Origin of the sequence: Kocuria aegyptia (assembly GCF_039530085.1) — a bacterium.
GTDB classification, from domain to species: domain Bacteria; phylum Actinomycetota; class Actinomycetes; order Actinomycetales; family Micrococcaceae; genus Kocuria; species Kocuria aegyptia.
Map to the genome: position 1 here is coordinate 1 of NZ_BAAAOA010000008.1, position 47938 is coordinate 47938.

Genomic DNA, 47938 nt, shown 5'->3' on the forward strand with positions numbered 1-47938 from the left:
TCCCGGTGGCCCGCCAGCCCGGCAGGGCCAGCTCGGCGGCCTCCACCGCGGTGGCGACCTCCTCGGCCGAAGCCAGCAGCACCCGGCGGGCGACCTGCCCGGTCGCGGGGTTGTAGACCTCGGCGGTGCGGGCGGAGCCGCCGTGGCGGGCCCCGTCGATGAAGTGCTCGATCACCTCCCCCACCCCACCCGGGTCCTGGGTGCCGTGCTCGGCGGCCTGCTGCGCCCGGGCCTCGGCGTCCTGCTTGGTGTTCTGCATGGTTCTCTCCTCGCTGATGGTGGTCTCGGCGCCGGTCAGGCCTGGTCCGGGTCCCAGCCCGGGATCTTCCCGTCCGGCGCGGCGTACTTGGTGATGAGGGAGCAGTCCTTGTCCCCGAGGCCCTCGTCGATGAGCTGCTGCAGCTTCTCCGCCACGAGCCTGGCGGCGGGCAGCTGCACACCGGTCTGCTCGCCCGCCATGAGGGCCAGGCCGGCGTCCTTGGCGGCGAGGACGGCGCTGAAGGTGGCCTCGAAGTTCTTGTTCGCCGCGGCGGAGTCCACGATCCCGGGCACCGGGTACCAGGTCTGCAGGGCCCAGGAGTTGCCGGAGGACACCGAGGCGATGTCCCAGAACACCTGGGGGTCCAGGCCCAGGCGGTCGGCGAGCACGGAGCCCTCGGCGCAGGCCTCGAGGCAGATGAACAGCATCATGTTGTTGACGATCTTGGCGGCCTGGCCCGTGCCGGCGTGGCCCGTGGCCACGATCTTGCGGGCCATGGGCTCGATGAACGTCCGGGCCTGCTCGACGACGTCGGGCTTCCCGCCGACCATGAAGGTCAGGGTGGCCGCCGCCGCGCCGCTGATCCCGCCGGAGACCGGTGCGTCCACGAAGCGGAAGCCGGCCTCCTCGGCGGCCCGGTGGAGGTGCTCCGCGGTCTCCACGTCGATCGTGGAGCTGTCGATGAGCAGCGCGTCCTTCGGGGCGAGCGCGATGACGCCGGTGTCGCCGAGGTAGACGGCGCGGGCGTGCTCGCCCTTGGGCAGCATCGTGAAGACGACGTCGGCTCCCTGCAGCGCCTCTTCCAGCGTGTCGAAGGTCTGCACGCCCCGGTCGCGGGCGGCCGCCATGGCCTCGGCGCTGACGTCGTGGCCGCGGACGTCGTAGCCCGCTTTCGCGAGGTTGGCGGACATCGGGTTGCCCATGTGGCCGAGGCCGATCCAGGTGATGGTGGTCATCGGGGAGTCCCTTCTGCAAGGTGTCGAACGGCGGGGTGTCGGGGGTGTCGAGAGGCGGGGACGGTGCGGGTCGTGCACAGCGCGCCCAGCGGCGGACCGGGGAACCGGTCCGCCGCTGGGCGCGGGCGGGTGCTGAGCTCGGGAATCAGGACGTCCGGTCCCGGGCGGCCTTCTCCTCGGAGAGCCGGCGCCGGTCCTCGGCGTCGATGTCGTGGAGGGAGATGCCCTTGGTCTCGCGCAGCGTCGCCACCGCGATCAGGGTGATGAAGCAGGCGATGGCGATGTAGATGGCGATCGGCACCCAGGAGTTGAACTCGCGCAGCAGGGCGGTCGCGATGATCGGCGCCAGCGAGCCGGCCACGATGGAGGTCACCTGGTAGCCCAGGGAGACGCCCGAGTAGCGCATCCGGGTGGGGAACATCTCGGCCATGATGGCCGGCTGTCCGGCGTACATGAGGGCGTGGATCATCAGGCCGATGGTGATGGCCGCCAGGATGATGAAGCTGTTGTCCGTGTTGAACATCGGGAACGCGATGAACGCCCAGAAGGCACCCAGGACGGCGCCCGCCGCGTACATCGGGCGGCGGCCCACCCGGTCGGTGAAGCGGCCGACGATCGGCACGCAGATCGCGTGGATGACGTGGGCGATCAGCAGCAGGAGCAGGATCCGGCTGGTGTCCACGTCCCGCTGGGTGGACAGGTAGGTGATCGAGAAGGTGACCACCACGTAGTAGAGGATGTTCTCCGCGAAGCGCAGGCCCATGGCGCCGAAGACGCCGCGGGGGTAGCGGCGGAAGACCTCGCCCACGCCGTAGGCGGCGGACTTCTTCTCGACGACCTCCTGCTGGGCCTCCTTGAAGATCGCAGCGTCCGTCACGTGGGTGCGGATGTAGTAGCCGATGGCCACGATGACCACCGAGAGCCAGAAGCCCACGCGCCAGCCCCAGGCGAGGAACGCCTCCTCGGAGAGGGTGAAGGACAGGGAGAGCAGCACCACGGTGGCCAGCAGGTTGCCCAGCGGCACGGCGGCCTGCGGCCAGCTGGACCAGAAGCCGCGCTCCTTGTTGGGGGAGTGCTCGGCCACGAGCAGGACGGCCCCGCCCCACTCGCCGCCCACCGCGAAGCCCTGCACGAAGCGCAGGACCACCAGCATCGCCGCGGCCCAGTAGCCGATCTGGTCGTAGCCGGGCAGGCAGCCCATCAGAAACGTGGCGGCCCCGACCATGACGATCGAGATCTGCAGCAGGTGCTTGCGCCCGTACTTGTCGCCGAAGTGGCCGAAGACGATGCCACCCAGCGGGCGGGCGATGAAGCCGACCGCGTAGATCAGGAACGCCTTGAGGATGCCGTCCAGCGGGTTGCCGGTGTCCACGAAGAACAGCTGGCCGAAGACCAGGGTGGACGCGGTGGCGAAGAGGAAGAACTCGTACCACTCCACGACCGTGCCGGCCATCGAGGCCGCCACGACCTTCTTCAGCCCGCCCCGGTTCTCGGGGGAGTCGTTCGGGTCCGCCGAGGCGGCGACCCTGTCCTCAGTGCTCATGGAATTCTCCTCTTGCTGGGGAAACCGTGACGGTGGTCACACTGTTTGCCTACAGTGTGCGGATCTGTGGTGGGGTTCACAATGACCATGCGCTCGCGGCACCTGTGCAAAAATGCACATGCCATGCGGTCGTGGGCGTTCCCCGGGGCCGGTCCAGCCCCCCGGGAGGAGTCGCCCCTTGTCGCACGGTGCCGACGACCTCCTGCTCCTGCTCGCGGTGGTCCGCCACGGCTCCTACGCCGGTGCCGCCGCGGATCTGGGGCTCAGTCACACGACCGTGTCGCGGCGGATGGCGTCCCTCGAGAAGACCGTGGGCGCGCGGCTGCTCGTGCGCTCGGGGGACATGTGGGAGCCCAGCGAGCTGGGCCGGAAGTTCGTGGCCGCCGGCGAGGAGATCGAGGCCGCGCTGGGTTCCCTCCCGCTCGGCGCGGGCGGGCGCGGCAGCACCATCAACGGCGTGGTGCGGGCGCTGGCCCCGGACGGCTTCGGCGGTGTGGTGATGGGCGCGGCCATGCGGCGGCTGATCGAGGAGCACCCCGGGGTGCGGCTGGAGATGATCAACGCGGCCCGGCGGGCGCAGACGAATCCGGTGGGCATCGACCTGGAGGTGGTCGTCGGGCGCCCGGAGGTCTCCCGCAAGGAGGCCTTCCACCTGGCCGACTACTCCCTGGGGGTCTACGCCTCGCGGGACTACCTCGCCGCCCACGCGCCCATCAGGAACCCCGACCAGGTGCAGGAGCACCCGCTCATCTACTTCGTGGAGTCCATGCAGGACGTCGCGGAGCTGGACATCCCGCGCCGGCGGTTCCCGCGGATGCGCCAGGGCGTGGGGGCGACGTCCTCGGTGGTGCACGTGGAGCTCACCCGCGCGGGCGCCGGGGTCGGGCTGCTGCCCTGCTATCTCGCCGAGCGGGCCGGGGACCTGGTGCGGCTCTTCCCCGACGAGCTGTGGTTCCCCGTGGACTACTGGGTGGTCTCCCGCGCCGACCTGCTGCGCCGGCCCGCCGTGCAGGCGGTCATGGGCGCGATCCGCGCGGCGGTGGCCGACATGCAGGAGGAGCTCATCGCCGCGCCGCGGTGAGCACACTGCCGACCGGCGCACCCGCTCTCACGGGCCGGTCGGGCCCTACCGGCTGCCGTGCTCGCCCCGGCGGGGTCAGCCGATGAGCATGCCCGCGATCGCGGCGCTCATGAGGTTGGCCAGCGTCCCGCCGAGCACGGCGCGCAGGCCGAGCCGGGCGATGTCCGCGCGGCGGCTCGGGGCGATGCCGCCGAGTCCGCCGAGCAGGATGGCCAGGGAGCCGAAGTTCGCGAACCCGGTCAGCGCGAAGGTCACGATGGCCTGGGTCTTGGCGGAGTAGTTCTCGATCTGCGGGGCGAAGTCGGCGAACGCGACGAACTCGTTGAGCACGAGCTTCTGCCCGAGGAAGCTGCCTGCGTCGAGCGCCTCGGCCCAGGGCACCCCGACCGCGAACATCACCGGCGCGAAGACGTACCCGAAGAGCTGCTCGAGGGTGAGCGCCTCCAGCCCGAACAGGCCGCCGACCGCGCCGAGCATGATGTTGAGGAGCGCGATGAGCGAGATGAAGGCGATGAGCATCGCCCCGACGTTGAGCGCCAGGCTCAGGCCGTCGGACGCGCCGCGGGCGGCGGCGTCGATGACGTTGGCCGGTTCTGTGTCCTCATCGGTCGCATCGCCCCTCGCGCTGCCCGCCGCGCTGTCCGCCGCGTCCGTGGCGGACACCCCCTCCGGGGCGGCGGACCGGGCGACGTCGTCGGGCCGGACGCTGGTGCTGTCGCCCGGACCGGCGCTCCGGGCGTCCTGCCGGCGGGCGAACTCGACGGCCGCGTAGGACGTCGCCCCGCGCCGGGAGCCCCGGGCGAGCCACCGGGCCGCGCCGCGACGCTCCTCCGTCACCGGCTCGTCCCGCGCCGGGTCACCGGCGCGGTGTTCTGGGTCCGCCGGACCGGCGGTGTCGTCGGAGGTCCGCGCGGACGCACCCGCCGGCGCCTCTTCCGGGACCTCCTCCAGCGCCCCGGCGGGAACGAGGAGCTTGGCCATGAGCAGGGCGGCCGGCGCCGCCATGAAGGAGGCGGCGATGAGGTACTCGAGCGGCGCACCGAGCAGGGAGTAGCCCACGAGCACCGAACCGGCCACGGTCGCCAGCCCGCCGCACATGACGGCGAAGAGCTCGGACCGCGTCATCCGGGCCACGTAGGGCCGGATGACCAGCGGCGCCTCGGTCTGCCCGACGAAGATGTTGGCGGCCGCGTTCATCGACTCCGGCGTCGTGGTGCCGAGCAGCTTCGCCAGACCGCCGCCGATGACCTTCACGACCCACTGCAGGACGCCCAGGTAGTACAGCACCGACGTCAGGGCCGCGAAGAACACGATGACCGGCAGCACCTGGAAGGCGAAGACCGAGCCCTCCTCGGGCAGGACCGGGCCGAAGAGGAAGTCGATGCCGGCCCCGGAGGAGTTGATGACGGCCTGGACCGCCAGGGTGATGGCCTCGAGCACGGCGCGACCGGCCGGGACGTAGAGCACGAGCACGCCGAAGGCCACCTGCAGGGCCAGCGCCAGGGCGACGGTCCGGAACCGGATCCTGCGGCGGTCCACCGAGAACAGGACCGCGATGGCGAGCAGCACCACCATCCCGCCGATGCCCCAGAGCACGTCGACCATGTGCGTTGTCCTTCCGTCGAGCATGCCCGGACTGCCGGCCACGACGCCGGTGCGGAGCCGGCCGCGGGATGACGGCGGCGGGATGACGGCGGCGCCGGTGTGGTACGGGGTACTTTAGCCTGAGCGTTGCGAGGTCCCTTTCGTCGACCGACCCGAAGGGTGAGAGCGATGGCCGATCCGGCTGCCCGGCCCGTCTATCTGGACTGCGACACCGGCATCGACGATGCCATCGCCCTGGCCTACCTGGTGGCCACGCCCTCGGTCGAGCTGCGAGGCATCGGCACCGTCAGCGGCAACACCGACGCCGTGACCGCTGCCCGCAACACCGTGGACCTGCTGGCCCTGCTGGGCCGGCCCGACATACCGGTCGCGGTCGGCGCCCAGCACCCCCTCGGCAGCCGGTTCGGCGGGGGCAGCCCGGAGGTGCACGGCGGCAGCGGCACCGGGGGCGTGCAGCTGCCGAGGGCGGCCGCCGAACCGGTGGCCGAACCGGCAGAGGCGATGCTGATCCGGCTGGCCCACGAACACCCGGGCGAGCTCCACGTGGTGGCCATCGGCCCGCTGACCAATCTCGCCCGGGCCCTGCGCCAGGACCCCGCCCTGCCCGAGGTGGTGGGCAGCGTCACCGTCATGGGCGGCGCCGCCCTGGTCCCCGGCAACCGGACGCCGGCTGCCGAGGCCAACATCCTGAGCGACCCCGAAGCCGCCGCGGAGGTGCTCGCCGCCCCGTGGGAGGTGACCCTGGTGCCCCTGGACGTCACCATGGCCAACCTCCTGGACGAGGGACAGCGGGAGCAGATCGCCGCCGTCGAGCACCCGGTGATGCCTGTGCTGGCTGCGATGCTCGAGCACTACACCGGCTTCTACACCGGGATCCTCGGCCGGCCGTCGTCCGCCCTGCACGATCCGCTGGCCGCTGCGGTGGCGGCCGGCACCGTCGACCTCGGCCTCGCACCGGTGGTCCGGGTGCAGGTCGACACGACCGACGGCCCCGGGCGCGGCCAGACGATCTGCGACCTGCGCGGCCGCTACGCCGGTTACCCCACCGCGACCGGAGCCCGGTGCCGCGTGGTGCTCGAGCTGGCCGAGGACTTCGCCCCGCACCTGCTGAGGACGCTGCGCCGGCTCGACCGGTCCGCGCCGGTGGAGCCCGTCCGGCCGGCGCTCACCGTCGTGGGCAGCATCAACATCGACCTCACGGCGGCGTGCGAGCGGCTGCCCGCACCCGGTGAGACCGTCGGCGGGGCGACCCTGCACCGGCAGCCGGGAGGCAAGGGCGCCAACCAGGCCGTCGCCGCCGCCCGGTTGGCCGGCCGCTCCCGGATGGTCGGCGCCGTCGGCGACGACCCGGACGGTGACGCGGTCCTCCGCAGCATGGCGGTCGCCGGAGTCGACACCACCGGCATCGGACGCGTGCCGGCCCCGACCGGCACCGCCCTCATCGCCGTGGACCGGCACGGGGAGAACCAGATCGTCGTCTGTGCCGGTGCCAACGCCGAGGTGTCCGTCGACCACGTGACCTTCGCGCCGGAGGACGTGGTGCTCTGCCAGCTGGAGATCGAGCTCGACGCCGTCCGCGAGACGGCCCGGCGGACACCGGGCTACTTCGCCCTCAACGCCGCCCCGGCCCTGCCCCTCCCGGCCGATCTGGTGGACCGGTGCGACCTGATCATCGTCAACGAGACCGAGTACGCCCGCATCCCCGAGCTGGCCGACGCCAGGCTGGTCGCGGTGACCTACGGCGCCGAGGGCTCGGCCCTCTACGAGCACGGCCGGAAGGTCGCCTCCGCCCCCGGCCACCCGGTGGACGTCGTCAGCACGGTCGGCGCCGGTGACGCGTTCTGCGCGGCGCTGGTGCTCGCCCTCACCTCCGGGCACGATCACGGGACGGCGCTCCGCGCCGCCAACGCCGTGGGCGCCCATGCCGTCGGCGACCCCTCCTCGCAGCCGGCCCTCCTGCCGCTGGCGCACTACCTGCCGGCCCCAGGGGATGCCGGCCGGACCCCGCCGACCGGAGGAGCACGGTCAGCCGGCCGGTCCTGACGGCGCACCGAGCCACCCTGCTGGGGTCGGCCCCGAGAACTACCCTGTGGACATGACCTCGCACCCTCCGCGGCGACCGGCGCCCTGGCAGTCCCCGGGCCCTGCCGCGAACCTCCCCCCGGGCGTCGGGCGCCCCGCCCCGCCCGCCGGCCGGGCGGGGGCGCCCGCCCCGTACCCGGGGCCGCCACGAGGCGGCGCCCTCCTTGCCGGTGGTCCGCCGACGACGGCGCCGCTCACCCACGCGGAGTTCTACCGCACGCCGCGCAACCGCTGGTGGAAGGGCCTCCTCAGCATCCTGGCCATCGGCGCGGCGCTCGCCGTGTTCTCGATCGCGCTGTCCCTCGGCGCCACGCTGGTCGACCTCCTGTTGGGCAACAGCACCGCCGAGGAGCTGGCCGGCGGGCGGATCGCCCTGACCCCGGCGCTGCTGCTGGCGACCAACCTGTCGCTGATCGCCGCGGCCGCCGTCGGGGCAGTGCTGCACCGGTACCTGCACCGGCAACCGATCGGCACGCTCCACTCGGTGGCCGGGCGGTTCCGGTGGAACTGGCTGGGACGGGCGTCCGTCGTCGTCGTCCCGCTGTTCGTGGCCTACGCGGCCGTCATCGCCCTCCTCGAGACGTCGGGGCCGACCGTCCTGGACGCGACCACGTGGGCCTTCCTCGCGATCGTCCTGCTGACCACGCCCCTGCAGGCGGCGTCCGAGGAGTACCTGTTCCGCGGCGTGATCCAGCGCGCGGCCGGCTCGTGGGTCTCCGGGGCCGTGCCGTCCTTCGTGCTCGGCACCCTGGTGAGCGCGGTGCTGTTCTCCCTCGCGCACTTCGCCACGGACGGGTGGCTGATCGCCTACTACCTGGTCTTCGGGATCGCGATGTCGCTGCTGACCCAGTTCACCGGCGGGCTCGAGGCGGCCTCGCTCGTGCACGCGGCGAACAACGTGCTGCTCTTCCTGGTGTCCACGTTCTCCGGGCAGATGAACGAAGCGGTGGACCGCTCCGCCGGTGCGGGCGGCCCGTTCATGCTGGGGCCGATGGTCGTCATCGCGGTGATCACGGCGGTCCTGATCGCGATCGGCCGGTGGCAGGGACTGCAGCACCGGGCCGTGCCGCCCGTGGGCGCCTGAGGCGGTTCCGCCGGCAACGGGAGGGTGCGACCGGTGGGCGATGCCCACCGGTCCTGATCCGGAGGGCTACAGCTCGCGGTCCTCCAGGACGTCGAGATCGCGGAACGTGGGCTCACCGTCCATGAGCTCGCGCAGCTTTCCGGCGTACTCCTGGGTCTGCGGGAGCTGGGAGTTCTCCATGGCGGACTCGTAGGAGTCGAAGAAGACGATCTCGCAGTAGCGGTTCGGGTCGTTGCGGTCCGTGGTCGTGAGGATGCGGCGAGCCGTGCGGTTCCCCTGGGAGACTCGCTCCCACTCCGCGTAGACCTCGGCCACCTCCTCCGGCTTCGAGGTGGTGTATTCGATCAGCTGGATGAAGGCCATCACGCACTCTCCTTGGGATGTGACCCCCTTCCCCGGGCCACCAGTTTAAGCCCGTGCCGCCGTGCCGGCGCTTCGATGACGATCATGGTCGCCCTGTCCTCCCGGCGGAGGGCTGTCAACGGATCGGCCGGGGACCGGGTGCGAGCTCTGCCCGCACCGTTGGTCCCGCGACCTGCTCGGCCGAGGAGGATGCCGGCCGATCAGCGATCACGCCGGGCGCGGCGCCTGGTCACAGCCGGCCGCTGTTGATCCGCCGGAGGCGCCGGGTCAGGAAGAAGCCGTCCAGCAGCGACCAGAGGCCCAGGCCGCCCAGGGTGAGGGTCATGGCGATGCCCTTCTTCCAGTCCCCGATGTAGTAGCGGTGCAGTCCCAGCCAGCCGAAGAACATCCAGAGCAGCCATGCATCGGTCGGGTTCCTGGAGGCGCGCTGCCTGCGGGACGTCCTGTGTCCCGCACGGGGCGCGCCGATGATGGGAGTGTCATCGATCACGTCAGGTCCTCGTTCCGGTGGTCGGCGGGCAGCTCCTGGTCGGGGCAGGCGGACAGGACCTCGTGCATGGCTGCCTTCTCCGGGGCGGTCACCTGCAGCCCGTACTTGGCCTTCACCGCGATCTGGGTGGCCACGTACTCGCAGTGGAAGGACTCCTCCGGCGGCAGCCACTCGTCGGCCGCGGAGTCGGACTTCGAGGCATTGACGGCGCCGGCCACGGCCAGCAGGTTCAGCGGGTCGTTGTAGAACTCCACCCGCTCGGTCTGCGAGAGGCTGCGCGCCCCGGAGGCCCAGGCGTTGCCGGCGGCCACCACGTGGTCGATCTGCACGTCCGAGGACGTGGTGACCCCGCGGGTGAAGGAGATCGAGGTGCCCGTGTAGGGGTCGTCCAGCATCCCAGACTCCACCCGGCATCCGTCGTCGGAGTCCACGTCGGTCAGGTCCCGGGCCAGGATCTCGTCGCGCGTGGTCACGCAGTTCCCGTCGTCGTCGATCCAGTCGCCGAACCGGGCATAGCGGTCGTAGCCGGCCGTGGAGCCACGGGCGGCCACCTCCAGGCCGTCCAGAGCGGCCAGGGCCGACGACGACGCCCACCTCTCCGTGGGCTCCGGCGAGGCGGTGACCAGCCTGTCCTCGGGCGTGGGAGACGGGAAAGGGGGCGGCGTCGTGGGGCCGACCGCGGCCGCCGGCGGCATCGGGGCCGACTCGGCGACCGGCGCGGAGGGCGCCAGCGCGAAGGCGGCGGCCAGCACACCGCCCACCATGGTCAGATGCGCGGGCACGGCCACGAGCCACCGGCCGGACCGGAAACCGGGATGGGCGGTGAAGGCCGTACGCCCGGGATCAGGGGGCGGCTGGCGGGCGTTGTGCATGGTTCTCCTGAGGAACGTCAGAGATGCGGGGGGCATGTCAGCGGGCGCTGACCCCTGGGCCTCGGCGAGGCGGCGACGGAATCCGGCCGACAGAGTCGCCGGCGGGCGTCATCGCCCGAGGTCCTCGGCCGCGGCGTCCCAGGCGGCGTGTGCGTCCCGGGTCTTGGTGGGCCGGTAGGTGTTCCGCAGCTGGTCGAAGGCGGCGTTGCGCTGCTGCGCCAGGAAGGCCGCGGAGCCTTTCGTGGCGGCGTCCTGGCGGACCCGGTCCCGGGCGGCCGTGATGGTCTCCATGATCCGCTCCGCGGCCTTGGTGCCACCCTGGAGATAGGCCTCGCGGACCTCCCGGTCCTCGTGGAAGAGGTACTGTTCGCTCGTCTGGCCCCGGGCGGCGTCGAAGGGGCTGTCGGCCAGGTCGGAGACCATGGCCGCCATCCAGTCCAGGCGGGCATCGACCTTCTGGCGCCAGGCGGGCGCGACGGCCAGTGGCCGGAGGGCCCAGACATCCGCACCGTGCTCGCGGAACCGGTCGACGCTCCAGTCGGCCGTCGGCACCACGGCGAGCGTCCTGGACAGGGTCGAGAGCTCGCTGATGGTCTTCTGGGTGTTTCCGGGCCGGAGATGCCACTGGAGCCAGGCCGTGCGCATGTCCTCCGCGCCGGCCCGCCGGGCTGCCGCAACGGCCCTGTGCTCGGACCGTGGGGTCGGAAAGGGCTCCGACCCGTGGAACATCTTCTGCGCGGAGGCGATCACCGCGCTGGCCACGACGAAGACGAGTCGCAGCACCAGCACGATGAGGCCCACTGCGGCGAAGAACAGCCCCACGGGCTGGATGAGCTGCAGGAGCTCCGGAAGCAGCTCGGGCAGGGAGACGGTGGTGGTCATGGCGGGCCCCCGACGATGTGTAATTGCTTAAGCATGCACATTACTGGCGATCTTCCTCGGAGTGAGGGCCGAGCCGGGCTCAGGAGGCCGGTGCGTCGACCGCCGGGCCGTGGCCTTTCGTCGCCGAGCGCCGGCCCCGTTCCAAAGGCCCTGGTCACCGCCATATCTTCCAGGGCCAGAGGGTGCCGTTCGGCCGAGACCTGCTCTGTCCCCTCTTCGGGGTCCGGTGCCGTGTGTGACGGAATAGGGCGCAGCGGGGGCTTCTCGGTGTGGCACGTCGAGAGGGCCGACGACAGGGGCTCGGAAGAGCAGGGAAACTCCGACGGACCTCCCGGTCGCACGTCGCCTCGATAACCGGGGGGCCGGGCGGTACGGTGAACGGCGTCACACCCCTGTCCCGATACCGGAGGTCAACCGTGAAGATTCGTGGAGCCGTGCTGGAGACCATGGAGGCCTCCGCCCCGTACGCCGAGTCCCAGCCGCTGCGCGTCGAGGATCTCGAGCTCGGCGAGCCCGGGCCCACCGAGCTGCGGGTGCGGATCACCGCCGCCGGGGTGTGCCACTCCGATCTCTCCGTGGTCAACGGCAACCGGCCGCGGCCCCTGCCGATGCTGCTGGGGCACGAGGCGGCCGGCGTCGTCGAGCACGTGGGCGCCGAGGTCACGGACCTCACGCAAGGCCAGCACGTGGTGATGGCGTTCCTGCCGCGCTGCGGCGAGTGCGCCGCCTGCCGGACCGACGGTCTGCTGCCGTGCACGGTCGGCTCGAAGGCCAACGCCTCCGGCACCCTGATCGAGGGCTCCCAGCACCTCACCTCCGAGGCCCGTGGCACCGTCTACCACCACCTGGGGGTCTCCGGGTTCGCCACCCACGCCGTGGTGGACCGCCGCTCCGTGGTGCCCGTGGGCGAGGACGTCCCGGCCGCGATCGCGGCCGTCATGGGCTGCGCGGTGCTCACCGGGGGAGGGGCCGTGATCAACGCGGCGCAGGCCACCCCCGGCGACGCCGTGGCCGTGGTCGGTCTCGGCGGCGTGGGACTCGCCGCGGTGCTGGTCGCCAAGGCCGTGGGCTGCCGCCGCGTCATCGCCGTGGACGCGCTGGCCGAGAAGCTGGAGCTGGCCAAGGAGTTCGGCGCGGACGAGGCACTTACCCCGGACGAGCTCGTGGCGCTGGAGGACAAGCCCCGCGTGGTGATCGAGGCCGCCGGGCACCCCCGGGCGTTCGAGACCGCGTTCAACGCCACCGCCGTGGGCGGGGTGACCGTCACCGTGGGCCTGCCGGCGCCCGGCGCGATGTCCCAGATCGAGCCGCTGAAGATCACCGCCGAGGCCCGCCAGATCATCGGCAGCTACCTCGGCTCCGCCGTGCCGGCGGTGGACATCCCCAAGTACGAGCAGATGTGGCGGGACGGCGTGCTCCCCCTGGAGAAGCTCATCACCTCCCACATCACGCTGGACCAGATCAACGAGGCGATGGACGAGCTGGACGCGGGGCGGGCGGTGCGGCAGGTGGTGGAGTTTTAAGTTGTAGATGTGACGGGGCCGGGCAGTGGCGTAGATGAATTAGTTCCGTTGCGAGGTGAGGCCATCGAACCTCATGCATTTACAATGAAATTCTAGAAGACTCTCTTGTGTCAGGCCGGACTGGCAAGGTGGGCTTAAGTCAACGAGGAGACGAAGTGTCCAACAGCCAGCAGAATACCGAACTGAGCGCGTCGGAAATCGGCGAGTTCATTCGGTACCGCTCCTGCGAACGCAGATTCAAGCTTTCAGTGCGCAAGCGAGCCGAGGCCAAGGCCTTGCCCTTCTATGAGCGTTTATTTAACACGCTTGACGTTGTTCTTAAGCAAACGGGCCACGATCGGGAGGATACGTGGGCGGAGGGGCTGCGAAACTCCGGCCTTGTGGACCTTCTCGACGGCCGCCCGAAGGACCGAGAGTCTAAGTATCCGGGATGGGATGAGTTCCGTGCGGAGGCCAAAAAGCTAACCCATGGACAGCAGGCATTCGCCCCCGAAGTCCGCCTTGCTGGAACGATCGGCGCCTTCAGGGTGAGTGGCCGGGCCGACTTCCTCTTGCTGCTGTGGGGAGAAGGCGGCCCACGCCTGCGGGTTGTGGAATGCAAGGCTAGTCGCCGTGACCGGACGTACCACCGCATCCAGGTCTCCATCTACAGGACCATCCTGCGCCAAGAGCTTGCAGTTGCTCCGCTCGTCGTTGACGGGCAGAGGGTGGGCCCCGATGAGGTTGACGCCGTCGTGGCCCGGATCGACGAGACTACCAACGACAATCAAGAAATCCTCAGACTAGAACCTCTGGATTTAGACATGGAGGACTCCGATGTCGCCCGTCTCCTCTCAGAGGACGGGCAGCTATCACAAATTATCGCCAAAGACATTGAACACATTGGGTTCAAGCTGGAGTCGAAATGTGACGACTGCGTCTTTAATGTCCACTGTCTCAGCGAGTCCGGAAGACAGCGACGCCTTGAATTGACTGGATGCAACGTGTCCTCCGGGATGGTTCTCAGGGCGGCGGGAGTTAAGACTCTCGACCGTCTCGCCGACTTAAGTCCCGAGTCGGAACAGGCTCGAAAAATCCGGACCGACCCAGCGTTCGCTGATGATCTCGATCAGCTAATCATTCAAGCGAAAACCCGCTTGACCACTTTGCCGAAGACGTCAGTACCGGTGCTCGATGGGAGTGACGCATTCCCGGTCACGCCCCTGCCGAGTGGTCAAGACAGCCGCCTGCCTCAACACAACTTCGACGGGGAAAGGCTAATCCGGGTATATCTAGGAATCGATTACGATTATACCGAGAACCGGGTCGGCGCGCTGACGGCTCACGTGACCGCGAGTGACGGCGAAATTCGGACCGGATTCGCGCAAGACGCCGCCACGGGCGCCTGGAACCCCGATCCTAAGCCATACGAGGAGTTGCCTGACGGATCACTACGGAACGTCGTGGGTTCCACTGTCAAAATGGTAAAGCTGTCGGAGTGGTCTGGCGACTACGCACAGGACAATGGTGCGGAGAAGGAACTTCTCCAAAACTTCCTGCGTCAGCTTCTAAACGCCATCTCTACCATCGCGAACGACGCCGACCAGGGCGGAGCCGCTGATGGCAAGGCGCGCATTCACTTCTACGTCTGGTCCCGATCCGAGATGACTCAACTCGTCGAAGCCTGCACTCGGACTTCGAGCCGGCTGCTTCGCTCTCTGCGAGAGCTCATGGGGTGTCGTGCTGGTACCGAGCAGCTGATTTATTCAGCCCTCCAGGATGAGGCCGACGCCCGGTATGCGTTTGGCTGGACGGGCCGAGGTCTCGCGGTGCTGTCCAGCTTGTCCTGGTTTGGTCAACGGTTTCACTGGACCCGGCAGGTCAACGGCAAAGTGATACGACTCGACGATGTTTTCACGCAGGACATTTTCGACTTCAAGACGAGGCTCGCCGTCGCGGCCGACGGCACGTGGGGCAAAGAAGACGATCGCACTGCAACATTGGAACGCTTCGAAATCCGCAGTCGGTTCCACGACACCCTACCTGCGCCCTATTGGCACGCCGTGTGGGGGACTCTCCCCGACCCGGACAGGGATAGCGTGCCAGCTGAGGCAAAGCAGGCTCTCCGTCGCTACCGGAAGGCCGGGGGAAGTAACTTACTGGAAGCCTATTTGGAGGCGCGCACCCAGGCGTTGCGTTGGGTGGAAGAGCGCGTCAAATTCAAGAACGACAATATCGATAAGCCTCGGCTTGACGTTGAAGAGCTTTCGGATTTTTCATTAGGGGTCGACACGATCCGTGACGCTGCAATCGACTTTCTTCAGCTTGATCACGCCGTAAAGGTTGCGGATTGGACGTCGGCCCACATGCGCCCTGTGAGGGGTCGCATTCAAACAGGAAAGACTATCCCGCTGAAAAACATGCGCCGGGCTGAAAAACAGCTCATCGCTGACATGGACCTTGACACGTATGGCCTCGATGCGGCATCGCTAGCCGCGGTTTGCGCATTTGGTGACCGTTCAATGGTGCGTGTCAGTCCCCACTCCGGGGATCCCGCGAAGGGGCAGTCATTCAAGCAGCTCGTGAATGCCGGAGTTACCTGCACCATCACTAGTCTTGACTGGGACACCGGTCGGGTCATCCTCGATCCAATGACCATGCCCAGAAAATCCTATATATTGAACTCCTTCACGGATACAGTGGTGGACTCAGGTACCGCGACCCTGGATGAGTCGGTGTCAGAGTTCCCCGCCCGACATGTCGAGAAGCGGCTGTTTACCACCAAGGGGCGGCACGTCAGCTCCTGGTTCAACCCGGAAAACCCCCAAATGCCAGCCGTCCAGCCGTTGGAGGATGAGCTTCGCGATAACCTGATAGCAGCGTGCTCGGAGCCGCTCGAGTTTGGCGCAGTCGCTGGACGAGCTCTGTTGTCCGGCGACCAGATGGAATCAATGCTCGCTGGGCTTGACGCACGTGTTCAGCTGTTACAGGGACCGCCCGGGACCGGAAAGACGCAGACGACAGCGGTCGCGGTACTGGCACATGCGGCGACTCGTTTGAGAACGGGAGATATCATCATTGTCGCGGCGCACACTCACACTGCTGTTGACACTGTGCTGCGACGCATTGACGGCCAGGTTGATTCTGTTCGTTCCCAGTTCGCAAAGCATGGAATCGACCTGCCCGGCATTGAAATCGCTAAAGTTGGCAATCCCAAGGATGTCAAGCACTCCATCGGAAACATAGCTGTCGACCTTAATGCCCAATCGTGTGTCAGTGGACTAAAACGAATGGCTAAAAATGGTGTTGTGGTTGTTGGCGGAACAACCAGTTCAATTTTAAAAATGTACGCGTCGCTGGATAAGTCGGCCACATGGTCAAAAATTGGCGGTTTTGCCACGCCGCTGTTGGTTATCGATGAGGCATCCATGATGGTCTTCCCACATTTCCTCGCACTAGCGACAGGAACCAAGCCTGACAGTCAGATCATGCTGGCAGGAGATCACCGTCAGCTCTCACCCATCGTCGCTCACGACTGGGACTCTGAGGATCGACCCCCAACTGTCAGGTATCAGCCGTTCGTCAGCGCATATGCCGCGGTGCGCGGGGTTGGCCAGGAGCTTGCCGATAACCGCAAGGTTGTTTCCACGGCCCTAGCCACGACCTTCCGCCTCCCCAACGTGCTCGTCACCCTCCTTAAGCGTTTGTACGCACAGGATCAAATTGACCTCCAAGGCTATAAGGTGGATTTGCCATTAACCGCTGTCACGGCCGCAGAGAAGTTTGGCTTGGAGTCGGTGTGGACACGTGAGTCGGGCCTGTACCTTGTGGTCCACGACGAGCGCAGGAGCCGTCAGAGCAACCAATTCGAGGCCGAACTGATCGAACGGATCGTATCCGCACAACCGAGTGCCCCGGAGTCAAGCATCGCGGTCATCACTCCTCACCGTGCGCAAAAGGCCTCCCTGACCTCCCGGCTAATCGGACAGCACCCGTCGGTCGGGATCGTGGATACCGTGGAGAGGCTGCAAGGAGGAGAGCGTCCGACGGTGATTGTATCCGGGACGGTAAGTGATCCGAGTGTGATATCCCAGACGGAGGATTTCATCCTCAACCTGAATCGTAGCAACGTGGCTTTTTCCCGATCCGAGGAACGACTCATCGTTGTCTGCTCACGTTCGCTGCTCGATCACGTGCCTGCCGATGTGGACGTGTATGCCGCCACGATGCTGTGGAAGGCTCTTCGCGCGCTATGCAGCGAGCTCGTTGGATCTACCGTTATCGATGGTCACACCGTTCGGGTCTACACGAAGGCAGAGAGTGAGTCCCACGCAAATTGACTTGTGACAGTTCTTGGTGTGAGTTCAGAGGCATGAGCGAAGGACTACGATGACCCAAATGATGGGCGGGGTGTTAAGCCTGTTCAGCGGAGCGGGCGGACTGGACGTCGGTTTGGAGGCTGCTGGCTTCAATACGCTGGCCTGCGTCGAGATGGATGAGACTGCCCGCAACACGCTTACAGTTAACCGGCCCGAATGGATGGCTGTCGAGTACACGGATGTCTTGGAGGCTGCAAAAAAGCTGCGTCCGTCCGAACTCGGTTTGAGGCGGCGTCAGCTGGAGTTGATCGCTGGCGGACCGCCTTGCCAACCGTTCAGCAAGGCTGCCCAGTGGATGTCTACGGCAAGGCGCGGCATGGAAGATGATCGAGCTATTCCATTGCACGGAATGCTGGAACTCGTGGACCGGTTCCTACCGAAAGCTATATTGATCGAGAACGTCGTCGGGTACATTCAAGGGCCTGGAAACGCGCGACCGGTGTTGGAAGCTGGCTTGGCGGCAATTAACAGAGCTAATGGTACAAAGTACCGGGTGGACGTGGCCGTGCTGAACGCCGCAGACTTCGGGGTGCCCCAGAATCGCGATCGGGCCATCATTGTGGCTAGGCGCGATGGAGTTCCGTTTGAGTTCCCCGAACCCACTCACCGGACGAACCCGATCACGGCCTGGGATGCATTGCATGACTTGTCTGATGTCGAGTGGGCACCCAAGCACGGCGCTTGGACCGAGTTGTTGTCCTGTATTCCAGAGGGAAGCAATTATCAGTACCTGACTGCACGCGGCGGTGGTCCGGAAATTTTCGGCTGGAGGACGCGGTTCTGGTCCTTCCTGCTAAAGCTGGCCCGAGACCGACCGTCGTGGACGCTGCCCGCCAGCCCGGGCCCCAACACCGGCCCGTTTCATTGGAATAATCGTCCACTTACAGTCGCTGAGCGGATGCGGCTACAGTCGTTTCCGGATGATTGGAAACTGAGAGGGACGCCCCGTGCACAGGTACGGATGTCCGGTAACGCGACGCCACCTGCCTTAGCTGAGGTAATTGGTCGCGCCTTGGTGGCGCAAATGAGGCTCGGGACTCCACTGTCAAGGAGAGCGCTGCTCGCCAGCCCGCCTAGGTTGGTGCAAAAGCGGGCGACATCTTGGGTCGCCCCAAGAGCGCCTGGGTCTCTCCCTAATCACTTTGAAAAATTAGTTGGAGAAAAGGCTGCCCACCCTGGGGCTGGACTGGGACCAATGTCACATACAGTACAACTGACCTAGTTTAATCCGAACAGCGTTCCATATCTGGCGTGCGGGGATCGGCTTTCGAGAGTTTTGTAAAGGCCCCAATTGTTTGATGCTTTGGGCTGGTCCGTTATACGCATTTGCTTGAGATGTTAGTTTTTACTATTTAGGGAAACTTGCAGCCGACGGATATTTCCCCATTGGACGTGAGGGATGGAGCCTCGCTTTGGCTCCATCCATTTTGGTGTGCACGGCCGGCACTTGTATTTTGGGTGACTTGGTTGGAAGCAGTCCTGGCGTGTCGGCGACCCTCATTGGATTTGCAGGCGCACAATTAAGCGCAGGAACAGCAATGAGGTGCAGGGAGAATGACCATGAGTTGCGCGTACGATCGATTGAGTGAGGCAATCGCCGATGAATTGTTCGGATCCGACCAGGCCGGTTCCCCGGTCTACACGCTTGCCGATACTTTGGCGCTGGGTCGCATCGCTGCAGGTGCCCAGCTCGAGGGGGATGCCCTCACGGCGATCGCCGACGTAGTGCGAGAGAAGCTCGTCCTCGACGACCTTAGAGTGGCTCCATTTAGGTGGCAGGCTGAGGCGACCCGTATGCATCGGCGTGAACCTCTTGAGACTCCGCCAGCACTACCTTTGTTGATGGTCCTCACATTGGCCGCGGAGAACATGCATGCTGATGGCAACCTCGCGGCCCACAATTACTACTCTCGACTTCACCGACTCCTGCGAGTACCGGACAATCAACAACATCGAGTTGAGGAAGACTACCGACGCCATGCCGATGAATTGTGGGGCTCTCTAAATGGCTGGCTCGAAGCCTGGGAGGGTGAGCGAGGGATCCCTACCGCCTACGCGATAGGTGGACACGCCTTCATTGGTCTTCCAATGTCGCAAGCCGTCATGCGCCAGCATGATCGCTCCGGACTCCACGCTTTTTTCGAGCTCGAGGGAATGATGCCGAGATTGCGGCTTTCGCCGAGCGATATGGGAATAGCCATGGATTCGTATGCCACTAAGACGCCGAGCCCACTTACTGCCCATTTGAGGCGACTCTGGAGGGTGCCAGCGGCGCGAGAGCGAATTGTGGTTGCTGCATGCATCGAGCTAGAGGCCTGGAACGGCTCGGGACACGTAGCTGCCGATACCGGTCGGCGAGTCCCTACCACTCGGTTGCTTGTGTTCCTGCGAACTTTTCCTCGCAGGTCAATTGAGTTCAGCCTCATGTTCTCGTACAGGTCGGTTGGACCAGACACTGCCCGATTTGACCTTGTGCAAGGCGAGTTGTCGGTGCCGACCGTATCGGGTCCCGGAGGCTCTACTCGCTTGTCTAGCGTCATGGGAGTTAACGCTTCATCGCTCGCCGGAGAAGCGTTATCTGGCGGTCTTGGGAGTGACGAGAGCAGGCCATTCGCGCGTCGCCCGAGGCGTGTGGTGCCCCTACGCTGGGACGACTTGCAGGGTGCGTATGTTGAGGTCGAACTCATCGCGTTGGGCGAGGACAATCTTATCCTGGTGAGGGCCGATGCTCGGCTGCGAGTCGAAGCGCATCTTGCGGCCCACTCACGGCCCGGATGGCGAGAACTGCCGGGTCTCAGCGGATTGCCCGAAGGGTGGCTCGTCTACGAGCATGTTCAAATTATCTCTGCCACCACCGAGCTGATTCATTTTGATCTTCTCCCACTGACTCCCCGCGCACGGACAAGCCTGTCACTCCGTGGAGGGTTCGTCTTGCCCGGTCTGCTTCGGAAATGGTCATCGCTTGAGCCCCCCGAGATTGTAGCTCTGGCTGCCGGGGCTTCATCGTTGACTGTTCGCGTTCACGAGGGTACGCGCGTAGACCCAGCAACAGTCGTTGTACAGGCCGACCAGGATGGTGAGCTTGCGGTTGTCCCTTTGGTCGAACATCGACTTGTAGATGGGGAATACGTCGTAGCAATGTTCGTAGACGGGGCGAGTCGACCTTCTTCAACCGCGGTTTTGCGTCTGCGTTCAGCGGACTCGCCGCAATTCCGCGTGGAGGAAGCGGATCTCCGATTGGTGTATTCACCCGACGCAGGACCGGCTTGGCCTCTTCGAGCGGGCGCCGTGGAGGGGCAGCGCTTCGTGAATGGCGCGCGGCCTGTTCAACTCGCTATGTGTCGTCAGCAGAAGCGTGACGTAATGCGCGAGTTCGTACCGCGAGAGCGTCCGAGAGCCGAAATAGCCCAGCGGCGTGTTCGAGTCGGCATGCCAATGACTGACGACTCGTGCCTTGTCACTGGGATGCACCGCTTCATACTGCCGCCGGTGATGCCGGGGCGCCCGCGGACTCAAACCATTGCAGGCGAGTGCACCACCTGCGGTCTCCTCCGGCGGTTCGCGGCAACTGCGTGGGCTGCTCGTCGACAAGACCAGGATCTCGCAGGAGTGAGTCGCAATGTGGCCATACCTCCGCTGCCCCAGTCGAATGAGCCGGACTTCCAGGTTGTCTTCGACGCACTGAATCATCTCGGACACGGTTCATACGCGATGTTCGAGCGGATCGCAGCCCAAATCGAAGGATCGGGGTTGTTCGCTGATTCCTTCCTCAGGCGCCAAGAGATTGTCGGGCACATTGATGTAGCTCGGGATGACTGGTTCCGAGTCGCCGAATGGGCGGTCAATTCAGCAACGCTCGTGCCAATCGGACCAGGATGTTGGGTGTTGATCGGTTCACGCTCCCGAATTCTAGTTAACCAACTGTGTGAACTCATTGGTGAGCATGGACAGGTGTCTGAATCCGTTGACGCCGAGCTGGCTCGGATTGAAATCACTGGTGTTCTGCCAGCCTCTGCGTTGCTCGCCCGTATCGGTGTGACGGTCTTAGACGAATCACCTTCTCTCACGATCGCCGCAAACCTGCCCGCGCTCAGTGAAGTCGCTTCGAAATTGAAACGACTTGCAGTGCCCGAGTACCGGACCGCGGAAGCTTGGGACACAAACTCCGCATCCTGGCACGCGACCAATTCGATTCACTTGGCCGGCGCCTATCGTCTCAAAAATTTCGACGCACTCTATGTGATTCGCTCTGCCGATGATATCGAGATGGGCACGGTCGCAATCGGCAATGCACAGCTAGTGAAGCACATCGCGAACCTCTGGGCTAATGATCCACTTGCCGGATATCACTCGCGTAGTGGATCAGTTGTGGTGCCATTGGGTGCCGATCTCCCGGGGCTCTACGGTCGCGCACTCTCTCTTTGCTCGGGCCGAGCGCCACGCGAAATCGTTGAGCACCGCATGCTGCACTACCCGTCAGTGCCGCGCGATGTTGCGAATACTGTTTTTACCCAATTGCTCCAGTGAGGTCATATGTCATTCCCAACTCCTGTCCAGGTCGCCGAGGACCTCCGTGCAGCATTTCTTCGGTACATCGATACGGCCTATGCTCTCCGTGATCCCAACTTGGCGGAAGAACGACGACGCCTCCTCCTGGAGGGGCAAGGGAATCTCTTCGCGCCGCTTATGCTTGAACCTGTACTCCCTTACGACGCCATTGCGACAGTTGAGGAATGTGCAACCGCCGTCGGCCTCGATGTGCGCGATCTGCAGGACGTCGTCCGGTCCGTGTTCGGTGTCACTGCGGACGACTTACCGTCCGTTAAGCTCCGTAAGCACCAAGCCGCGGCAGTCAGCGTTCATTTCGCACCCAGTGGTTCGCACAACCCCGTAGTGACTTCCGGGACTGGATCGGGGAAAACGGAGTCGTTCCTCATTCCGATGCTGACCCGTATCGCGATGGAGAAGCGTTCTAGCGAGGCTCTTACGCCCGTTTATGATTGGTGGGACATTAAGCGACAAAATGACAACTGGAGTCCTGCCCGAACAATTGACACGGCTCCGGCCGCCGTCCGCTCGATAATCCTTTACCCGACGAATGCTCTCGTCGAAGATCAGGTCGCGCGTCTCAGGCGGGCAGTCCGAGGACTTCGAAAACAGTCCGACCCGATCGACGTGTGGTTCGGTCGTTACACAGGCGCGACTCCCGGATCAGGCCGTATCCCGTCTGGCCGGGCGTCGGGGGGACCTGTTTCCGACGTCGCTCGGGACATGCGCGACCTAGCACGCCTCAACGTCCGCCTCGCCAAGACAGACGATGCAGAACTCATGAGCCAGTTCCAGGATCCGTTCGCAGGTGAACTCGTGACTCGTTGGGACATGATTGCGACTCCACCCGATGTGCTGGTCACCAATTATTCGATGCTAAACGTCATGCTCATGCGCGATGTCGAGGAGCCAATTTTTGAGTCGACGAAGAAGTGGCTTGAACGCTCGAAAGATCACGTTTTCACGCTCGTCGTCGACGAACTCCACCTCTATCGGGGGAGTACGGGCGCCGAAGTCGGCATGGTAGTCCGTAATTTGGCGTCCCGGCTGGGCCTGGATCCGTCCTCTGAGCAGTTTCGCATTATCGCCACCAGCGCGTCGCTCCCGAGTGATGACTCCGGCCTGGACTACCTGGAGCGCTTTTTCGGAGTCGATCGTCGCAGTTTTGTGATCGAGCCCGGTGTGCCTAGGAAGTTGGAGTCACCATCCACACCCTCGGCTGAAAATGTCCTGGCGCTCCAGCCCGAAGGTCAAGCAGCTGCTGCGGTCGATGGACGCTGGGCCGAAGTAATAGCCATGGCGTGCGCCGAGACACCTACTAGCCGCCCCAGGGCAACTCGATACGGCGAAATTGCCAGGCGCCTGTTTGGTGACTCCGCCGATAGGGACGAGGCGCTTGCGGCGATGCTTGCAGGCCTTGCCCGTCTGGAGAAACCTGCACTCCAATTCCGTGGTCACGTGATGATGCGAGGCATGCGCGGTCTTTGGGCTTGCTCAGACCCTGAGTGCAGCGGCGGAAATCCGGGTACCGGGCGTCGTATGGGCAGGATGTACGACACTCCGCGTTCCACCTGCTTCGACTGCGGCGCACGGGTCCTCGAGTTGCTCTACTGCTTCGAGTGCGGAGATGTGAGCCTTGGCGGATACATCGTCGATCGTCCAGACCGCGGCGCGGTAGTACTATCAACGACTCCTGTTTCGCCTGGTGATAACTCTGGTGACTTCGTCTACCGGAGAAGTGACGATGAGTACCGCTGGCTCTGGCTTGGTTCTCCCGTGCCAGATGCACCCGCTCGCCATCGGGTCCCTGTCGACATCGACGATAATCAGAGCACGGTGGAACTCAACTTTGGAGCCGCCGTGTGGGATCCGAAGCTCGGCGCCTTGATGCCCAGTGGAAATGGCGTCCACGCAGTTGTGCTCAGGCACAACGCCGGTGAAGACACCGAACTATCACTTCCCGCCTTACCGGAGACATGCCCGCGGTGCGGAGGAAGCCAGGACAATCGGGATGCCGCCGTGTACTTCGCTGGATCGGTCCGATCACCAATCCGAGCACACACTTCGGGTCGCTCGCAACTCAACCAAATGGCTGTTTCCCAGCTCTTCCGCAGCCTTGGGTCAGAAGCGGCAGATTCAAGGACGATCGTCTTCACGGACAGTCGTGATGACTCGGCCCGGATCGCCGCCGGAATCGCGCTCAACAACTTTAGAGACCAAGTGCGGCAGGTGGTCCGACAGTTGCTTCATGAACGCGAGAACCCCGTTCCCCTGCTCCGGGCATTTATTCGTGGTGACCTGACAGCGGAGGGGCAGGTAGCGGCTGCGGAGCTAAAAATTCGCCGACGCGATCTGTACGATAAACTGCGCCTTGAACATGTCGGGATAGCCGAGGCATCCGACTATGTCGTAATTGAAGCCGCAGAGCGAGAGGCAGATTCACTGCCGTGGGCCACGCTAATACGCGATGCAGAACACGTCCTGCTAACAGCTGGCGTGAATCCGGCCGGCCCGGGCCCATCTGTCGCCCAAAGCGTGGGGGACGCGCCTTGGTATCAGGCCTACGAGCCGCCATACGCCGGCGCCTGGATTCCGCTGGCTGCGGATGTTGCTCGTCCTGTACAGCAGGACCGGGCTCGGCTTACTGCCAAAGCCGTGTCCGAAGCAGTCTTTGACCGAGCCTCCAGAGATTTGGAGTCAACTCGCCTGGGCGTAGTAAGAGCCCGCGCCCTCGCACCAGCAGATTGGGGCGTGCCGCCCAAGGTCGCGGGCGATGTCGTCGCGAGTGTCATTCGGCTGTTGGGAATCGCCAAACGTTTTGAGGGTGGTTACGTCGCCATGTCAAATACCCCTCCAAAGGTGGTCAAGAGTTACCTGAGCCGTGTCGCCATGAAGTACGGTCTAGCCAAAGACGCGCTTGTCCCGTGCATTGGCGAGTTTCTCCGCGAGAATGGAATTGCCGACGAGTCCTGGACGCTCAAAACGCAGACCGGCCAAGACGGACTCGAACTCCGACTGCCAGGTGCGACGGTCTGGGTCTGCGAGAACTGCGGGACCTCGCATTTACACCCATCCGCCGGAGTATGCACTAATATGGATTGTCTTGCGGGCGTGCTCAGTGAGCAAGCTCGCATCGAGGATACCGATTACTACGGGTGGCTCGCAGGCCAGCCGCTGCGACGGATGCGCGTGGCGGAACTAACGGGTCAGACCAGTCTGGCAGACCAACGAACTCGGCAGCGGCTGTTCAAAGGTGCGGTACTTCCGCCGCCGCTTGAAAGCCCCCTGGCCGAACCATTTGATCTGCTTTCAGTGACGACGACGATGGAAGTCGGCGTCGACATCGGCAGCCTACGGGCAGTGGCAATGGCGAACATGCCTCCGCAACGTTTCAATTACCAGCAGCGAGTAGGCCGTGCTGGTCGCTCGGGACAGCCCTTCTCGTTCGCCTTAACGGTGTCCCGCGATCGCGCCCATGACGACTATTATTTCCAAGATCCCGAGTTGATGACTGCGGCCGACCCGCCGCCTCCTTTCATCGACCTCTCACGGCCCAGAATCGTTCGTCGAGTCATTGCGGCCGAGCTACTTCGGCAAGCATTCTTGACAGTCTCAAATGCGCCGAGACGAACAAGCGATAGCATCCACGGCACGTTCGGTCTGAGTGCCGATTGGCCGCAGCGCAGAGACGATGTCAAGGACTGGCTTTATGATTCGAGTGAGATTCCCCGGGTGTGCGATCGTTTTTCGGCGTTCACCGAGTTGGGTGTCGCGGAGCTGGTGCACTGGGCACGGAATGAACTTGTCATCGACATCGACGAGGCCGTAAGGAATCCGTATTTTAGTCATGCCGAGTTGAGTGAGTTACTCGCCAATGCCGGCGTGCTCCCCATGTTCGGCTTTCCTAGTCGCGTTCGGCCGCTCTACTCAAGGCCGCTTAGGAGGGCGTCGGATGCAAAGACATTCACTGTCGCCGACCGTGACCTAAGGATGTCCACTACCGCTTTCGCTCCCGGCGCGGTAGTGGTCAAAGACGGAGCGGAACATCTCACTGTGGGATTCGCGGCCTACAACATCGTGGGCAAGAGCGCCCGCCCTAGGGATCCGCTTGGGGCTTCGCTGCCGGTTCACCGCTGTGAAGGTTGTGGAAGTCTGGACACGCGTCCCAACGACCAAGCACTGGACTGCTCGGTCTGTGGTGAGCCGATGAGGGGATTCTCGGTCTACCAGCCTGAAGGTTACCGAACAATTTATAGCAATCCCGACTACGACGACACCCATATCACCCCGATGTACGCGGGGTACTCCGAGCTGTCCGCGAATGCCGAAATGGGCGCACGGCAGTGGTTGCATGGCACCTCCGTGCAACTCCTTGAACAGGCGGAAGTTGTCTCGGTGAACGACAACAACCGGAAACTTTTCAGGCTCAGTAAGCAATCCGATGGTTCCGTGATTGCGTTGAATCGAGATCTTTATCGTCGGCCCCTTCCAGAGTTCATGCGGACAGGCGGGGCTGATCTGGACGATGCTGCAATCGGCGAAGTACGTAGAACCGATGTGTTACTTCTGGGGCTTGACTCGCTAAACCTGCCTGACGGCTCCGTGGCGACGCGTCGACAACAGTGCCCGGCAGGACACGGGGCGCTTTTGTCATTCGCGGAGTTCTTGCGCAACGCAGCCAAGGCCTATCTCGACATCGACCAAGCCGAACTAGAAGTGGGCCTTCAGCCAACGCGAAACGGTGAGACTGTATCGGCACGAGTCTTCCTGGCAGACGCGCTCGACAACGGTGCTGGTTACGCCCTTGAACTTGGCGAGCCTGCCACACTAGAACGTCTTCTCAGGTCAATCCAGAGCGACACGGGCACGCGCCTTCGCAGCGAGCCGCATGGATCGGCATGCACGGCGTCTTGTCCTGGCTGCCTGCGGAACTACGAGAACCGATTTAATCACTGGGCACTCGATTGGCGTCTCGGGCTCGATGTGATTAATCTCGCGCTTGGACAGGATCTTGATGTTTCGCAGTGGGCGGATCGGACAGACCTTTTGACTCGAAGTTTTATCGCCGGATACGGGCCTCATCTTCAGATATCTGAAGACCTAGTCAACGGCATTCCCGTCCTTGTGGCGGGGAAGAGTCGAGTCGCGGCGGTCCTCATCGGGCACCCATTATGGCGCCACGACGAGGCAAACTGGAATCCGCAGGTGAAGCGAGCCGTGAGTGAACTCCGGGGTCGGGGACTCTACGAGGTGACGGTATCGGACACTTACGTTCTTGATCGGAATCCTATTAAAATCTTCAACAACCTCTTGAAAGCGGTTTAAGCTTCATGCCCACGGGGCCGTATCCGCGTTCTTCCGTGCCTGGGCGTAGTCCCTTTTAGCTCAGGCAGCACCCCAAAGTAGTGCGTGATAAGCGACATTCTCGGAGCTGAGCGCGTGGGATGCATTCAGGAGCAGCTGGGGGCGTAGGCGACGTTCGAGTGAGGAAGTGATGCGGAGGTCCTGATTTATCAGGATTCCTCCGTTGTCGAATTGAAGGTGACACACCGGGCATAGGCACAGGATGTTGTCAGGGCTGTCGGGACCATCGTGAGGCCTACCCAGGGCTCGGATGTGCGCTCCTTCGGAGTACGTCCGGCCAGGAAGTCGAACCCGCGTCTCGCAGAATTGACAGCGGTCGGAGTACATGTCTTTAATGTATTGCGCGGCAGCAGTATTGCGGATGATCCTGGAAACGGTTTTAAAATTTCGCGGGGCAGGTCCTACCTGCGATGCCGGTGCGGTGGGGTTGCCGACGCTCACGGCTGAGTCCTCGATTGCGTCGAAATCAAATCTGACGAATGGGTCCAAGCGGAATCTGCACATCCAGTAGCCGTCTGGGTCTGGCTCCATCCAGTGGTCTGTGACGCGGAAAAGCCCACGGTACTCGTAGAACTCGGGCGTTCGATTAGTGCTGACGTAGCCTCGAATGACACGTACAGGCGTCCCCAGGTCTTGCGCGATGACTAGGGAGGCGTTCGACGGTTGTTCGAAGGACTGGTTCTCTACTTGGCGGCGATCCTTTCGACCTCCCATCCCGGTATAGAACAAGCTGCTGCCTAAGTCCTGGTCTTGTATGTAACCCGTGCTCATGACAATGGCTTCTGCCGGAGCAGGGGCGAGGCCACTGATGCCGTTCATGAGGTGTCGGTGCAGTCCCGCTGCTTTGACTGCTTTGCGGGTCTTGAATGTGGTTCCCGGATCGATGCCCGGAACTTCACCGAGGTTGAGTTGTGTAGGAGCGACCATGTCGCCAGCATAGATGCGGAAACATCTATCCGGGGCTTGGGGATGTCTATTACGCATCACTCATGACAACAGCGCTCCTTGTGCTGGAACGCCAGTGAATCGCGCGGTCATTCACTTCCGTCGAGCGGTGGAGTCCGGCTTTTGGAACTACATCCGATGAGTTGCTTGCACAGAAGTATCAACGCACAAGGGATTAATCGGCTAGTGGCCCGCGTCACACCTCCGTAGCGTTGAGGGCATCGCGCACCGGCTGCCCGCTCTTCTGCTCGCCAGGTGCCTCCCACTTGGTGTCCACGAAGGAGTGCTTCCGCATGTTCGGCATGCCCCGCCGCCTGCTCTTCGGCTATCTCGCCCTCGCCGTCTTCATGACCGGTGATGGTTTTGAGCTCACGTTCCTGTCCCGCTTCCTCGTCGAGAACGGCTTCACGCCCACCCAGGCCGGCCTCGTCTTCACCGTCTACGGGCTGGTGGTCGCCATCTCGGCCTGGACCACCGGCGTGCTCGCCGAGGTCGTGGGCGCCAAGCGCCTCATGGTCCTCGGCGGCGTCCTCTGGATGGTCCTGCACGTCCTGTTCCTCACCGTGGGGCTGCAGAGCGTGCTCGGCACGATCCTCATCTACGCCCTGCGCGGGGTCGCCTATCCGCTGTTCATGTACTCCTTCGTGGTGCTCATCGCGCAGTCGGTGCACCCCAGCCGCCTGGCCTCGGCCATGGGCTGGTTCTGGGCCTCCTTCTCGCTGGGCATCGGCGTGATGGGCGCCTACGTGCCCAGCCTGCTGGTCCCGGTCATCGGCGAGTACGCCACCCTGTGGGCGTCCCTGCCCTTCGTGGCGGCCGGCACCCTGATGTGCGCCTTCCTGGTCCCCGGCGCCCCGCCGGAGACCGACCTCTCGCAGAAGCTGCACGGCGCGGAGCGCACCCGAGAGCTGCTGCGCGGGGTGACCATCCTGGTGGAGAACCGGCAGATCGCCCTCTCCGTGGTCATCCGGGTGCTGTGCAACCTGACCCTCTACGCCTTCCCGATGATGATGCCGCTCTACCTGACCACCGGCGAGATCGGCGGCGCGGCCTGGTTCTCCCTGCCCGAGTGGATGATGCTCTGGGCGATCATGAACACCATCACCATCGGCGCCAACATCGTCTGGGGCCGGCTCGGGGACCGCTACGGCTGGATGCGGCAGATGCGCTGGTTCGGCTTCGGCGGCATGGCCCTCGCGGTCCTGGCCTTCGCCTATGTCCCGGTGTGGTTCGGCCCCAGCTTCCCGGCGATGGTCGGGGCCGCCGTGCTCTTCGCCCTGTCCGTCACCGCGTTCGTCCCGATGGGCGCGATCTTCCCGGCCCTGGCCCCCGAGCACCGCGGCGCGGCGATCTCCGCCCACAACCTCGCCTCCGGGCTGACCACGTTCCTCGGCCCCGGCATCGCCACCCTGCTGCTGCCCGTCCTCGGCCCGGTCGGGGTGTGCTGGGTCTTCGCCGGCCTGATGCTCCTCGGCACCCTCACCACCTTCTTCATCCACCCGCCCCAGCCCGGCATCACCACCGCGACCGGCCGGATGCTCCCGCGCCGCGATCGCCTCGCCGTCGCCGCCTGAAAGGACCTGAGACCATGAATCCCACGACGCTCACCACCACGAACCCCGCGACCGCCGCGAAGACCCCGAACAGCCAGGAGAGCACCATGGACGCCGTCGTCCTCGAACGCCAGCACGAGATCCAGGTCCGGCCCGTCCCCGGTCTGCGCCCGGTGGGCCCCGGTGAGGTGCGCATCGGCGTGCACACCGTGGGCATCTGCGGCAGCGACGTCCACTACTTCACGCACGGGCGGATCGGGCCCTACATCGTCGAGAATCCGATGGTCCTGGGCCACGAGGCCTCCGGCACGGTGCTGGAGGTGGGGGAGGGCGTGGACCACCTGGCCGTGGGGGACCGGGTCTGCATGGAGCCGGGCATCCCCAACCCGCGCTCCCGGGCCGCGCGCCTGGGCATGTACAACGTGGACCCGGACGTGCAGTTCTGGGCCACGCCCCCGGTGGACGGCTGCCTGCAGCCCGAGATCGTCCACCCCGCCGACTTCACCTACAGGCTGCCCGAGCAGCTCTCGCTGGAGGAGGGCGCCCTGATCGAGCCCTTCGCCGTGGCGGTGCACGCGGTGACCAAGGCCGGCCTGGCGCCGGGCGACGTCGTCGTGGTGGTGGGCGCCGGCACCATCGGGGTTCTGACCGCCATCGCGGCCGCCGCGAGCGGGGCGTCGCGGGTGTACATCTCGGACGTGGCGCCGGAGAAGTTCGCCAAGATCGAGGCGTATCCGACCATCCACGCCGTGGACGTCTCCCGGCAGGACCTCGGCGAGGCGGTGCGGGAGGCCACCGACGGCTGGGGCGCGGACGTGGTCTTCGAGGCCAGCGGCAGCCCGCACGTGTTCGGCAACCTGTGGGAGCTCCCCGCCCCCGGCGGGACCGTGGTCCTGGTCGGCATCCCCGTGGACCCGGTGCCCCTTGACGTCGCCGCGGCCCAGGCCCGGGAGCTGCGGATCGAGACCGTGTTCCGCTACGCGAACTCCTACCAGCGGGCCATCGAGCTCGCCGCGTCCCCGGCGGTGGACCTGGGCGCCCTGATCAGCGCCACCTATCCGTTCGCCGACGCCGTGGCCGCGTTCGAGCGCGGCGCCGAGGGCCGGCCCACCGACACCAAGATCCAGATCCGCGTGACGGGGAACTGACCGTGGCTGCCACCGCACGGAGCACGACGACGGAGGACGTCACCTCCCCGGTCCGGGAACTGGTGATCCCGGACCCGTCGAGCTCCGTGCGGTGGCACCAGCACGACTGGCCCCACCCCCTGGCCCGCTGGCACTACCACCCCGAGGTGGAGGTGCACCTGATCCGGAAGTCCTCCGGGACGGTCATGGCCGGCGACTACGCCGGGCCGTTCGGTCCCGGCCACCTGAGCATCATGGGCTCCTTCCTGCCGCACAACTGGATCTCCCACCGCGACGACGACGCCGTGGTCCGCAACCGGGACGCGGTGCTCCAGTTCGACCAGGAACGGTTCTTCGCCGCCGCCGGGTCGCTGCCGGAGCTCGAGGCCCTGCGGCCCCTGCTGGCAGCCGCGGCCCGGGGCATCGAGTTCACCGGCCGCACCGCCGTCCAGGGGGCGGAAGCGATGGAGGCGGTGAACGGGACGTTCGGCCTCCGCCGGCTGGCCGCCGTGGCGGAGCTGCTGGGCATCCTGGCCGAGTCCCCGGAGGCGGAGCGCCGCTACCTCGACAGCCACGGCGGCACCTACCGTTTGGGCGCCGAGGAGGCCGAGGTCTTCAACCGGTCGCTGAGCTACATCACGGAGCACCTGGACGGGCGGATGCTCGTCCCGGACGTGGCCGAGGCCGTGGGCCTGAGCCGGGACGCGTTCTCCCGGCTGTTCGCCAAGGCCACCGGGGTGGGCTTCAACCGCACGGTGACCCGGATGCGGCTCACCGAGGCCTGCCGGCTGCTGCGCGGCACCGACCTGCCGGTCTCCGACATCTGCTACCGGGTGGGCTTCACCAACTTGTCCAACTTCAACCGGCACTTCCGGGCCACCACGGGCACCACCCCGTCCCGGTACCGGCGGATCGACCAGCTCTGAGGACGCGGTCCGTCGTCGTCGTGCACCCGGCGGAGGTGGCGCGCGTCGCGCCGGTCGAGCCGTGCGGTGAGCGCTCCGGACCGTGGTCCGACGGGCCGAGGCAGCGGGACGGTTCCCTCCCCCGCGCTGCACGGATAGCCTCGACATGGGCGGTATCGCTCAAGGATCGCCTGTCTTGGTGACCAGGTGCCGGTGACGGCCCGGTCACTCGAATCTAGGAGGCCAGCATGACTGATGCACAGCAGGAACCGGGCCAGCAGGAAGGTCCGGCCGACGGCGGAGCCTTCGGCGCCCCGGGGATCCACGACGGCGGGGCGGACGGCGGCGCCGACAGCGGAGCCGAGGGTCCCGCCGACGGTGGGGCGTCCGGCACCCCGGGTGTCCACGACGGTGGCGCTGACGGCGGTGCCGATGGCGGTGCGGACAGCGGTGCCGAGGGCCCTGCCGACGGTGGGGCGTCCGGCACTCCGGGGGTCCACGACGGCGGTGCCGACGGCGGCGCTGACAGTGGCACCGAGGGACCGGCTGACGGTGGGGCGTCCGGCACTCCGGGGGTCCACGACGGTGGCGCTGACGGCGGTGCCGATGGCGGTGCGGACAGCGGTGCCGAGGGCCCCGCGGACGGTGGGGCGTCCGGCACCCCGGGGGTCCACGACGGCGGCGCGGACGGCGGCGCTGACAGCGGTGCCGAGGGCCCGGCCGGCGGTGGGACCTTCGGCGCCCCGGGTGTCAATGACGGCGGTGCCGACGGAGGAGCCGGAGCACGAGGCCTCTGAGCGTGGACCTCGTTCGTGCTGACGGGCAGGACCCCGGCGCCCAGAGTGGCGCCGGGGTCCTGGAGACCCGCCTGATCGACATCGGCCGGGAGCGGTTCGCCCGTGACGTCTGGGGCCGCGCACCGCTGCTCACCCGCCGGGCGGGCGGGTTCGCCGATCTGTTCTCCGCCGATGCCGTCGACGAACTGATCTCGCGCCGCGGGCTGCGCACGCCCTTCCTGCGCGTGGCCAAGGACGGGTCGACGTTCCCCGACTCGTCCTTCACGTCTCCCGCCGGTGTCGGCGCCGCGATCGGCGACCAGCTCGACGACACCGCGTTGTGGCGCCGGTTCGCCGAGGGCGCCACGCTGGTGCTGCAGGCACTGCACCGCACGTGGGAGCCGGTCGCGGACTTCAGTGCCGCGCTCAGCGGTGAGCTCGGGCACCCGGTGCAGGCCAACGCCTACATCACCCCGCCGCAGAACCGCGGGTTCGACGACCACTACGACGTCCACGACGTCTTCGTCCTGCAGATCGAGGGGACCAAGCGCTGGATCCTGCACGAGCCGGTGCACCCGGGCCCGTTGCGGGACCAGCCCTGGACCGATCGCCGCTCCGCCGTGGCCGAGGCCGCGAGGGGCGAGGCCTATCTCGACGTGGTGCTCGAACCCGGCGACGCCCTCTACCTGCCGCGCGGCTGGCTGCACGCGGCCCAGGCGCAGGGGGCGGTCTCCGTCCACCTCACGCTCGGCATCCACAACTGGACCCGCCACGGCCTGGCCGAGCAGCTCGCCCAGGAGGCGCTGGCGCTGCTGGCCGAGGATCCTGAGATGCGCCGGTCACTGCCCCTGGGCGTCGACGGCCCGGGCGGGGAGATCGACACCGTCCGCGAGCGCCTGGCCGCCGCGCTCGCCGAGGCCGATCCCACCCCTCGGTTCCACCGCACCCGGCGAGGACAGGGGCGCCCCGCCCCGCTGGGGCCGCTGGCCCAGCTCGCCGCTGTCCAGGGCCTGGGCCCCGGGTCGCACGTGCGGTTGCGCGGTGCACTGGAAGCGCGCCTGGACGGCCCGCGCCTGAGCACGCGCGTGGGGTGGCTCGACTTCCCGGAGACCGATCTGCCCTCCGTCTCGCGCCTGCTCGACGGTGAGGTCCACGCCGCGGGGGACCTGGGCGTCGAACTCGTCGAACGACTGTTGCGGGCGGGGGTCCTTGTTCCCTGTGACCAGTGACACCGCCACTGTGAACGCCTCGTGCCGCTTCTGGTGCGCCGACGGAGCCCGGGGGCGCGGCGACCCGATGGCGGGCACCGCGCCGCGCGGCGTGGTGTGGGTCCTCATCGAGTACCGAGGCGCATGGCCCGTCAACGGTTTCGACGGCCTGGATCTGGAGCCCGAGGCCAAGGACCTCGTGTTCTCCGCCGCGCAGGCAGCGCGGGCGCGAATCCTGCTGGTCCGGCGACACGGCCGCCGCAGCCGTGGGGGCCCCAGCCGGTGGGCCGTGCTGCGCCAGGACAGCTCCGGCGCCTGTCATCAGCAATGGGGGACGTGGCGCGGCGACGAGGACCTCTCGGAGATCGCCACGGCCCTCGGCGGCCCCGGAGAGCTCGGCCATCCACCCGTCCTCCTGGTCTGCGCCCACGGTCAGCACGATCCCTGCTGTGCCGTGCGTGGACGGCCCGTGGGACGTGCCCTGAGCGAGCGCTGGCCGGAGCTGGTCTGGGAGTGCACGCATGTCGGCGGTGACCGGTTCGCCGCCAACGTCGTCGTCGCCCCTGACGGCGTCTACTACGGAGGGCTCGACGCGGAGTCCGCCGTCACCACGATCGAGGAGCATCTCGCCGGCCGTGTGCACGCGGAGTACCTGCGCGGGTACACCGACCTCTTCCCACCGCAGCAGGCCGCTGTCGCGGCCGCGCTAGAACGCTTCGGCCCGGCCGGCCGGCACGACTACACGGTCACCGAGTCGGTCCGCCACGGCGACCGCTGGCGGGTCCGTCTCACCGGCCGGCCGGGCCTCATCGATGTCGAACTGCGGTCCCACGCCGCCCCGCCGCATCAGCTGACCTGCCACGGGCCGGCGACGAGCTCGGCCAGGGTCTACGAGCTCACCGCGATGCGCATCGTCTGAAGGAACAGGTCGAGGGCATCGGGCCGGGCCGTGCCCTCGCCGTAGCCGGCCTGGTGGCCGCCGCTGGCCGCGGCGAGCGCGTCCAGCGCCTCCCGGTGGGCCCCGGATGAGTGGTCCGGGGCGAATGCCCGCAGCTGCGCGTCACGGAGCTTCCTTGTTCAGGAGTCCCCCTGGGCCTGGAGCGCGATGATCGAGTCGTTCAGCTCCGCGGCCTCGGCACCCCACAGTCCGGCGTAGGCGGCCGCGAGACGGTCCTCCAGGCCGGCCAGGGCCTTCACCCGGAAGATCACGGCGGCGGCGCGCAGCGGTTCGCCGGCCCCGCGGGCGGCCTTCGCATATCCCTGCGCCACCGCCCGGGTCCACGCCTCGCTCGCGGCCTTCACCGCGGCGTAGTTGGCGCCGGCCGCCAGCGGACGGGTCACCGCGGTCGAGGACACGATCGCCAGCCGGCCCGCGGGCGAGGCCCGCAGGTCGTCGTCGACGGCGCGGCTCAGGTGGCGCAGCGCGGTGAAGGAGGTCTCCAGCGTGCGGTAGTCCTCCTCCGTCTGCCCGGCGAGCCCGCCGCCACCGCGCCAGCCGCCGACGAGGTGGAGGAGCCCGTCGATCGACGAGCCGCGGTCGTGCAGCCGGCGGACGAGGTCGCGCACGGCGCGCTCGTCGCCGAGGTCCACCGTTTCCGTGTGCGCCCCCAGGGCTGCGAGGGGAGCGAGCTTCTCCGCGTGGCGTCCCGTGGCGACGACGCGGGCCCCGGCCGCGGTCAGGGTCCGCGTCGCGGCCAGGCCGGACGCGCTGGTGGCGCCCGCGATCAGGACGGTGCGTCCGGTCAGGTCGGTCATGGCTCAAGCTTCCGTGGCTCGGGTGCCGGCTGTCGACTCTTTGACGTTCATCAGTTCCTTGCCGAGCGCCTCGGAGAACATCGACAGCGGGAACTCGTCGTCCAGCACCAGGCCCGTGCAGCCCTTCGGCGGCCCGCCCGTCGTCGACGCAGCGCCCCGGGGTGAGCGCGGCCGCTCGGGTGGCCGTGCGTGCATTCCCGGCCCGCAAGAGCGGTGAGCGGGCGGGCCCGGTCGTCGTCGGGGTGGTTGTCCCCAGAAGTGCGATCACGACACAAGACATGTATGCCCGCGGCCCCGAGTCCTGGATGCCACCGCGGAACCACTGCGGCTATGTCGGGGAGTGGGTCACGGTGAAGATCCCCTGGGGCCTCAAGGTCGACAGCGCCGAGAAGGCCGCCCTGGTCCGGATCGCCGGCTCCTGCCCCAACGTCATCCTCACCGTCAGGAAGGCCTGACCGGCGGGCGGTCACCGGGCGGGCGGTCACCGGACGGGCGGTCACCGGACCGGCAGGAGCTCGGTCCGGGGTGGGCTCAGTCCGTGGTGAGCAGGACCTTGATGGCCCGGCGCTCGTCCATGGCCCGGTAGGCCTCGGCGGCCTGCTCCAGGGGCAGGGTGAGGTCGAAGACCTTGCCGGGGTCGATCTCCCGGTCCCAGATCAGCCGGATGAGCTCGGGCAGGAACCGGCGCACCGGGGCGGGCCCGCCGTGCAGGTGCACCCCGGAGAAGAACAGCTCCTGGCCGGGCAGCGAGACGTCGTGGGCCACGCCGACGTAGCCGACGTGACCGCCGGGGCGCGTGGCGCGGATCGCCTGCATCATCGACTCCTGGGTGCCCACGGCCTCGATGACCGAGTGCGCCCCGAGCCCGCCGGTGAGCTCCTTGATCCGCGCCACGCCCTCGTCGCCGCGCTCCTCCACGATGTCGGTGGCGCCGAACTCGCGGGCCAGCGCCTGCCGGTCGGCGTGCCGGGACATCGCGATGACCCGCTCCGCGCCCAGGTGCCTGGCGGCGAGCACGCCGAGCAGCCCGACGGCACCGTCACCGACGACGGCGACCGTCCTGCCCGGGCCCGCCTCGGCGGCCACGGCGGCGAACCAGCCGGTGCCGAGTACGTCCGAGGCGGCCAGCAGCGACGGGATCAGCTCCGGGTCGGGCTGCCCCGGGGTGGCCACGAGGGTGCCGTCGGCCAGTGGGACGCGCACGTACTCGGACTGCGCGCCGGTGGCCGCCCCGGGCTGCCGGTTCACGCAGTGGGTCTGGTAGCCGGACCGGCAGATCTCGCAGGTGTTGTCGGAGGCGAAGAAGGAGCCGACGACGAAGTCGCCGACCTGCACGTTCTGCACGTCCTCGCCGACCTGCTCGACGACGCCGACGTACTCGTGGCCCATCGGGGCGGGCCCGTCGACGTCCTCGAGGCCGCGGTAGGGCCACAGGTCGGAGCCGCACACGCAGGCGGCGGCGACCTTGAGGACCGCGTCGGTGGGCTCGACGATCGTCGGGACCTCGCGGTCCTCGACGCGGACGTCGCCGGGGGTGTGCAACAGGACTCCACGCATCACGGGGTTCTCCTCGCAGGTCGGTGATCCGTCCCGGGCACGGGACGGGCGGTGCCGGCTCGTGCGCTGCGGCGCAGTCGGGGCACGGTGCCCAGTCAACCCCGACGTCCGGTGATCCGGGAACCCCCGCGGGGGAGCCGTCCACCTCCGGTTCCCGTCGCCGGATCCTTCACAGCGCCTGCAGCAGGACTAGCACAGCGCCCAGCGTGGAGGCGCCGAGGCCCACCCGCCGGACGATGCGCCGGTTGATCCGCGTGTTGACCGCTCCGGACGCCGCGAAGCCCAGGACCATGGCCGGCAGGAGAACGGCGGCGAAGACCAGGGTCCGGCGGTCGATCGACCCCACCGCGGTCAGCGCCGTGAGGGACAGCAGCGTGCCGAACAGGAAGAACGCGCTCATGGTGCCCCGCATCCGGGCGCGCGAGGACCCGTGCCACACGAGGGCCATGGGCGGGCCGCCGATGGACGTGGCCGTGCCCAGGAGGCCGGAGGCCGCCCCGGCGGCAGCGACGGTGGCCGGCCGCGGCCGCGGCTGCCACCCGCACACGCTCAGCAGCACGGCGAGCAGCACGGTGCCCGCCAGGACGAGGGCCAGCGTCCGGGCGGGCAGGGCGGCCACCAGCAGGGCTCCCGCCACCGTGCCGGGAACCTGCCCCAGCACGGCCCAGCTCGCGTCCTTGACGTCCACGGCGGCACGGTCCCGCAGCACGCCGAGCACGGTGAGCCCCGCGGCCACCAGGACGATGGAGCCGGGCAGCAGGGTGGGATCGAACAGGGCGATCACCGGGGCGGCGAGCAGGCCCAGACCGAAGCCGATCGCGCCCTGGAGGCAGGAGGCCACGCTCACCACGAGCGCGACGACGGCGATCTCCATGCCGGTCACGAAGCACCTTCCGGTCGCGTACAGGGAATGGGTGCATTGTTCCACCTCCGGGGCTCCGGAGGCGGTGGGCCGGGCGTCGCGCGGAATCCGGACGGGCGCGGACCCTCGGCGGCGCGGTGGGTCCTCGACGGCGCGGCGGGTCCGACGACTTTCCGCGCGGGCCGCGGCCGCACCGTCGACACCGGCCCGGTGCGCCGGGAACGCCCCGGCGGTGCGAAGATGATCCGCATGAACTGGAGTCCGCGTGCCCTGGCCCGCTCGATCGACCGGCCGGAGTCGCGCAGACTGCCCCGGCGGCTCGTGCAGCTCTACGCCGGCCTGGTGCTCTACGGCATCACCATGGGGATGCTGGTGCGGGCGGAGCTCGGCGTGGTCCCGTGGGACGTGCTCCACCAGGGGCTGGCCCGGCAGTTCGGGGTGAGCATGGGCACGGTCGTCATCGTGGTCAGCATCCTGCTGCTCCTGCTGTGGATCCCGCTGCGCGAGCGACCCGGCATCGGCACCATCAGCAACGCGGTGGTGGTCGGGCTGGTGCTCGACGCGACCCTGGTGGTGCTGCCGCCGGTCGAGTCGATGCCGCTGCGGGTGCTGCTCGTGCTCGCCGGGGTGTTCCTCAACGCCGTGGCGACCGCCGCCTACATCGGGGTGCACCTGGGGCCCGGCCCGCGCGACGGGCTGATGACCGGCCTGGTGCGACGGACCGGGGGATCCGTGCGGGTGGTGCGCACCTCGATCGAGGCGGTCGTGGTGCTCGCCGGGTGGATCCTCGGGGGCACCGTGGGCCTGGGCACGGTGCTCTACGCGCTGGCCATCGGGCCGCTGGCCCAGATCCTGCTGCCCCGGTTCAGCGTCCGGCTCCACCGCTGACGTCGCTGCCCGAGCCCGCGATCCTGCAGTCCCCGCTGGAGGCCCCACCCCGGTGGGGGACGCCGACCCCGCGGTGACGCGTCAGCGGGCGCGGCGGGAGACCGTGGGGGGCGGACCGAAGCCGCTCACGGCGTCCTGCAGGGGCTCCGGCGCACCGTGCTCGGGCTGGTGGATCCGCTGGGGTCCGCCGGAGGCGATCCAGCGGCTGAGCGCCTCCACGCGGTGCGGTTCCTCGAGCCCGCTCAGCCACACGGTCGGGCCGACCTGTCCGCTGGGCCCGTCCCGTCGCGCGACGGCGACCAGCGAGGCCATCTCGCACCGTCCCAGGCACGGGGACGAGATCAGGACGGCCCCGGCCGTGGCCTTCACCACCTCCTGGAGGTTCTCCACCTGCTCGGCAGTGCCGGCCATGCGGTGCAGGCCGACGCACCGGTGACCTCGGCACACTGCGACCACTGGACCGCCGGCGCCGGCGGTGGTCCTGCTCGGAGCGCTCTTGTGGGTCATGGGACGTCCTCCTGGATCGATGGGTGATGTCGCGGATGGGTGGCTCCCGGGGCAGTTCTCAGTGAATTGGCTCCTGAGAATGAAACTCATTACCATGAGAGCCTGTTGAGGCGGTTCTTGGCAAGGAGGAAGCATGTGCGGCGCGACCGGAGTGGACGTGCGGGGCCTCGGTGTCTCCGTGGCCGGCCGGCCGCTGCTGCAGGGAGTGGACCTGCAGGTGCCGCCCGGGCGGAGGGTGGCCCTGCTCGGAGCCTCAGGCTCGGGGAAGTCCCTGACCGTGCTGGCCCTGCTGGGACTGCTCGGGCAGTGGTTCGACGTGCAGGGCTCGCTGCGGGTCGCCGGCCGGGACCTTCCCTGGCGCCAGGCGCCGGGGCGGCGCCCGGGAATGGCGGCGGTCTTCCAGGACTCCCAGGCGGCGCTGAACCCCGTGGTGCGTCTGGACCGGCAGCTGCTGCCCGCCGTGGCGCGCCGGCGCCGGCTCGGCGCGGCGGCCGCCGGGCGGATCGTGGAGGAGCTGCTCCGCGAGGTCGGCTTCGAGGACCCGGAGCAGATCCTGCGCGCCCACCCCTCTCAGCTCTCGGGCGGGCAGCGGCAACGGGTGTGCCTGGCGCTCGCCATGGCCGCCGCCCCTGACCTGCTGGTGGCCGACGAGCCGACCACGGCCCTGGACATGATCAGCCAGCACCATGTGGTCGAGGCCCTGCGCCGGTGCACCGGCCCGGGGCGCGGCGGGCTCCTGTTCGTCACCCACGACCTGGCGGTCGCAGCCGACCTGTGCGACGACGTCGTCGTCCTGGAACGAGGCCGGGTGGTCGAGGCAGGCCCCATCCGCGAGGTGGTCGCAGCGCCGCAGGCGCCCTTCACCGCGGCCCTCGTCGAGGCCGCCCGCGCCGGCCTCCGTCCCGCCCCGACCCCGCCCGCCCCGACCCCGTCCGCCCTGACCAGGCCCGCCCCGGTCCCGCCCGCCCTGGTCCCACCGGACATGACCCCGCGGGGTGCGGCTCCTGTGGGCGTGGCGTCGTGAGTCCGCCGGCGCGAGGCACCGCGCTGGACGGGGTGGGGCTCACCAGGACCTACCGGACCCACTCCGGCACCGTGGCCGCGGTGCGCGGGGTCGATCTGGAGGTGCGCGAGGGCGAGGCCCTGGGAGTGGTGGGTCCCTCCGGGTCGGGCAAGTCCACGCTGCTGTCCCTGCTGCTGGGCATGGAACGCCCCGACCGGGGCGAGGTCCTCTTCAACGGCGTGCCTCTGACGGGCCGGCAGCGGATCCGGCGGGCCCGGCAGGCCGTGCAGTACATCCCGCAGGACCCGGCGTCCAGCCTGGATCCGCGGCGCAGCGTGGAACGCCAGCTGCGGGAACCGCTGCGGCGCTTCCGCGTCCCGGGCGACCACCTGCGCCTGGTCCAGGACGCCCTGGAGCAGGTGGGACTGGGCGCCGAGCACCTGGCCCGGCACGCCCACGAGCTCTCCGGCGGCCAGGCCCAGCGCGTGGCGATCGCCCGGGCCCTGGTGACCGGACCGCGGATCCTCCTGGCCGACGAGGCGGTCAGCGGGCTCGACCTGCCGCTGCGCAACCAGGTGCTGGAGCTGCTGCGGGACCAGCACGTCCGGGCAGGCCTGGGGCTGCTCTTCATCTCCCACGACCTCACCGCGGTCCGCTCCCTGTGCGACCGCGCGCTGGTGCTCGACCGCGGGCAGGTGGTGGAGGAGGGGCCCACCGACCGGCTCCTCGAGACACCGCGCCACCCGACGACGCAGGAGCTGGTGGATGCCGTTCCCCGCCTGCCCGTCTGAGGCCCGCCCGCTGCCGGGGCACCGGATGGACGCCACCACCGCTCCCCGTGGCGCGCCGGCACACCGTGGGGCCCGCTGATCCCGCTCGCCCGCGCGTCGCCGTCGCGCTCCCCGGGTGCTGCCTGCCTTCCCGGCCCCGGAACGACCTCTCACCATCCACGTCACCGTTCACCCACCACCCCGAAAGGGCGCCCGATGCCCCCTCGCCCCACCGCTCCCCGCCTCGCCGCCCGCCGCACCGGCCTCGGCCTCGCCGCCGTCAGCCTGCTGCTGCTCACCGGCTGCTTCTCCGAGGGCTCCGGCACCACCTCCGCCGGGGGAGCCGGCGGTTCGACCGACGCCCGGATCGAGCTGGCCATGCTGCAGCCGCCGCGCTCGGGGCTGTCCCCGCTGAGCGACGACGCCTTCAAGCTCTCCCGCTGGTCCACCGCCGAGACCCTGATCCGACTGGACGAGGCCGGGGAGGCGCAGCCGATGCTGGCCACCGAGTGGGAGCAGCTCGACGAGACCACCTGGTCCTTCACCGTCCGCGACGGCGTCACCTTCCACGACGGCACCGAGCTCACCGCGGAGAACGCCGCCGCCTCGCTGGCCCGGGCGGTGGAGGCCGAGCCGGCCCCGCGCATCCTCGACGGGGTGCAGATGAGCGTGGCGGCCGAGGGCAACACGGTGCGGGTCACCACCGCCGAGGCCGATCCGCTCGTGCCGCAGCGGCTGTCCAGCCCGCAGCTGTCGATCCTGGCGCCGGCCGCCTACGAGGGGCGCGCGGTGACCCCGGTGGGCCACGGCACCGGGCCCTTCGAGCTCACCGCCGTGGACGGCACCTCCGGCGCCACCCTGGAGCGCTACGAGGACTACTGGGACGGAGCCGCGGCCGCGGCCGGCATCGACGTGTCCTTCGTGCCCGACGGCACCGCCCGGGCCGCCGCGCTGCGCACCGGGGAGGCCGACGTCGTCGAGGCCGTGCCGGTGGGCCAGGCCGCCCAGGTGGAGGAGGACCTCCTGGAGGAGGTGCCGATGCCGCGCACCAACACCCTCTACCTCAACACCGAGGAGGGCCCCTTCGCCGACCCGGCCCTGCGCGCGGCGGCCCGGGAGGCCCTCGACCCGCAGGGCATCGTGGACGGGGTCTACGAGGGCCGGGCCGACGTCGCCGCCGGCCTGCTGGGCCCGGCGATCCCCTACGCCGCGGCCGGCCGGGAGACCGACGCCTACCGCGACCTGCTCGCCGACCGCGCCGAGGCCGGGGACCCGGCCGGGCAGAAGATCACCATCGGCACCTTCACCGACCGGGCCGAGCTGCCCGAGGTCGCCGTCCAGCTCCAGCAGCAGCTCGAGGCCGCCGGGTTCGAGGTCGAGCTGGAGGTGCGCGAGTACCAGTACATCGAGGCCGACGCGATCGAGGGCGAGTTCGACGCGTTCATCCTCTCCCGCGCCACCGTGCTGGACTCCGGTGACCCGGTGGCCTACATGGTCAGCGACTTCGGCTGCGAGGGCTCGTTCAACCTCTCCCAGTTCTGCTCCGAGGCCGTCGACGACGCGCTGACCGCGGCCGAGCAGGCCGCCCCCGGCCCGGAGCGCCAGGAAGCGATCCTGGCCGCCGAAGCGGCGATCCTCGCCGAGGACGCCGCCATCCCCATGCTCCACGAGCGCGTCATCCAGGGTGAGCAGGGCGGCGTGCAGGGCGCGGTCCGCGATCCGCGCGAGCGCGAGCTCATCACCGCAGAGACCACCGCCGCCGAGTGACGGCCCGAGTGACGGCCCGAGTGGCGGATCGAGTGATGGATCGAGGGACGGGCCGAGTCGCGCACGGGGTGACGGGCCGAGCGGCGGACCGGACGAGGAACCGCATGAGGGGAGGGGCGGCGGCCCTGATCTCGCGCGCCCTGGCGTTCACCGCCGTGGTGGTGCTGATCGGGGCCCTGCCGTGGTTGTCGGGCAACAGCCCGGAGTACACGGTCCTGCGCGCCCGCTACGCGGACCGGCCGGCCACTCCGGAGGTGCTGGCCCAGATCCGGGCCGAGCTGGGCCTGGACGGCGGCCCGGTCGCCGTCTTCGCCGACTGGGCGTCCGGAGTGCTCACCGGGGACTTCGGCACCTCCTGGATCAGCGGTCGCCCGGTCCTGCCCGGCGTCGTCGACGCTATGGGGGTGTCCCTGACGCTGATGGGCGCGGCCATGGCGGTCGCCTTCGTCGTGGCCGCCCTGACCTGCGTGCCCACCGTCCTCAGCGGACTCGCCGGGCGCCCTGCTCGCGGGGCCGGCGCGGCGGCCGCCGCGCTGACCGCGTTGCCGGAGTTCCTCCTGGCGGCGGTGCTGCTGATCGTCGTGGCGGTGTGGGCGGGGTGGCTCCCGCCCTACGGGTGGCGCGGCCCCGAGCACGTGATCCTGCCGGCCCTGGCCCTCGGGCTGCCCGGCGGTGGGCTGATCGGGCGGCTGCTCTCGACCGCGCTGGCCGGCGCCTTCACCGAGCGCTGGGTGCACACCTGGGCCGTGGCCGGGCACTCCCGGCCCCGGATCGCGCTCGCGGCGCTGCACCGGGCCCTGCCCGGGGTGATCGGGCAGATCGCCCTCGTCGTCGTCGGGCTCACCGGCGGAGCGGTGCCGGTCGAGGAGGTCTTCGCGATCCCCGGCCTGGGCCGGACCCTGCTCGGGGCCGCCGCGGCCCAGGACATCCCCGCTCTGCAGGCCGGGGTGCTGCTCCTGCTGGTCCTCGCCGGGATCTGCGGTGCGCTGGCCGCCCTGGCCCGCCGGGCGCTGCTGGGGCCGGCGGCCCGCTCCGGCGACCTGCCGGTCCCGGGCCCCCCGCCGGGGCGGCGCCGGACGTGGTGGGCGGTGCCGGCCGTCTCGGGGGGCCTCCTGCTGGGACTGATCCTCGCCGGGCTGTTCCGGGACCCCTACGCCTCCGCCCACGGGCGGCTCGCAGCGCCCTCCTGGGCGCTGCCGCTGGGGGCCGACGCCGCCGGGCGCGACGTGCTGGCCCGGGTGGGCCACGGCGCGCTGGACACCCTGGGCCTGGCCCTGGCCGTGGTCGCAGCCTGTCTCGTCATCGGCCTCGTCGTCGGAGTGAGCGGGGCGTGGTCCACCGGTCCGGTCGAGGTCACCAACGCGGCACCGCCGATCATCGCCGGCATTCTCGTCGTGGCGGTGGCCGGACCCTCGGCGGCCGGAGCCGCCCTGGCCGTCACCCTGGTGAGCTGGGCGCCGCTGGCCGCCCACACCGCCGCCCTCGTCGCCGAGATCTCGGCCCGGCCCTACGTCCGGGTGCTTCCCCTGCTGGGCGTGGGGCGCGCCCGCATCCTGGCCGGGACCGTCCTGCCCACCCTGCTGCCGGAGGTCACCCGGCACGCGATCCTGCGCCTGCCCGGCACCGCCCTGGCCATCGCCGGCCTCGGGTTCCTGGGCCTCGGGCAGCAGCCGCCGGCCCCGGAGTGGGGGCTGCTGCTCGCCGAGGGCATCGGCTACGTCGAACGCGCCCCGTGGACCGTGCTCGGCCCCGCGGGAGCCCTGGTGCTCGCCTCCGTCCTGGCCGTGTCCCTCTCCAGCGCCGACGTCGCGCGGCGGGGCGCTCCACCCGGCCCGGCGTCCGCCGCCGCGGTCCCCGGCCCCTCGCCGGAGCTCGTGGCGCCCGCCGGGGAGGCGGTGCCGGTGCCGGTCCCGCTGGAGCCGGTCCGACGCTGAGCCGGCGCCGAATTGACCATCGTTCTCATTTTCTTGAGAATGGATCTCATGAAACTTCGATCCACGCCGCCGGTGCCGGCGTCCGCGGACCGCTCGGCGATCCGCACGGAGGACCTCACCGTGGTCCTCGGCGCCGCTCCGGTGCTGCGCGGAGTCGACCTGACCGTGGCCGACGGCGAGGCCGTGGCTCTGATGGGCGGCAACGGTTCCGGGAAGTCGACCCTGATCAAGGCCCTGCTCGGCATCGTGCCCATCGCGTCCGGCGAGGCCCGGCTGTTCGGCGCCGACGTCACCGGGGCGCGCCGGGCCCTTGCGTGGTCGAGCATCGGCTACGTCCCCCAGCGCGTCGGCGTCGGGGCCGGGGTGCCGGCCACCGCGCTGGAGGTCGTCGCCTCGGGGCTGACGGGGCACCGGCGGCTGCGTCCGGGCGCCGGCGCCCGGCGCACCTGCCTCGACGCCCTCGAGCAGGTCGGCCTGGCCGACCGGGCGGGCGAGAGCGTGGCGATCTTCTCCGGTGGCCAGCAGCAGCGGGTGCTGATCGCCAGGGCACTGGTGCGGCGGCCCCGGCTGCTGCTGCTGGACGAGCCCCTGTCCGGGGTGGACCAGGCCTCCAAGGAGGCCGTGGCCCGCATCCTGGCGCAGCTGCGCGCCGACGGCACCACGCTCCTGGTCGTGCTCCACGAGCTGGGCGAGCTGGCCCCCCTGTTGGACCGCGCCGTGGTGCTGCGCCAGGGCCGTGTCGTCCACGACGGCGGCCCCCCGCTGCCGGCCCCGGGACACGACGACCCCGATCACGAGCACCTGCACCCCCACGGGGACGAGCACTCCGCCGTTCCGACAGCCCCCGACCTCCACGGAAAGCCGCAGTGACCATGCTCGAGACCTTCACCGCCATGCTGGCCAGCCCGCTGATGCAGCGCGGCCTGCTGATCGCCGCCCTGGTGGGCGTCTCCGCGCCGGTGGTCGGCACCTACCTCGTCCAGCGGCGCCTGGCCCTGCTCGGCGACGGCATCGGTCACGTGGCCCTGACCGGGGTGGCCATGGGCTGGCTGGCCGGTTCCGCGGCCGGGCTCACCCCGCACGACGCCCTCGCCGTGCCCGGAGCGGTGATCGCGGCCGTCATCGGCGCGGTGCTCATCGAGGTGATGCGCACCAAGGGCCGCACCAGCGGCGACGTCGCCCTGGCGCTGCTGTTCTACGGCGGCATCGCCGGCGGAGTGCTGCTGATCGGGCTGGCCGGCGGCACCTCCGCGAACCTCACCGGCTACCTCTTCGGCTCCATCGCCACCGTCACGCCCCTGGACGTCTGGCTCACCGCCGGGCTGGCCGTGGTGGTCCTCGGCGTGGGGCTCGGTCTGCGCCCGGCCCTGTTCTCCCTGTGCCACGACGAGGAGTTCGCCCTTGCGACCGGGCTGCCGGTGCGGGCCCTGAACATCCTGGTGGCCGTCATGGCGGCCCTGACCGTGTCCGTGTCGATGCGGGTGGTCGGCGTCCTGCTGGTCTCGGCCGTGATGATCGTCCCGGTGGCCGTGGCCCAGCTGGTCACCCGCTCCTTCGCCGGGACCATGGGCACGGCCATGGCCGTCGGGGTCGGGGTCTGCGTGACCGGCCTGTCGATCACCTACTTCCACCCGTTGTCCCCGGGGGCCACGATCGTGGTGCTGGCCATCGCCTGCTACGTCCTGGCGCTGATCGCCCGCCCCCTCCTGGGACGCCCCCGGCACCACGGCGCGGATCGCCTCCACCACGTCGAGGACGACCTCCAGCTGCGAGGAGCATGACCATGTCCCGGACCACCCGGCAGCGTTCCGCCCTGACCGAGCTGCTCGAGCGGACCCCCGAGTTCCGCTCCGCCCAGCAGCTCCACGCCATGCTGGCGGAGCAGGGGGAGTCCATCTCCCTCGCCACCGTCTACCGGAACCTCAACGCCCTGGCCGAGGCCGGAGAGGTCGACGCCCTGGCCGCCCCGGGCGGGGAGACCCGGTACCGCCGGTGCCGGCGCACCGAGCACCACCACCACCTGGTGTGCCGCCGCTGCGGGCACACCGTGGAGGTCGCCGAGACCCAGGTGGAGCGCTGGGCCACCCAGACCGCCCGCCGGCACGGGTTCACCGAGGTCTCCCACGCCATCGAGCTCCACGGGACCTGCGGCGCCTGCCGGCGCGTCTGCTGAGCGCCCGGTCCGACCGTTTTGACAATGATTCTCAGATTGACTGAGAATTGTTCGCATGACCCTGTCTCGCGCTCTCATCGTTCCGCTGTCCCTGACCGCAGCTCTCGCGCTGGCCTCCTGCGCCTCCGGCTCGGCCGATCCCTCGGCCACCACCGCGGGGAACTCGGCGGAGAGGCTGGCCGTGCAGGCCTCTTTCTACCCGCTGCAGTACGTCACCGAACGCGTCGGCGGGGACCTCGTGCAGGTGGAGTCGCTGACCCCGGCCGGGGCCGAGCCGCACGACCTGGAGCTCTCCCCGGCCGCGGTCGACGGACTGCGCACCGCGGACGCGGTCGTGTACCTCTCCGGGTTCCAGCCGGTGGTCGACGACGCCGTGGCCCAGGCGGCTCCCGAGCACGTCCTCGACGCGGCGCACGCCGGCGTGGAAGGTGCGGAAGCGCACTCCGCCGAGGAGCACGGGGCCGCGGAGGAGACGCACGGCGAGGAGGCCCACGGTGCAGAGACCGACGGCGGGGAGGAGCACGCCGGGGACGGCCATGCCGCCGCCGCTGAGGACGGCCACGACCACGGCGGGGAGGACCCGCACTTCTGGCTGGACCCGGAGCGGCTCGCCGCGGTGGCCACGGAGGTCGCCCACGAGCTGGCCGAGGCCGACCCGGACAACGCCGCGGCCTACGAGTCCAACGCCGAGCAGCTGACCACGGAGCTGACCGCCCTGGACGAGGAGTTCGCCGAGGGGCTGGCCACCTGCGAGCGGAACACCATCGTGGTCTCCCACGACGCCTACGGCTACCTGGCCGGCAAGTACGGCCTCGAGCAGGTGGCCATCGCCGGGCTCGACCCCGACACCGAGCCCTCCCCGGCCCGGCTGGCCGAGATCGGCGAGGTCGTTGAGGCCGAGGGCGTCACCACGGTGTTCTCGGAGTCCCTGGTCAACCCGAAGGTCGCCGAGACCCTGGCGGCCGAGCACGGGATCGGGACGGCGGTGCTGGACCCGGTTGAGGGTCAGGTCGACGAGAACGCCGACTACCAGCAGGCCATGCGCAACAACCTCGAGGCGCTGCGCACCGCGCTGGACTGCGCATAAGGCTGTGCGAGGGCCGTCTCCCCTCCCGGCCGCCGCGCACGGCGCTCACCCGGACCGGGCCGGTGCCCCCGGCAACCCTGACCCCGGAGCACGACCGGCACAGGCCCCGGT

The 47938-nt window shown here is 68.5% G+C and carries 36 protein-coding genes and 2 pseudogenes; 23 read left to right on the plus strand and 15 right to left on the minus strand.

Going from position 1 to position 47938, the window contains the following annotated elements:
* The 3 genes from ABD220_RS03030 to ABD220_RS03040 all read right to left on the minus strand — a co-directional run.
* Positions 1–259: aldehyde dehydrogenase family protein (locus ABD220_RS03030; RefSeq protein ID WP_344119711.1), on the minus strand; the 259-nt coding region annotated here is incomplete at its 3' end.
* A gap of 35 nt (positions 260–294) precedes the next feature.
* Positions 295–1215, minus strand: coding sequence for a 3-hydroxyisobutyrate dehydrogenase (gene mmsB / locus ABD220_RS03035; RefSeq protein ID WP_344119713.1), 921 nt, complete (start codon positions 1213–1215; stop codon positions 295–297).
* Between the two features lie 145 nt (positions 1216–1360).
* Entirely contained in the window at positions 1361–2758 is a 1398-nt protein-coding gene (locus ABD220_RS03040; RefSeq protein ID WP_344119714.1) for an MFS transporter, read from the minus strand.
* A gap of 178 nt (positions 2759–2936) precedes the next feature.
* On the opposite strand from ABD220_RS03040, the gene ABD220_RS03045 reads away from it, so the two are divergent.
* A complete protein-coding gene (locus tag ABD220_RS03045; protein ID WP_344119715.1) occupies positions 2937–3839 on the plus strand; it encodes a LysR family transcriptional regulator in 903 nt (300 codons plus the stop codon).
* A gap of 75 nt (positions 3840–3914) precedes the next feature.
* On the opposite strand, the gene ABD220_RS03050 is transcribed toward ABD220_RS03045, so the two are convergent.
* Complete coding sequence (locus ABD220_RS03050; RefSeq protein WP_344119717.1) at positions 3915–5444, minus strand: nucleoside transporter C-terminal domain-containing protein; 1530 nt, start codon at positions 5442–5444, stop codon at positions 3915–3917.
* A gap of 168 nt (positions 5445–5612) precedes the next feature.
* Between ABD220_RS03050 and ABD220_RS18015 the strand changes: the two genes are divergently transcribed.
* On the plus strand, positions 5613–7487 hold the full coding sequence (locus ABD220_RS18015) for a PfkB family carbohydrate kinase (RefSeq protein WP_425552499.1): 1875 nt from the start codon (positions 5613–5615) through the stop codon (positions 7485–7487).
* A 52-nt stretch (positions 7488–7539) separates the two neighbouring features.
* Entirely contained in the window at positions 7540–8610 is a 1071-nt protein-coding gene (locus ABD220_RS03065; RefSeq protein ID WP_344119719.1) for a CPBP family intramembrane glutamic endopeptidase, read from the plus strand.
* 66 nt (positions 8611–8676) lie between these two features.
* On the opposite strand, the gene ABD220_RS03070 is transcribed toward ABD220_RS03065, so the two are convergent.
* From ABD220_RS03070 to ABD220_RS03085, 4 genes are all read right to left on the minus strand, one after another.
* Positions 8677–8973 carry a hypothetical protein gene (locus tag ABD220_RS03070; protein WP_344119873.1) on the minus strand — a complete coding sequence of 99 codons (297 nt, stop codon included), beginning with the start codon at positions 8971–8973 and terminating at the stop codon, positions 8677–8679.
* Positions 8974–9202: 229 nt separating this feature from the next.
* On the minus strand, positions 9203–9463 hold the full coding sequence (locus tag ABD220_RS03075; RefSeq protein ID WP_344119721.1) for an NINE protein: 261 nt from the start codon (positions 9461–9463) through the stop codon (positions 9203–9205).
* Positions 9460–10335 carry an HNH endonuclease family protein gene (locus ABD220_RS03080; RefSeq protein ID WP_344119722.1) on the minus strand — a complete coding sequence of 292 codons (876 nt, stop codon included), beginning with the start codon at positions 10333–10335 and terminating at the stop codon, positions 9460–9462. Before ABD220_RS03080 ends, ABD220_RS03075 begins: the two co-directional genes overlap by 4 nt.
* Positions 10336–10443: 108 nt before the next feature.
* Positions 10444–11217, minus strand: a complete 774-nt coding sequence (locus ABD220_RS03085) for a hypothetical protein (protein WP_344119724.1) — start codon at positions 11215–11217, stop codon at positions 10444–10446.
* 416 nt (positions 11218–11633) lie between these two features.
* On the opposite strand from ABD220_RS03085, the gene ABD220_RS03090 reads away from it, so the two are divergent.
* The 3 genes from ABD220_RS03090 (at position 11634) to ABD220_RS03100 (ending at position 18320) form a co-directional block, all read left to right on the plus strand.
* Positions 11634–12740: a zinc-binding dehydrogenase gene (locus ABD220_RS03090; RefSeq protein ID WP_344119725.1), complete on the plus strand. Its 1107-nt coding sequence runs from the start codon at positions 11634–11636 to the stop codon at positions 12738–12740.
* Positions 12741–12895: 155 nt separating this feature from the next.
* The gene (locus ABD220_RS03095) at positions 12896–17059 is read left to right on the plus strand and encodes an AAA domain-containing protein (RefSeq protein WP_344119727.1); all 4164 of its coding nucleotides are present in this window, start codon (positions 12896–12898) and stop codon (positions 17057–17059) included.
* Positions 17060–17108: 49 nt separating this feature from the next.
* Positions 17109–18320 (plus strand): DNA cytosine methyltransferase, encoded by a 1212-nt coding sequence (locus ABD220_RS03100; RefSeq protein ID WP_344119729.1) that lies wholly within the window; start codon positions 17109–17111, stop codon positions 18318–18320.
* 275 nt (positions 18321–18595) lie between these two features.
* Here ABD220_RS03100 and ABD220_RS03105 read toward each other — a convergent pair whose 3' ends face one another.
* On the minus strand, positions 18596–18898 hold the full coding sequence (locus tag ABD220_RS03105; RefSeq protein WP_344119730.1) for a hypothetical protein: 303 nt from the start codon (positions 18896–18898) through the stop codon (positions 18596–18598).
* A 1809-nt stretch (positions 18899–20707) separates the two neighbouring features.
* On the opposite strand from ABD220_RS03105, the gene ABD220_RS03110 reads away from it, so the two are divergent.
* The 3 genes and pseudogenes from ABD220_RS03110 (at position 20708) to ABD220_RS03115 (ending at position 26971) form a co-directional block, all read left to right on the plus strand.
* On the plus strand, positions 20708–21625 hold the full coding sequence (locus ABD220_RS03110; protein WP_344119732.1) for a hypothetical protein: 918 nt from the start codon (positions 20708–20710) through the stop codon (positions 21623–21625).
* A 159-nt stretch (positions 21626–21784) separates the two neighbouring features.
* Positions 21785–22231: pseudogene (locus ABD220_RS18020) on the plus strand (DEAD/DEAH box helicase); the annotation flags it as partial.
* Between the two features lie 195 nt (positions 22232–22426).
* Complete coding sequence (locus ABD220_RS03115; RefSeq protein ID WP_344119733.1) at positions 22427–26971, plus strand: helicase-related protein; 4545 nt, start codon at positions 22427–22429, stop codon at positions 26969–26971.
* A gap of 60 nt (positions 26972–27031) precedes the next feature.
* On the opposite strand, the gene ABD220_RS18025 is transcribed toward ABD220_RS03115, so the two are convergent.
* A complete protein-coding gene (locus ABD220_RS18025) occupies positions 27032–27994 on the minus strand; it encodes a YDG/SRA domain-containing protein (RefSeq protein WP_425552503.1) in 963 nt (320 codons plus the stop codon).
* A gap of 254 nt (positions 27995–28248) precedes the next feature.
* On the opposite strand from ABD220_RS18025, the gene ABD220_RS03120 reads away from it, so the two are divergent.
* The 5 genes from ABD220_RS03120 to ABD220_RS03140 all read left to right on the plus strand — a co-directional run bounded on the left by ABD220_RS03120 (position 28249) and on the right by ABD220_RS03140 (position 34443).
* Complete coding sequence (locus ABD220_RS03120; protein ID WP_344119735.1) at positions 28249–29529, plus strand: MFS transporter; 1281 nt, start codon at positions 28249–28251, stop codon at positions 29527–29529.
* 14 nt (positions 29530–29543) lie between these two features.
* Positions 29544–30656, plus strand: a complete 1113-nt coding sequence (locus ABD220_RS03125) for an NAD(P)-dependent alcohol dehydrogenase (protein ID WP_344119737.1) — start codon at positions 29544–29546, stop codon at positions 30654–30656.
* Positions 30657–30658: 2 nt separating this feature from the next.
* Positions 30659–31561, plus strand: coding sequence for an AraC family transcriptional regulator (locus ABD220_RS03130; RefSeq protein WP_344119739.1), 903 nt, complete (start codon positions 30659–30661; stop codon positions 31559–31561).
* Positions 31562–32339: 778 nt separating this feature from the next.
* The gene (locus ABD220_RS03135) at positions 32340–33545 is read left to right on the plus strand and encodes a cupin domain-containing protein (RefSeq protein WP_344119741.1); all 1206 of its coding nucleotides are present in this window, start codon (positions 32340–32342) and stop codon (positions 33543–33545) included.
* Positions 33546–33612: 67 nt separating this feature from the next.
* Positions 33613–34443: a sucrase ferredoxin gene (locus tag ABD220_RS03140; protein WP_344119875.1), complete on the plus strand. Its 831-nt coding sequence runs from the start codon at positions 33613–33615 to the stop codon at positions 34441–34443.
* Between the two features lie 158 nt (positions 34444–34601).
* Here ABD220_RS03140 and ABD220_RS03145 read toward each other — a convergent pair whose 3' ends face one another.
* The 4 genes and pseudogenes from ABD220_RS03145 to ABD220_RS03160 form a co-directional block, all read right to left on the minus strand.
* On the minus strand, positions 34602–35279 hold the full coding sequence (locus ABD220_RS03145; RefSeq protein ID WP_344119742.1) for an SDR family NAD(P)-dependent oxidoreductase: 678 nt from the start codon (positions 35277–35279) through the stop codon (positions 34602–34604).
* A gap of 3 nt (positions 35280–35282) precedes the next feature.
* Positions 35283–35414: pseudogene (locus tag ABD220_RS03150) on the minus strand (DUF6421 family protein); the annotation flags it as partial.
* 396 nt (positions 35415–35810) lie between these two features.
* A complete protein-coding gene (locus ABD220_RS03155) occupies positions 35811–36836 on the minus strand; it encodes a zinc-dependent alcohol dehydrogenase family protein (protein ID WP_344119877.1) in 1026 nt (341 codons plus the stop codon).
* Positions 36837–37005: 169 nt separating this feature from the next.
* Complete coding sequence (locus ABD220_RS03160; protein ID WP_344119879.1) at positions 37006–37710, minus strand: sulfite exporter TauE/SafE family protein; 705 nt, start codon at positions 37708–37710, stop codon at positions 37006–37008.
* Between the two features lie 228 nt (positions 37711–37938).
* Here ABD220_RS03160 and yczE point away from each other — a divergent pair, with 228 nt between their 5' ends.
* Positions 37939–38586: a membrane protein YczE gene (gene yczE / locus ABD220_RS03165; RefSeq protein ID WP_425552500.1), complete on the plus strand. Its 648-nt coding sequence runs from the start codon at positions 37939–37941 to the stop codon at positions 38584–38586.
* A gap of 81 nt (positions 38587–38667) precedes the next feature.
* On the opposite strand, the gene ABD220_RS03170 is transcribed toward yczE, so the two are convergent.
* A complete protein-coding gene (locus ABD220_RS03170) occupies positions 38668–39093 on the minus strand; it encodes a hypothetical protein (protein ID WP_344119745.1) in 426 nt (141 codons plus the stop codon).
* Positions 39094–39226: 133 nt separating this feature from the next.
* On the opposite strand from ABD220_RS03170, the gene ABD220_RS03175 reads away from it, so the two are divergent.
* The 8 genes from ABD220_RS03175 (at position 39227) to ABD220_RS03210 (ending at position 47827) form a co-directional block, all read left to right on the plus strand.
* Positions 39227–40117 (plus strand): ATP-binding cassette domain-containing protein, encoded by an 891-nt coding sequence (locus tag ABD220_RS03175; RefSeq protein ID WP_344119747.1) that lies wholly within the window; start codon positions 39227–39229, stop codon positions 40115–40117.
* 32 nt (positions 40118–40149) lie between these two features.
* On the plus strand, positions 40150–40887 hold the full coding sequence (locus ABD220_RS03180) for an ABC transporter ATP-binding protein (protein ID WP_344119749.1): 738 nt from the start codon (positions 40150–40152) through the stop codon (positions 40885–40887).
* 195 nt (positions 40888–41082) lie between these two features.
* Complete coding sequence (locus tag ABD220_RS03185; RefSeq protein ID WP_344119750.1) at positions 41083–42633, plus strand: ABC transporter substrate-binding protein; 1551 nt, start codon at positions 41083–41085, stop codon at positions 42631–42633.
* Between the two features lie 104 nt (positions 42634–42737).
* The gene (locus ABD220_RS03190) at positions 42738–44567 is read left to right on the plus strand and encodes an ABC transporter permease subunit (protein WP_344119752.1); all 1830 of its coding nucleotides are present in this window, start codon (positions 42738–42740) and stop codon (positions 44565–44567) included.
* A gap of 48 nt (positions 44568–44615) precedes the next feature.
* Entirely contained in the window at positions 44616–45437 is an 822-nt protein-coding gene (locus tag ABD220_RS03195; RefSeq protein WP_344119754.1) for a metal ABC transporter ATP-binding protein, read from the plus strand.
* 2 nt (positions 45438–45439) lie between these two features.
* Positions 45440–46348, plus strand: coding sequence for a metal ABC transporter permease (locus ABD220_RS03200; protein ID WP_344119881.1), 909 nt, complete (start codon positions 45440–45442; stop codon positions 46346–46348).
* Between the two features lie 2 nt (positions 46349–46350).
* Positions 46351–46740: a Fur family transcriptional regulator gene (locus ABD220_RS03205; protein ID WP_425552501.1), complete on the plus strand. Its 390-nt coding sequence runs from the start codon at positions 46351–46353 to the stop codon at positions 46738–46740.
* A gap of 55 nt (positions 46741–46795) precedes the next feature.
* Positions 46796–47827, plus strand: a complete 1032-nt coding sequence (locus ABD220_RS03210; RefSeq protein WP_344119758.1) for a metal ABC transporter substrate-binding protein — start codon at positions 46796–46798, stop codon at positions 47825–47827.
* The last annotated feature ends 111 nt before the right edge of the window (positions 47828–47938 follow it).

What these genes read in the sequence shown, in the direction of transcription:
- mmsB (WP_344119713.1), bottom strand. Translation starts at nt 1,215, where the DNA reads ATGACCACCATCACCTGGATCGGCCTCGGCCACATGGGCAACCCGATG.
- ABD220_RS03040 (WP_344119714.1), bottom strand. Translation starts at nt 2,758, where the DNA reads ATGAGCACTGAGGACAGGGTCGCCGCCTCGGCGGACCCGAACGACTCC.
- ABD220_RS03050 (WP_344119717.1), bottom strand. Translation starts at nt 5,444, where the DNA reads ATGGTCGACGTGCTCTGGGGCATCGGCGGGATGGTGGTGCTGCTCGCC.
- ABD220_RS18015 (WP_425552499.1), top strand. Translation starts at nt 5,613, where the DNA reads ATGGCCGATCCGGCTGCCCGGCCCGTCTATCTGGACTGCGACACCGGC.
- ABD220_RS03065 (WP_344119719.1), top strand. Translation starts at nt 7,540, where the DNA reads ATGACCTCGCACCCTCCGCGGCGACCGGCGCCCTGGCAGTCCCCGGGC.
- ABD220_RS03070 (WP_344119873.1), bottom strand. Translation starts at nt 8,973, where the DNA reads ATGGCCTTCATCCAGCTGATCGAATACACCACCTCGAAGCCGGAGGAG.
- ABD220_RS03080 (WP_344119722.1), bottom strand. Translation starts at nt 10,335, where the DNA reads ATGCACAACGCCCGCCAGCCGCCCCCTGATCCCGGGCGTACGGCCTTC.
- ABD220_RS03085 (WP_344119724.1), bottom strand. Translation starts at nt 11,217, where the DNA reads ATGACCACCACCGTCTCCCTGCCCGAGCTGCTTCCGGAGCTCCTGCAG.
- ABD220_RS03100 (WP_344119729.1), top strand. Translation starts at nt 17,109, where the DNA reads ATGACCCAAATGATGGGCGGGGTGTTAAGCCTGTTCAGCGGAGCGGGC.
- ABD220_RS03105 (WP_344119730.1), bottom strand. Translation starts at nt 18,898, where the DNA reads ATGCATACGGGTCGCCTCAGCCTGCCACCTAAATGGAGCCACTCTAAG.
- ABD220_RS03115 (WP_344119733.1), top strand. Translation starts at nt 22,427, where the DNA reads ATGAGCCAGTTCCAGGATCCGTTCGCAGGTGAACTCGTGACTCGTTGG.
- ABD220_RS18025 (WP_425552503.1), bottom strand. Translation starts at nt 27,994, where the DNA reads ATGCGTAATAGACATCCCCAAGCCCCGGATAGATGTTTCCGCATCTAT.
- ABD220_RS03120 (WP_344119735.1), top strand. Translation starts at nt 28,249, where the DNA reads ATGTTCGGCATGCCCCGCCGCCTGCTCTTCGGCTATCTCGCCCTCGCC.
- ABD220_RS03125 (WP_344119737.1), top strand. Translation starts at nt 29,544, where the DNA reads ATGAATCCCACGACGCTCACCACCACGAACCCCGCGACCGCCGCGAAG.
- ABD220_RS03140 (WP_344119875.1), top strand. Translation starts at nt 33,613, where the DNA reads ATGGCGGGCACCGCGCCGCGCGGCGTGGTGTGGGTCCTCATCGAGTAC.
- ABD220_RS03145 (WP_344119742.1), bottom strand. Translation starts at nt 35,279, where the DNA reads ATGACCGACCTGACCGGACGCACCGTCCTGATCGCGGGCGCCACCAGC.
- ABD220_RS03155 (WP_344119877.1), bottom strand. Translation starts at nt 36,836, where the DNA reads ATGCGTGGAGTCCTGTTGCACACCCCCGGCGACGTCCGCGTCGAGGAC.
- ABD220_RS03160 (WP_344119879.1), bottom strand. Translation starts at nt 37,710, where the DNA reads ATGGAGATCGCCGTCGTCGCGCTCGTGGTGAGCGTGGCCTCCTGCCTC.
- yczE (WP_425552500.1), top strand. Translation starts at nt 37,939, where the DNA reads ATGATCCGCATGAACTGGAGTCCGCGTGCCCTGGCCCGCTCGATCGAC.
- ABD220_RS03170 (WP_344119745.1), bottom strand. Translation starts at nt 39,093, where the DNA reads ATGACCCACAAGAGCGCTCCGAGCAGGACCACCGCCGGCGCCGGCGGT.
- ABD220_RS03175 (WP_344119747.1), top strand. Translation starts at nt 39,227, where the DNA reads ATGTGCGGCGCGACCGGAGTGGACGTGCGGGGCCTCGGTGTCTCCGTG.
- ABD220_RS03185 (WP_344119750.1), top strand. Translation starts at nt 41,083, where the DNA reads ATGCCCCCTCGCCCCACCGCTCCCCGCCTCGCCGCCCGCCGCACCGGC.
- ABD220_RS03190 (WP_344119752.1), top strand. Translation starts at nt 42,738, where the DNA reads ATGAGGGGAGGGGCGGCGGCCCTGATCTCGCGCGCCCTGGCGTTCACC.
- ABD220_RS03195 (WP_344119754.1), top strand. Translation starts at nt 44,616, where the DNA reads ATGAAACTTCGATCCACGCCGCCGGTGCCGGCGTCCGCGGACCGCTCG.
- ABD220_RS03200 (WP_344119881.1), top strand. Translation starts at nt 45,440, where the DNA reads ATGCTCGAGACCTTCACCGCCATGCTGGCCAGCCCGCTGATGCAGCGC.
- ABD220_RS03205 (WP_425552501.1), top strand. Translation starts at nt 46,351, where the DNA reads ATGTCCCGGACCACCCGGCAGCGTTCCGCCCTGACCGAGCTGCTCGAG.
- ABD220_RS03210 (WP_344119758.1), top strand. Translation starts at nt 46,796, where the DNA reads ATGACCCTGTCTCGCGCTCTCATCGTTCCGCTGTCCCTGACCGCAGCT.